The organism is Streptococcus sp. 10824 (assembly GCF_013276595.1).
Classification (GTDB): domain Bacteria; phylum Bacillota; class Bacilli; order Lactobacillales; family Streptococcaceae; genus Streptococcus; species Streptococcus pseudopneumoniae.
This window is the reverse complement of record NZ_VMLH01000021.1, coordinates 1-57,671: the sequence shown is the minus strand read 5'-3', so window position 1 is coordinate 57,671 and position 57,671 is coordinate 1. Positions and strand designations below refer to the sequence as shown.

The window sequence follows — 57,671 nt, the reverse complement described above, 5'->3', positions numbered from 1 at the left end:
CTTTGTCAAACCAGGTGCGGTTGTCATTGATGTCGGTATGAACCGCGATGAAAATGGGAAGCTCTGTGGAGATGTTGACTATGAGGCAGTTGCCCCACTTGCTAGCCACATCACACCAGTTCCTGGAGGTGTAGGCCCTATGACCATTACCATGCTAATGGAGCAAACTTATCAGGCAGCACTTCGGACATTGGACAAGGACTAGGAAAATGAAATTCGTATTTGATTTGGATGGGACGCTGTCTTTTGACTATATGACCATAGATGAAGAGATTAGGCAGGTTCTTTTAAAGGCTGAAGATTATGGACATGAGGTTGTATTTGCCTCAGCACGCTCTTATCGGGATTGTTTAGGCTTATTAGGTTCCGAGCTTAGTCAGCGCTTGGTCATAGGTTTGAATGGTGGTGTAGCCTATTATCTAGGAAAAGCTATCTATGAAATGAATCTCGATGCTAGGATTTATCAGGCTTTAGTGGATTATTGCCAGACCTATAATCTTCCTTTCTTTGTAGATGATTGCTTTGACTATAGTGGTCAGATTCTAGAGAAGATTCCATTTTTCTCCAGTGTGGATCCCCTAAAGGTAGCTCGTCATCAGAAACTCGAGGACTTAGGGACTCCGATTAAGGTAGTCGTTTATATGGGTGACCATGAGGATTTACTTGATGATCTGCTTGGTCAGTTAGAAAGACTGGAGCTAGCCCATCTGTCTTATCATACGCATGAAAAGTGTCTTTATGTCAACCCCTTGGATACTCATAAGGCGACAACTGTTGAAAAGTTATGTGGGGAGAACTTCATTGCTTTTGGAAATGACCAAAACGATATTGAACTGTTTAAAACGTCTCTCTATTCTGTCCAGATTGGAGATTTCGCTGGCCTTACTCCATATGCAGATGAAACGCTAAAGATAAAGGGAGCTCCTTCTCCGACAGTAGCAGACAAAATCTTACAAACTTTTACGGAATTTAAGGGAAAATAGTAGAAAAGGAGGTTTGCGCCTCCTTTTTGTTGTATAATAAAAGCGAGAGGAAAAAAGGATGAAAGTGATTGATAAAACCTTACTAGAAAAAGTCATTATTGAACGTTCTCGTACCAGTCATAAAGGGGACTACGGTCGTCTGCTGTTGCTTGGTGGGACTTATCCTTATGGTGGTGCCATTATCATGGCTACTTTAGCAGCTGTAAAAAGCGGTGCAGGATTGGTGACCGTTGGAACGGACAGGGAAAATATTCCAGCTCTGCACAGCCATTTACCTGAGGCTATGGCCTTTTCTCTTCAAGACCAGCAGTTGTTAAAAGAGCAATTGGAGAAGGCAGAAGTTGTCTTGCTGGGGCCTGGTTTACGAGACGATGCTTTTGGAGAAAATCTAGTCAAACAGGTCTTTACTAGCCTAAGACAGAATCAGATTTTGATTGTAGACGGAGGTGCCCTGACCATTCTTGCTAGAACAAGTTTGTCATTTCCCTCAAGCCAGCTTATCCTAACTCCTCACCAAAAAGAATGGGAAAAGCTGTCTGGTATTGCTATTGAAAAGCAAAAGGAAGATGCAACGGCTAGTGCTTTGAGTTCCTTTCCTCAAGGAACAATTTTGGTAGAGAAAGGTCCAGCTACTCGTATTTGGCAAGCTGGTCAGTCTGATTATTACCAGTTACAGGTTGGCGGTCCCTATCAGGCGACTGGGGGAATGGGAGATACGCTTGCTGGGATGATTGCAGGATTTGCAGGCCAATTCCGACAGGCCAGTCTCTACGAGCGTGTGGCGGTAGCGACCCATCTTCATTCGGCCATTGCTCAAGAGCTAGCTCAAGAATATTATGTAGTCTTGCCAACGGAGATTAGTAATTGTCTTCCTAAAGTAATGAAAATTATTTGTCAAAAAGAGAGGGTAAGCAAAGATAAACTTGTTTAAAATAGATAGATAAACCTACTTCCTTCTCTTAATTTATGATTCTTGAAATGCGCCTGCTTTAATGCTAAACTAGACGTATCAAAGATAAGGTCTTGTTTTTGGAACTGGAAAGAGATGAACAAAGCAAATACATAAAAGATAAACTCATTTTTATTCGTTTGATAAAAAGAAAATGCATATTTTCAAAGAAAGATTGATGAAAAATGTAAATTTGATCTTTTCACTTGAATAAAAAGCGGTTTCATGGTAAAATAAGAACTGAGAATGATGGAGGTAAATCGGTGGAAAATCTGAAGAAAATGGCAGGTATCAAGGCTGCTGAGTTCGTGAGCGATGGAATGGTCGTTGGACTTGGAACAGGATCGACTGCCTATTATTTTGTCGAAGAAATCGGTCGTCGTATCAAGGAAGAAGGATTGCAGATTACAGCTGTAACAACTTCTAGTGTGACTAGTAAACAGGCAGAAGGCCTTAGTATCCCACTCAAATCTATTGACCAAGTAGACTTTGTCGATGTGACGGTTGATGGCGCGGATGAAGTGGATAGTCAGTTTAACGGAATCAAAGGCGGTGGTGGTGCCCTTCTCATGGAAAAGGTGGTCGCAACACCATCAAAAGAATACATTTGGGTGGTGGATGAAAGCAAGCTGGTCGACAAACTAGGTGCTTTTAAATTGCCAGTAGAAGTGGTTCAGTATGGTGCAGAGCAGGTCTTTCGTCATTTTGAACGAGCTGGCTACAAACCAAGCTTCCGTGAAAAAGATGGCCAACGTTTTGTGACCGATATGCAGAACTTTATCATTGACCTTGACTTGGATGTCATCGAAGATCCAATTGCTCTCGGACAAGAATTGGATCATGTCGTTGGTGTCGTAGAACACGGTTTATTCAACCAAATGGTGGATAAAGTAATCGTTGCTGGACGAGATGGGGTTCAGATTTTAACCTCAAGAAAAGAAAAATAGAAGGGGGCATAAGATGTCTAAATTTAATCGTATTCATTTGGTGGTACTGGATTCTGTAGGAATCGGTGCAGCACCAGATGCTAATAACTTTGTCAATGCAGGGGTTCCAGATGGAGCTTCTGACACACTGGGACACATTTCCAAAACAGTTGGTTTGAATGTGCCAAATATGGCTAAAATCGGTCTTGGAAATATTCCTCGTGAAACTCCTCTTAAGACAGTACCGGCAGAAAGCAATCCAACTGGATATGCAACAAAATTGGAAGAAGTATCCCTTGGTAAGGACACCATGACTGGGCACTGGGAAATCATGGGACTCAACATTACGGAGCCTTTCGATACTTTCTGGAACGGATTCCCAGAAGAAATCTTGACAAAAATCGAAGAATTCTCAGGACGTAAGGTCATTCGTGAAGCTAACAAACCTTACTCAGGAACAGCCGTTATCGATGATTTTGGACCACGTCAGATGGAAACTGGAGAGTTGATTATCTATACTTCAGCTGACCCTGTTTTGCAGATTGCTGCCCACGAAGACATTATTCCTTTGGATGAATTGTACTGTATCTGTGAATACGCTCGTTCAATCACCCTTGAGCGTCCTGCCCTTCTTGGTCGCATCATTGCTCGCCCTTATGTAGGTGAACCAGGTAACTTCACTCGTACGGCAAACCGTCGTGACTTGGCTGTATCTCCATTTTCCCCAACTGTTTTGGATAAATTGAATGAGGCTGGTATCGATACTTATGCTGTGGGTAAAATCAACGATATCTTTAACGGTGCTGGTATCAACCATGACATGGGTCACAACAAGTCAAATAGTCATGGAATTGATACACTATTGAAGACTATGGGACTTGCTGAGTTTGAAAAAGGATTCTCATTCACAAACCTAGTTGACTTTGATGCCCTTTACGGCCATCGTCGTAATGCTCACGGTTACCGTGATTGTTTGCATGAGTTTGATGAACGCTTACCTGAAATTATCGCAGCTATGAGAGAGAATGACCTTCTCTTGATTACTGCGGACCATGGAAATGACCCAACGTATGCAGGGACGGATCACACTCGGGAATATATTCCATTGTTGGCCTATAGCCCTGCCTTTAAAGGAAATGGTCTCATTCCAGTAGGACATTTTGCAGATATTTCAGCGACTGTTGCCGATAACTTTGATGTGGAAACTGCTATGATTGGGGAAAGTTTCTTAGATAAATTGGTATAAGATGACGCGCTATGCTTTGCTGGTGAGAGGTATCAATGTTGGTGGTAAGAATAAGGTCGTCATGGCGGAGCTTCGTCAAGAATTGACAAACTTGGGACTGGAAAAGGTTGAGAGCTACATCAACAGTGGCAATATTTTCTTTACTTCGATAGATTCCAAAGCTCGATTGGTTAAAAAAGTTAGAGGCTTTCTTTACAGTCCATTATCCATTTATTCAGAGCTTTTCTTTGCTGAGTCAGGAAGATTATGAAGAAGAGCTGAATAATCTGCCAGATTGGTGGACCAAAGACCTAGCTCGAAAAGATGTGCTCTTCTACACGGAGAGTTTGGATGTGGATCAAGTCATCGCGACAGTTGAAAGTTTAGAGCTGAAAGATGAAGTGCTTTATTTTGGAAAACTTGGGATTTTCTGGGGAAATTTTCTGAAGAAACCTACTCTAAAACTGCCTATCACAAGGATCTGCTCAAGATGCCTTTCTATCGCCACATTACCATTCGCAATGCTAAAACTTTTGAAAAAATCGGTCAAATGCTAAAAAAATAATAAAGGAGACACACAATGACATTTTTAAACAAAATCCATGAAACAGCTGCTTTCCTGAAAGACAAGGGAATTCAAGCGCCTGAGTTCGGTCTAATCCTTGGATCAGGACTGGGAGAACTGGCAGAAGAAATCGAAAATCCAGTTGCAGTAGACTATGCTGAGATTCCAAACTGGGGCCGCTCTACAGTAGTCGGTCACGCTGGTAAATTAGTATATGGTGACCTTGCAGGTCGCAAGGTCTTGGCTCTTCAAGGTCGTTTCCATTTTTACGAAGGAAATCCTCTGGAGGTCGTGACTTTCCCAGTACGTGTCATGAAAGTTCTTGGATGTGAAGGTGTCATTGTAACCAATGCAGCTGGTGGTATTGGATATGGTCCTGGTACTTTGATGGCTATCTCAGACCATATAAACATGACGGGGCAAAATCCATTGATGGGTGAAAACTTGGATGACTTTGGTCCACGTTTCCCAGATATGTCTAAGGCCTACACTCCAGAATACCGTGCTACTGCCCATGAAGTTGCTAAAAAACTTGATATCAAGCTTGATGAAGGTGTCTATATCGGTGTTACTGGTCCAACTTATGAAACACCAGCAGAAATCCGTGCCTATAAGACACTGGGAGCAGATGCAGTTGGTATGTCTACGGTTCCTGAAGTTATCGTGGCAGCCCACTCTGGCTTGAAAGTTCTGGGAATTTCATGTATCACTAACTTTGCGGCTGGTTTCCAAGAAGAACTCAATCACGAAGAAGTTGTAGAAGTGACTGAAGGTGTCAAAGGTGATTTCAAAGGTTTGCTTAAAGCGATTCTTGCAGAATTGTAAGAAAAAAGATTTAAAAGGGGGAATACCTCTACCTTTTCATGATTGACTGGCTATTCGGAACAAAGAAGAAACATAGGTAGACTATGGGTTTCTTCCTACTCTTGTAACTGAAAGAGTCTGATAGTTAGCATTGTGAAAGACAAGAATCTAGGATGCTGGAATTAGCTTCCTAGCCAAGCAGACTAGTATGATAAGAAGAGATAAGAATGAATTTATACTCAATGAAAATCAAAGAGCAAACTAGGAAGTTAGCCGCAGGTTGCTCAAANNCAGTGACCATATCTACGGTAAGGCGACGCTGACGTGGTTTGAAGAGATTTTCGAAGAGTATTACTTTCTGAATTTCTCAGTCTTGTCCTATATAGGGGACAAGGAGATTTCGCTTGAGTCTGCTTACAAATAAACGAAAAGAAAGATAAAGAATAATGAAAATTGGTCAACGAATGATGCGCTTTGGCATAAAAAAATTAAGTATCGGAGTTGTATCTGTTGCAGTCGGCTTTGCATTTCTAGCTCCAGCTGGAATTTCAGCCAATGAACTACAGCAAGATGTAACATCTGAAGTGGCAACAAGAGTGCTAGATCCTAAGGAGGAATTGAGAGAGCCGGAAAATGCTACTCCAAAACTAGAAACTCCTCTTAGAGAGGAGTCAAGACTAGCTCCTCAAACGCTTCCGGAAGCAAGTGAAGTTCTTGAAAACAAAAGGGAAGAGTCAAAAGTAGAGATAACCGAGCCAGCTCAATACTTACCTATTCTTGCTCCTGTAGAAGAAACTAAAGAAGAAGCTGTGACAGAAAAACCAACAAATACTCGTTCTCTAACAGCAGAAGATTTGGTGAAGATTTCCAAAGGGGAATTGCATTTAGAAAATGATTTGATTGATGAATCTCTCTACGGTGAAAAAGTTCTTGATTTGGAAGGGGATGATGACCAAAATGGCATCAAAAACAAAGATGAACTTTATGTGTACAACAAAGATGGTAAGGATTATCTAGGATATAACAGTCATCCCTTGCTAGCAGACAGTGATGGGGATGGTTTGGCAGATGGGGAAGACGACAATAAGAAAGAATGGTATGTCACAGACCGTGATTCTCTTCTCTTTATGGAGTTAGCCTATCGAGACGATGATTATATTGAGAAAATTTTAGATCATAAGAATCCTTTCCCTAGTCTCTATCTTGACCGTCAAGAATACAAACTCATGCACAATGAATTGGCTCCTTTCTGGAAGATGAAAAAAGCATACCATACAGATAGTGGCTTGGATGCTTTCTTATTTGAGACTAAGAGCGACCTTCCTTATCTCAAAGATGGAACGGTGCACATGTTGGCTATTCGTGGAACAAGACGGAATGATGCGAAAGATTTAAGTGCAGATTTTGTTTTGTTAGGAGGAAATAAACCAGCGCAAGCGGATGATATCCGCAAGGTTGTTGGGGAATTAGTTAAGGATACAAGTATTACGAAATTGTATATGACAGGTCATTCTCTTGGAGGCTACCTAGCTCAGATTGCAGCGGTTGAAGCTTACCAAAAATATCCTGATTTTTATAACCATGTATTGCGAAAAGTGACGACTTTCAGTGCGCCTAAAGTGATTACTTCCAGAGCGGTTTGGAATGCTGAGAATGATTTCTGGGATGTTGGTTTGGAAAGCCGTAAATTAGCTGTTAGTGGAAAAATTAAGCATTATGTGGTTGATAATGATAATGTTGTGACTCCCTTGATTCATAACGATCGTGATATTGTTACATTTACAGGTAATTCACGCTTTAAACACCGTTCTCGTGGCTATTTTGAAAGTCGAATGAATGATATTCCTAACTTTAATATTGGTAAACGAACTACCTTGGATAAACATGGTTATCGTGATCCAAAATTGGATAAAGTGCGATTCTTTAAGAAACAGGCTCTGCCTCAATCTTCTAGTCAACCAAGCGCTGAACCAATGGAAAATATTGCCTTAGGAAAACAGGTTACTCAAAGTTCGACAGCTTTCGGAGGAGATGCTAGAGGAGCTGTGGATGGCAAAGTTGATGGTAACTATGGTCACAATTCTGTCACTCATACCAACTTCCAATCCAAGCCTTGGTGGCAAGTAGATTTGGCTAAAGAAGAAACCATTCGCCAAATCAATATTTACAACCGAACAGACACTGCTCAGGATAGATTGGCAAACTTTGATGTCATTCTTTTAGACAGTTCTGGTAAAGAAATTGAGAGAAAACGCATAACATCTCTTAAAGATGTGTCAGCACAAATTGCGATTAACCATAAAAAAGCGCGCTATGTTCGAATTGAGCTAGAAGGCTATAATGCCCTCAGTCTTGCAGAAGTCCAAGTATATCGTGCTGAGAATATCGCTTGGAAAAAACAAGCTAAGCAAAGTTCTACTGATTTTGGTGGAGATGCTAGTCGTGCCTTGGATGGCAATACCAATAGTAGTTATAGCCAGCAATCAATTACCCATACAAAATTTGAAAACCAGCCTTGGTGGGAAGTTGATTTAGGTCGTACAGAACAGGTAGGATTTGTTCGCCTTCATAACCGTGGGGATGGAGAACTTTCTAAACGTCTGTCAGACTTTGATGTGATTTTGTATGATGAAAAAGGAACAGAAGTTGCTAGACAGTATGTTTCTAAACTTGACGGAACGAGCTTGGATGTTCAATTAAATGGGAAATTGGGACGCCGTGTTCGTGTGCAACTACGTAAGAACAATCAAGCCCTCAGTCTTGCAGAAGTAGAAGTTTTCCGCTTTATCGCTACGAATGGTGAGACGGCGACACAAGTTTCTAAGCCAGTTCAACCAATCAGTCAGACTCCTGCCAAAGATAAAACATTGACAATTCAACATAGTGGAGCTTACATTGCCCGCTATTCTATCACTTGGGAAGAAGTTACAGTAGACAAAGATGGAAACCAAGTTGTTCGTAGTCGTTCTTGGGAAGGAAACGGTCGCAACCAGACTGCAGGATTTGTCCTCAACCTCCCAATCAAAGAAAATATGAGAAATCTGCGAATTAAGATTGAGAAAAAGACAGGTCTACTATGGAATAGATGGCAAACAATCTATGAAAACAGACCAATTTTAGCTCAACCCCACCGTAAAATTACCCATTGGGGGACAACATTAAATTCTAAGGTGAGTGACGATGATGTCTTGTAATCTGATGATACAATGACAGTTAGATGATTTAGTTCATAAGAGAAGTACTACCTGAGCTTGAATAGAACTCAGGTAGCTCTCTGTGAAAGAACAAAATTAAACAGAAAGGTATAGTGAGGTGTTCTAATTTGAACATGAGCGGAAAAACTTTTCTAAAAACTTAGAAAGGAAGGGGAGTTCGGGTTTGAATTGAATCCGATCTACTCTTCTCAATATTATCAAAATTAAGAAAGGAATTGAACCCATCATAAAAGCAGTGGGAAAAAGATAGTTGGTCTAGCGAGCATCGCTCACTGCGCCCCACTCCTATTTTCCCTTTGGCTTTTTAACGGGTTTGGTATCTTTCTCAATATAAAATATAAAAAAGAAAGGTAGAGCATGTGTTTTGATTTGAACACGAGCGGAAAACTTTTCTAAAAACTCAGAAGAGAAGGGGAGTTTGGGTTTGAATTGAATCCGGTCTAATCTTCTCAATATCATCAAAATTAAGAAAGAAAGGAATTGAACCCACCCTAAAAGCAGTGGGAAAAAGATAGTTGGCCTAGCGAGCATCGCTCACTGCACTCAACTCCTATTTTCCCTTTGCTTTTTGACGGGTTTGGTATCTTATATTATGTCTATCCATATTGCTGCTCAGCAGGGTGAAATTGCTGATAAAATTCTTCTTCCTGGGGATCCTCTTCGTGCTAAGTTTATTGCGGAGAATTTCCTTGAAGATGCTGTTTGTTTTAACGAAGTGCGTAACATGTTTGGTTACACTGGTACTTACAAGGGCCACCGTGTATCTGTTATGGGAACTGGGATGGGAATGCCATCTATTTCGATTTATGCGCGTGAGTTGATTGTTGACTACGGTGTGAAAAAATTGATCCGTGTGGGAACAGCAGGTTCTTTGAATGAAGATGTTCACGTCCGTGAATTGGTTTTGGCTCAGGCAGCTGCAACTAACTCAAACATCGTCCGTAATGACTGGCCACAGTATGATTTCCCACAAATCGCTAGCTTTGATTTGCTTGATAAGGCTTATCATATTGCCAAAAATCTCGGTATGACAACCCACGTTGGGAACGTTTTGTCATCTGATGTCTTTTATTCAAACTACTTTGAAAAGAACATTGAGCTTGGTAAATGGGGGGTCAAGGCTGTGGAAATGGAAGCAGCAGCTCTTTACTATCTGGCTGCTCAGCACCATGTTGATGCGCTAGCTATTATGACAATCTCTGATAGCTTGGTTAATCCAGATGAGGACACGACTGCAGAAGAACGTCAAAATACCTTCACCGATATGATGAAGGTTGGATTAGAAACCTTGATTGCTGAATAAAAGAGAACACAAAAGGAAGACTTTCTGGATGAAAATCTTCCTTTTTTAGTCATTCAGTCCATACTGTGACCTTAATGAAATGTTGCTCTACCGTCTATTTTTTAAGAGATTGCAAAAAACAATCAATCTCTGCTTGAGAATGGAGAATACGCATCTTTTCTGGGTAAGTATTGTTTAAATATTGGTATCTATCCTTAGCATTTTTTGTTCGACCATCCCAGAGAATCCAACGAATAAATTCCCAGTTGAATTGCTCGGGGCATCCCTTAGCCATGCTTTCTCTCACTTTTCCTCTGTATTTTAAATAGCGCTTAAAGGCTCTTAGCAAACAATTCCAAGCAGAGAAGTTTAAAAAGATGATCTGGTTAGCTTCCTGCATTCTTTCTTCGTAATAACACCAAGAATAATTACCATCGATGACCCAAGCTTCATGCTTGGTGAGAAAATTTTTCATCTCGGTTAACATCCAATCACGGTCACTGTCTTGCCAACCAGGTTGAAATTGGAGTGTGTCCATATGAAGTTTTGGGATGGAGTAGTAGAGAGATAACTTTTCAGCTAGCGTTGACTTACCAGCACCAGAATATCCGATAATTGCAATTTTCATTTTCTACCTTTTCCTATTTGGAGACAAAAAAAAACAGCCTCTATGGACTGTTTCTTATTTAGCAAGTTTAGCTGAAAGACGAGCTTTATCGCGGCTTGCTTTGTTTTTGTGAATCAAACCTTTAGTTTCTGCTTTATCGATAGCTGAGCTAGCAGCACGGAAAAGTTCTTCAGATGGGTTTGCTTCGAAAGCTTTGATAGCAGTACGCATAGCTGATTTTTGAGCTGAGTTCTTTTCGTTTTGTTTAACGTTCAATTCAGCGCGTTTGATAGCTGATTTAATGTTTGCCAATGTTCTTACCTCCATATTTACTAACTATACCATTATATCTGAAAACTTACGTTTTGACAAGGGAAAATTACTTTTTTAAGTAAATTTCATCGATTTCATGGTTCTTGCTTTTATGAAGAATCACTTCCGCACGATTTCTGGTTGGTTCAATATAATTTTGTAGATTTGTGAGATTGATACTGGTCCAGACCTGATGGGCAAAGGACTCCACTTCCCCAATCGGCATCTGAGTAAAACGATAATAGTAGCTATCAGGGTCGTTTTGGGCTAGGCTCAGCATTTTCAAGAAACGGTCCAGATACCAACTCTCAATATCATCCACTCCAGCATCAACATAGATGGAAAAGTCGAAGAAATCAGTGATATAGAGACGTTCGTTTTGTGGATTTTGAAAGACATTGATTCCTTCAACAATCACAAAATCAGCAGCTTTGACACTTTGCTTTTCCTCAGGTACGATGTCGTAGATTTCATGAGAATAGACAGGAATATCCACATCTTGTCCATTTTTGATGCAGTCCAAGAAGTTGAGAAGAGCTTCCATATCATAGCTTTCAGGAAATCCCTTACGATTTAAAATCCCTTGTTCAATCAAGGTCTGGTTGGGATAGAGAAAGCCGTCAGTTGTTACCAACTCAACCGTAGCATCTGTAAGTGTACGGGACAGTAGGATTTGAAGTAGGCGACTGGTTGTGGATTTTCCAACGGCAACACTCCCAGAAACCCCAATGATAAAAGGCTGGGATTTGCTTTCACGTTGAAGGAAAATCCCTTTTGAAAAGGCCAAATCATCCTTGGTACGCTTGTAAATCTGGATGAGATGGGCTAGGGGGAGATAGACATCGGTAACATCCTGCAAGCTAATCTGGTCATTAAAACTCTTGATGGATTCTAATTCCTCTTCTGTCAAAGGAGGTGTCGTCTTTCGATGTAAAGATTGCCAAGTCTGGCGACTGATTTTTTCAAAATGTAAAAATTCGTTGGTCATTTGTTTTCCCCTAGATATTTTGTCTATCATACCATAAAAAGTTAAAAAAATAAAGCGGTTTCTTGAATGTGGTAAGTCAATAGTATATAATATAAGTAGATAGAGGATGAACAATTTATTGATGAAGTAGGAGCTGCTTTCTACTGACTTATCAGCTATAAAGGGGGCTTTGGGGTTTATAACTTATAGGAGGTGTACTATGAAAATCTTGAAACGTTACCTATTGGAACTCTGTTTTATTTTAAGTTTTGCCTTACCTTTTATAAAAGGAGTCAATGCGGATAATGGTAGACGCTTTGTGGAAATCTATTACGGTTTTACTTTTTTGATGGAACATGCCATTGTAACAGCTGTCTTTATCTGTTCGCTTTTGATTGCTTTCTTCCTAAAAAAACGGTTGGCGAAATGGCTTGCTGCTGGTAGTTATTGCTTTTTAGTCCTATGGATTGCGACAGAGGGTTATTTCTTCCGCATGTCGCTAGAAGATTTGATACGACTTTGGACAAGTTTGGAAATCCTGACAAAAACGTATCAGTTGGGCTTTTATCTAAATATTTTGTTGGGAATTTTGTTGATAATTAAGTATCTGAAGGTTAAGCAATAGTAATAAAAATGCGCTTGATTATAGACAATAAATTTGTTGTTTTATCATGGCAATGATAGCTGTAGTCCTAGATGAAATACTATTTGTTTATAAAGGTTGAAAGAGATTGAAGGGGAGCTATTGTAAAGCAACTTCCTTCAATCTTTTTGTCTCATTCTGGATATGTAAACGATTTACAATTTAAGGCAAATTATGGTAAAATAGTTTCATGAGTAAAATGTATTATGCAGAAAATCCTGACGCTGCTCACGACATTCATGAGTTGAGAGTGGACTTGTTGGGAGAAAAAATGACCTTTTTGACGGATGCGGGTGTTTTTAGCAAGAAAATGGTTGACTTTGGAAGTCAACTATTGCTCAAGTGTCTTGAGGTCAACCAAGGAGAGACAGTCCTAGATGTCGGCTGTGGTTATGGTCCATTAGGTTTGTCCTTAGTCAAGGCTTACGGCGTTCAGGCGACCATGGTCGATATCAACAATCGTGCTTTGGATTTGGCACGACAAAATGCTGAACGAAATAAAGTAGAAGCGACGATTTTCCAGTCCAACATCTATGAACAAGTTAAAGGGAAATTTGACCATGTCATTTCAAATCCCCCTATCCGTGCGGGTAAGCAAGTGGTTCATGAAATCATTGAGAAAAGCAAAGATTTTTTGGAAACTAGTGGAGATTTGACAATCGTCATCCAGAAAAAACAAGGGGCTCCAAGTGCTAAGTCTAAGATGGAAGATGTGTTTGGCAATTGTGAAATCCTTAAAAAAGACAAGGGATACTATATCCTTAGAAGTGTGAAAGAATGAGAGCAGTTGATTTAATCCAAAAAAAACGAGACGGTCAAGAACTGACTTCGAGTGAAATTGAATGGCTGGTAGAAGGCTATGTGTCAGGAATTGTCCCTGATTATCAGATGTCTGCCTTTGCCATGGCTGTTTATTTCAAAGGAATGACGACACGAGAAATATCTGATTTGACCATGAGAATGGTTCATACAGGGCAAGAGTTTGATTTATCTGCTATTGATGGGGTTAAGGTTGACAAGCATTCTACGGGTGGTGTTGGTGATAAGGTGACCTTGATTTTGGCTCCTTTAGTAGCGAGTTTTGGAGTTCCAGTCGCGAAAATGAGTGGTCGTGGTCTCGGCCATACGGGTGGAACAATTGATAAATTGGAGTCCATTAAGGGCTATCAAGTAGAACGCAGTCAAGAGGATTTTATTCGTCAGGTTCAGGATATTGGTGTATCTGTCATTGGGCAATCAGACCAGCTTGTCAAAGCAGATAAGCTTCTCTACGCCCTCCGTGATGTAACCGCAACTGTCGACACGATTCCTTTGATTGCGAGTTCGGTGATGAGCAAGAAAATCGCGGCAGGGGCGGATGCTATTTTGCTAGACGTGACTGTCGGTGAGGGTGCCTTCATGAAGACGGTTGATGAGGCGCATGAATTGGCTCAAACCATGGTGGAACTTGGTAAGGCAGTTGGTCGAAAGACGGTAGCAGTGATTACGGATATGAGTCAGCCCTTGGGACGAGCGATTGGAAATCGCCTTGAAATTCTTGAAGCACTGGAGATTTTACAAGGTCAAGGTCGTCAGGATATTACCCATTTTATATGCGAATTGGCTCAAATTATGCTTGGTTTGGCAAATGTAAATAAAACAGTTGAAGAAGTTCGTCAACATCTTGAAAATGGCCAAGCGCTGGCTAAGTTTGAGGAGATGGTCCAAGCCCAAGGTGGAGATTTGGAAGATCTCTACCGTCCTGTAAATGTAGCCCATGTGGTGGAAATCCCTGCTCAGGAAACGGGTGTCATTTCAGCTCTTCCAGCTATGGAATTTGGGCTTTATGCCATGAGACTGGGAGCTGGCCGTGCAGTCAAGACTGATGATTTGGACTATGAAACAGGAATTGTTTTTGAAAAGAAAGTTGGAGATTCCGTTCAAAAGGGAGAAATTGTTGCAAAAGTATACACAAATGGAAAAATTTCTCCTCAGCTAGTTACAGATTTTCAAAAATATGTTAAAATAAATGATAGGGTGCAAAGTTTACGAGAAATTATAGAAATTATCTCATAAACCGCAGGAGAATCCGAATATGAAATTAAATAAATATATCGATCATACGCTTTTAAAACAAGATGCAACAGAAAATCAAATTGATTGTTTGTTGTCTGAGGCTAGGGAGTATGATTTTGCCAGTGTTTGCGTCAATCCGACCTGGGTTGAACATTCCAAAAAAGGGCTTGAAGGCACAGATGTCAAGGTCTGTACAGTAGTAGGTTTCCCCTTGGGAGCAACAACTTCAGCTGTGAAAGTATTTGAAACAAAAGAAGCTATCCAAAATGGCGCAGACGAGATTGATATGGTGATTAATGTCGGTGCCCTCAAATCAGGTGATCTTGACTTGGTTGAATCGGACATCCGTGCTGTTGTGGAAGCAAGTGGTGACAAGTTAGTGAAAGTCATTATTGAAGCATGTCTTCTGACAGACCCAGAAAAAGTTGTGGCTTGCCAATTGTCCCAAAAAGCGGGAGCTGACTTTGTCAAAACATCCACTGGCTTTTCAACTGGTGGTGCTACGGTAGCAGATGTTAGATTAATGCGTGAAACAGTTGGACCTGATATGGGTGTCAAGGCTGCTGGTGGAGCTCGTTCTTATGCAGATGCTCTTGCCTTTGTGGAAGCAGGGGCGACACGTATCGGAACGTCAGCTGGGGTAGCCATTTTAAAAGGAGAATTGGCAGATGGCGACTACTGAGTTGATTGAACTGGCAATTGAAACCAGCAAACATGCCTATGTCCCCTATTCTCACTTTCCTATCGGAGCAGTTTTAGTAGCCAAAGACGGAAGTGTTTACACGGGAGTGAATATCGAAAATGCTAGCTATCCTTTGACAAACTGCGGAGAGCGTACAGCGATTTTTAAAGCAGTTTCCGAAGGCCAAAGAGAGTTTTCCGAATTGATTGTCTATGGACAGACTGAAAAACCAATCTCGCCATGTGGTGCTTGTCGCCAAGTAATGGTCGAATTTTTTGAACAAGATCTAAAAGTGACCTTGGTCGCAAAAGATAAATCGACGGTCGAGATGACGGTCGGGGAATTACTTCCATACTCTTTTACAGACTTAAATTAGTCTGAGTCGCTCTCTGAGTGGCACGGTCCTTGTGGCCAATCAATCCATACTTGCAACATCGTTGCACATCTTATTTAGGAGGTTCAGTAATGAACAAGAAACAATGGCTAGGCCTTGGTCTAGTTGCAGTGGCAGCAGTTGGACTTGCTGCATGTGGTAACCGCTCTTCTCGTAAGGCAGATTCATCTTCTGATGTGAAGACAAAAGCAGCAATCGTCACTGATACTGGTGGTGTTGATGACAAATCATTCAACCAATCAGCTTGGGAAGGTTTGCAGGCTTGGGGTAAAGAACACAATCTTTCAAAAGATAACGGTTTCACTTACTTCCAATCAACAAGTGAAGCTGACTACGCTAACAACTTGCAACAAGCGGCTGGAAGTTACAACCTAATCTTCGGTGTTGGTTTTGCCCTTCACAATGCGGTTGAAGAAGCAGCTAAAGAACATTCTGACTTGAACTATGTCTTGATTGATGATGTGATTAAAGATCAAAAGAATGTTGCGAGCGTAACTTTCGCTGATAATGAGTCAGGTTACCTTGCAGGTGTAGCTGCAGCCAAAACAACTAAAACAAAACAAGTTGGTTTTGTAGGTGGACAGGAGTCAGAAGTTATCTCTCGTTTTGAAGCAGGATTCAAGGCTGGTGTTGCGTCAGTAGACCCATCTATCAAAGTACAAGTTGACTATGCTGGTTCATTTGGTGATGCCGCTAAAGGTAAAACAATTGCAGCAGCACAATACGCAGCTGGTGCAGATATTGTTTACCAAGTAGCTGGTGGTACAGGTGCAGGTGTCTTTGCAGAAGCAAAATCACTCAACGAAAGCCGTCCTGAAAATGAAAAAGTTTGGGTTATCGGTGTTGACCGTGACCAAGAAGCAGAAGGTAAATACACTTCTAAAGATGGCAAAGAATCAAACTTTGTTCTTGCATCTACTTTGAAACAAGTTGGTACAACTGTAAAAGATATTTCTAACAAGGCAGAAAAAGGTGAATTCCCTGGCGGTCAAGTGATCGTTTACTCATTGAAAGATAAAGGGGTTGATTTGGTAACAACTAACCTTTCTGAAGAAGGTAAAAAAGCCGTTGAAGATGCAAAAGCTAAAATCCTTGATGGAAGCGTAAAAGTTCCTGCAAAATAATGGATGGAAGTTATTTCTTAGGAAGCGGCCATCGGCCGCTTTTTAAGAGTTGAGACAAAGTCATTTTGTCTCAGTAAAGCTTGCTACTAGACAAACTAGCAAGTTTTATTGAAATAAAATAAGACTCTGAAAGGAAGAGCACATGGCACACGAAAATGTCATTGAGATGCGTGATATTACCAAGGTGTTTGGTGAATTTGTTGCCAACGACAAAATCAACCTGCACCTACGAAAAGGTGAAATTCATGCACTTTTAGGAGAAAATGGGGCTGGTAAGTCCACGCTCATGAACATGTTAGCAGGGCTTCTTGAACCAACTAGTGGTGAAATCGCGGTCAACGGTCAAGTTGTCAACCTCGACTCCCCATCTAAAGCAGCTAGCTTGGGAATCGGAATGGTTCACCAGCACTTTATGTTGGTAGAGGCTTTCACGGTGGCTGAAAACATTATTTTAGGGAGTGAATTGACTAAAAATGGTGTGCTAGATATCGCTGGAGCTAGCAAAGAAATCAAGGCTCTTTCTGAACGTTATGGCTTAGCTGTGGACCCTTCTGCCAAGGTGGCAGACATCTCAGTTGGAGCCCAACAACGTGTAGAAATTTTAAAAACCCTTTATCGGGGAGCTGATATTCTTATTTTTGACGAACCAACGGCTGTTTTGACTCCATCAGAAATTGAGGAGTTGATGGCTATTATGAAAAATCTTGTCAAAGAAGGAAAATCAATTATCTTGATTACTCACAAGTTGGACGAGATTCGCGCAGTTTCTGACCGCGTTACGGTTATCCGTCGTGGGAAATCAATTGAAACCGTCAAAATTGCAGGGGCTACCAATGCTGATTTGGCAGAAATGATGGTAGGGCGTTCTGTTTCCTTTAAAACAGAGAAACAAGCATCTCAACCAAAAGAAGTGGTCTTGTCAATCAAAGATTTGGTGGTCAATGAAAACCGTGGTGTTCCAGCTGTGAAAAATCTGTCCTTGGATGTTCGAGCGGGAGAGATTGTTGGGATTGCGGGGATTGATGGAAATGGTCAGTCTGAACTGATTCAAGCCATTACAGGTCTTCGCAAGGTTGAATCTGGAAGCATTGAGCTAAAAGGAGATTCAATTGTAGGATTGCACCCACGACAAATTACAGAACTAAGTGTTGGGCACGTTCCAGAAGACCGCCACCGTGATGGCTTGATTTTGGAAATGATGATTTCTGAAAATATTGCCCTTCAAACCTACTATAAAGAACCACATAGTAAAAATGGAATTTTGAACTATTCAAATATTACTTCTTATGCTAAAAAGCTAATGGAAGAGTTTGATGTTCGTGCTGCCAGCGAAATTGTGCCTGCAGCTGCACTCTCGGGAGGAAATCAACAAAAAGCAATTATTGCTCGTGAAATTGATCGAGATCCTGATCTCCTTATCGTCAGCCAGCCAACTCGTGGGTTGGATGTCGGTGCCATTGAATATATCCACAAGCGCTTGATTGAAGAGCGTGATAATGGTAAGGCTGTTTTAGTTGTCAGCTTTGAATTGGATGAGATTTTAAACGTCTCAGACCGTATTGCCGTTATACACGATGGTAAGATTCAAGGTATTGTATCACCAGAAACAACCAATAAACAAGAACTTGGTGTCTTGATGGCTGGTGGAAACTTGGGAAAGGAGAAGAGTGATGTCTAAAAAATTACAACAAATTTCGGTTCCCTTGATTTCTGTCTTCCTAGGAATTTTACTTGGAGCCATTGTCATGTGGATCTTCGGTTATGATGCTATTTGGGGCTACGAAGAATTGTTCTATACAGCCTTTGGTAGCTTACGTGGGATTGGTGAAATCTTCCGTGCTATGGGGCCTTTGGTCTTGATTGGTCTTGGCTTTGCTGTTGCCAGTCGTGCAGGTTTCTTTAACGTAGGGCTTCCTGGTCAGGCTTTGGCTGGTTGGATTCTCAGTGGTTGGTTTGCCTTGTCGCATCCAGATATGCCCCGTCCCTTGATGATTCTAGCAACTATCGTGATTGCCTTGATTGCTGGTGGAATTGTCGGCGCGATTCCAGGTATTCTGAGAGCCTATCTGGGGACGTCAGAGGTTATCGTAACCATTATGATGAACTACATTGTCTTGTATGTAGGAAATGCCTTTATCCATGCTTTCCCTAAAGACTTCATGCAAAGTACAGATTCGACCATTCGTGTTGGGGCTAATGCAACCTATCAGACCCCTTGGTTGGCTGAGTTGACTGGTAACTCACGGATGAATATTGGTATTTTCTTTGCCATTATTGCTGTTGCAGTTATTTGGTTCATGCTCAAGAAAACGACTCTTGGTTTTGAAATCCGTGCGGTTGGTCTTAATCCACATGCTTCAGAATATGCTGGTATTTCTGCAAAAAGAACGATTATCCTCTCAATGATTATCTCAGGTGCCTTGGCTGGTCTTGGTGGAGCTGTTGAAGGTCTGGGAACCTTCCAGAACGTCTATGTTCAAGGGGCGTCTTTAGCTGTTGGATTTAACGGGATGGCAGTTAGTCTGCTTGCGGCCAACTCACCAATTGGTATTCTCTTTGCAGCCTTCCTGTTTGGTGTTCTCCAAGTTGGAGCCCCAGGTATGAATGCGGCGCAGGTACCGTCTGAGCTTGTTAGCATTGTAACAGCGTCTATTATCTTCTTTGTCAGTGTTCATTACCTTATCGAACGCTTTGTCAAACCGAAAAAACAAGTTAAAGGAGGTAAGTAAAGATGTCTATTACAACCTTGCTCACCCTCTTGGTGTCTTCTATGCTGATTTACTCAGCACCCCTCATCTTTACAAGTATCGGTGGTGTTTTCTCTGAACGTGGTGGTGTGGTAAACGTCGGCCTTGAAGGAATTATGGTTATGGGTGCCTTTTCTGGAGTTGTCTTTAACCTTGAATTTGCAGAACAATTTGGAGCAGCAACTCCATGGTTATCTTTGTTAGTTGCAGGATTGGTAGGGGGAATCTTTTCTATCATCCACGCAGCAGCGACGGTTCATTTCCGTGCAGACCATGTTGTCAGCGGTACGGTTTTGAACTTGATGGCGCCTGCCTTGGCTGTTTTCTTAGTGAAAGTTCTTTATAACAAAGGACAAACCGACAATCTAAGTCAGACTTTTGGGCGCTTTGATTTCCCAGTCTTGGCGAATATCCCAGTTATCGGAGATATCTTCTTCAAGTCAACTAGTCTACTTGGTTATCTGGCGATTGCCTTCTCATTCCTTGCTTGGTTTATCCTCTTCAAGACTCGATTTGGTCTTCGTCTCCGCTCTGTCGGTGAACATCCTCAAGCAGCAGATACCTTGGGAATCAATGTCTATAAAATGAGATATTTAGGGGTTATTATTTCAGGTTTCCTAGGTGGAATTGGTGGAGCGATTTATGCTCAATCAATCTCAGTTAACTTCTCAGTGACAACTATTGTTGGACCTGGATTTATCGCCCTTGCTGCGATGATCTTTGGAAAATGGAATCCAATCGGAGCTATGCTATCTAGTCTCTTCTTTGGACTTTCACAAAGTTTGGCTGTTATCGGTTCTCAATTGCCATTCCTACAAGGAGTGCCAGCGGTTTACCTTCAAATCGCACCTTATGTTTTGACAATTCTTGTCTTGGCAGCTTTCTTTGGAAAAGCAGTTGCACCAAAAGCAGATGGTATCAACTATATCAAATCAAAATAAGCATACAAAAAAACGTCAGTTCTGTTTAAACTGGCGTTTTATTTTTTAGGATTTTGATGGGTTAGGTTTAATCCCCAAGGGACCAAATTTTCAGTTTTATTTTTGATACGAGCGATATTGTCCTTATGTCGAATGATAATCAAACTAGCAAGAGCTAGGATAATAGCGATGAAGAGAGGGTCATAGTTATTCAGGATAAAACCAAAAAGTGGAAAGAGTAGAACTCCGATGACAGCTGCGATAGATGCTGTGACACTAGACAGTGAAATCATGCTACCAAGATAGAGGGTTCCAAAGAAAACAACTGCAAGGTAGAGACAGAAGACAGGCGCAAATCCGAAAATCACTCCAGCACTGGTTGCGACAGCCTTGCCTCCCTTAAATCCTGCAAAGATAGGGAAGGTATGGCCAATAACAGCCAAAAGTCCAAAGATGAGAGGAGAAACGCCTTGCAGATAAAACATAATCGGAAGCAGTGTTGCTAGGGTTCCTTTGAAAAAGTCAATCACAAAGGTTGCCATTCCCGCTTTCTTTCCTAAAATTCGGAAGGTATTGGTCGTTCCAGTGTTACCAGAACCATGCTCGCGCAGATTGATTTGAAAGAATACTTGTCCAATCCAGAGACCAGACGGAATCGAACCCAGCAGATAGGCTAGGATTAATAAAACTATTGTAATCATACTCCTATTATATCATGAAATGAAGAAGAAAGGCAGAGAATCTCTTCTGAAATTGTTACATCGGAGAAAGAAAAATTTTGCAAAATCCTTGGAAAACCTGTAGAATAGTAAAGATGAACGAATAGGAGGTTCCTTGTGTCAAAAAAGGAAATCAATATTAACAATTATAATGATGATGCCATTCAGGTGCTAGAAGGGTTGGATGCGGTCCGTAAACGTCCAGGTATGTACATTGGGTCGACCGATGGCGCTGGTCTCCATCACCTAGTCTGGGAAATCGTTGATAATGCAGTCGATGAGGCCTTGTCTGGATTTGGTGATCGTATTGATGTGACCATCAATAAGGACGGGAGTTTGACTGTGCAAGACCATGGACGTGGGATGCCGACAGGTATGCACGCTATGGGAATTCCAACTGTTGAGGTTATCTTTACCATTCTTCACGCCGGAGGGAAATTCGGTCAAGGAGGCTACAAAACATCTGGTGGTCTCCACGGGGTTGGTTCTTCCGTTGTAAATGCTCTATCTAGTTGGCTGGAGGTAGAAATCACTCGTGACGGTGCAGTCTACAAGCAACGTTTTGAAAATGGGGGAAAACCTGTCACAACCTTGAAGAAAATCGGTACAGCTCCCAAGTCTAAAACAGGTACCAAGGTTACGTTTATGCCTGACGCGACGATCTTCTCTACGACAGATTTCAAGTACAATACCATTTCAGAGCGCCTTAATGAGTCAGCCTTTCTCTTGAAAAATGTGACCTTGTCTTTGACAGATAAGCGAACAGATGAAGCAATCGAATTCCATTATGAGAATGGGGTACAAGACTTTGTTTCTTATCTCAACGAAGACAAGGAGACCTTAACGCCAGTTCTTTACTTTGAAGGGGAAGATAATGGTTTCCAAGTGGAAGTGGCCCTCCAGTACAATGACGGATTTTCAGATAACATTCTATCCTTTGTCAATAACGTTCGTACCAAGGACGGCGGAACGCATGAGACAGGATTCAAGTCTGCCATTACCAAGGTCATGAATGACTATGCGCGTAAGACAGGTCTTCTCAAGGAAAAAGATAAAAACCTTGAAGGGTCAGACTATCGTGAGGGACTAGCGGCCGTTCTTTCTATCTTGGTTCCAGAAGAACACCTCCAGTTTGAAGGACAGACCAAGGACAAATTAGGCAGTCCACTAGCTCGTCCCGTTGTGGATGGAATTGTGGCGGATAAGTTGACCTTTTTCCTTATGGAAAATGGTGAATTGGCTTCTAACCTCATCCGTAAGGCTATCAAGGCGCGTGATGCTCGCGAAGCGGCCCGTAAGGCACGTGATGAGAGCCGAAATGGTAAGAAAAATAAAAAAGACAAGGGCTTGCTGTCTGGAAAATTGACCCCAGCCCAGTCTAAGAATCCAGCTAAGAATGAACTCTATCTAGTCGAGGGGGATTCTGCCGGAGGTTCTGCCAAACAAGGCCGTGACCGCAAGTTCCAGGCTATTCTACCTCTTCGTGGTAAGGTTATCAATACAGCCAAGGCCAAGATGGCGGATATCCTCAAAAATGAAGAAATCAATACCATGATTTATACCATCGGTGCAGGTGTTGGAGCAGATTTCTCTATTGAAGATGCCAACTATGACAAGATCATTATCATGACCGATGCGGATACCGACGGTGCCCATATCCAGACCTTGCTCTTGACATTTTTCTATCGTTACATGCGTCCCCTAGTTGAGGCAGGACACGTTTATATCGCCCTTCCGCCTCTTTACAAGATGTCCAAAGGCAAAGGCAAGAAAGAAGAAGTAGCCTACGCATGGACAGACGGAGAACTAGAAGAACTCCGCAAACAGTTCGGTAAAGGTGCTACCCTCCAACGCTACAAAGGTCTTGGTGAGATGAATGCAGACCAACTCTGGGAAACAACCATGAACCCAGAAACTCGTACCCTCATCCGTGTCACCATCGAAGACCTAGCCCGCGCCGAACGTCGCGTCAATGTTCTCATGGGAGACAAGGTCGAACCACGCCGTAAGTGGATTGAGGACAATGTCAAGTTTACGCTGGAAGAAGCGACAGTGTTTTAATGAAAGAAAATAATATGTTAGTAAACTGGAAATTAGAGTCGGATGTGAATGACTATGTGAAAAAGCAGTTTGAAAATCTTGGTTTGAAAAAATTGCAGGATTATAATGAAGAATCTGCTATGAGTGCTTATCTCAAAGAGGCGCTTAAGGGAGCGGCTAAGACGCAAACTAAGACTAATTTTGGAAAACCAGATTTTCATATTGAAAAATACAAACAAGTTCCTATCTTGATTGAAAACAAACTCAAATTATCTAAGCTAGTTGCTCAAACAAAGGACGGTATTAAGTTTGATGATAAATCAATTAGTGATTTTGCGGTGAATGGGGTTTTGCATTATGCGAGGGCAGTTATTGATAGTGGTAAATATCATGAAGCCGTCGCAGTTGGTGTTGCAGGTGATAACGAAGAAAATGTGACTATCAAAGTTTATTATGTCTTTGGTTCTGCTCCTAATGCCTATAAAGAGCTATCAAAGGTAACGACTTTTGATTTTTTGGAAAATGAGTCCACCTTTGAGATATTCTACAAAGATGCTGTTTTGAGCGAAGAAGAAAAACACCAAATTCTGATTGATAGTCAAGCGACCTTGCAAGGCTATGCTAAAAAGCTCAATAAATTGATGCACAACCATAATATCACAGCTCCTCAACGGGTGCTTTATGTGTCTGGTATGCTATTATCTATGCAGGATATCGTAGATTGTAAGGGCAAAAAGGTTGATGAGGGCTTAATACCTGACGATTTAAAAGGTGTGCAGTCTGAAACCAAGCGTGATGGTAAGAAAGTTGTTGATCAAATCAAGGCTTTCCTAGATGAACGTGAAATCAATGAAGATAAGAAAACTCTCATGTTGGCTTCTTTTGGAGAAATTTCCAAAGATAGCCAGCGTGACGAGTTGATTACCAATGACAAAGAAGTAGCACAACTTCTCCCTCAAAAGGAAAATTCTGTTACCAAGCAAATCTTCACTTTTATCTATGAGAATATTTTCAAGTCCATTGATGGTTTGGGTGGACATATCGATATTATGGGGAGATGTACTCCGAATTTCTAAAGTATGCTTTGGGAGATGGAAAAGAAATTGGTATTGTTCTGACCCCTCCTTATGTTACCAAAATGATGGCGCAAATTCTGGGGATAACAAGTGAGAGCAAGGTTATGGATTTGGCGACTGGTTCAGCTGGTTTCCTCATTTCAGCGATGGAGTTGATGATAGATCATGCAAATATCAGTTTTGGGAAGGGGACTTCTCGAGCCAACGAGGAGATTGCGAAGCTCAAGAAAGATAACCTGCTAGGAATAGAACTTAATGCAGAGATGTATACCTTAGCGACAACCAATATGATTCTTCGTGGAGATGGATCTAGTCGAATTGAAAAAGGTTCTGCATTCAATCGTCCTGAGAGTCTGTTTACGGATTTTAAAGCTAATCGTGTCTTGCTGAATCCCCCTTTCTCTTATGAAGAAAATGGTCTTCCTTTTATAGCCTATGGTTTGGATAAGATGGAGCGTGGTGGCCTAGGTGCCATTATCATTCAAGATAGTGCTGGTTCTGGTAAGGCAACAAAGACAGCTAAAGCTATTTTGAAAAAGCATACCCTACTTGCTTCTATCAAAATGCCTGTTGACCTTTTTGTTCCCATGGCAGGAGTCCAGACTTCTATCTACATTTTTAAGGCTCATGAGGCACACGATTACGACCAGACGGTTAAATTTATTGACTTTAGAAATGACGGTTTTAAACGTGCTAAGCGAGGTATTTCAGAGGTTGATAATCCTATCCAGCGTTACCAAGATGTGATTAAAATTTATAAGGCTGGAAAGAGAGCGGAAGTGAGTAAAGAACTTTGGGATTTAGATGCTATCTTTATTGAGGACTTTATCACTGACAAGGGTAATGATTGGAATTTCGAACAGCACCAGATCATTGATACAAAACCAACCTTGGATGATTTTAAAAAGACTGTTACTGACTACTTAGCTTGGGAAGTGGAACAACTCCTGAAAAACAAGGGGGAAGATAGCTCAAAAAAAGCCTAAGCCCTCGCCTTCAAAAATTGGAAGAGGAATTTGAAGCAAGTGGGGGCGAGTGGAGAGAGTATCGGATAGGAGATTTATTTGGTAATATTGTTCAGGGTTCCCGTCTAACGAAAGCAGATCAGATAGATGGCCTTTTACCATTTGTGATGGCAGGAGTGACTAATACGGGTGTCGTTAGACATATTGGGAATAAGATGACTATTTTTCCAAAAAATTCTCTGACTATTGATATTTTTGGAAATGTTTTTTATCGAAATTATGAATTTAGCGCATCAGATGATGTGGGTGTCTACTGGAATGACGAAGAGTATAGTGAACACTCCATGTTATTTTTAGCATCTTCAATTCAAAAATCTTTAGTTGGTAAATTTGATTTTGGAAATAAGCTACGCTCTTCTAAATCTCATGACCTCCTAGTTAAACTTCCAACTCTCAATAACAAATTAGCATTTTCATACATGGAAAGCTACATCAAAGCGCTCGAGTCTGAACGCATCGAGACGCTCGAGTCTTATCTAACTGTAACAAATCTTAGGGATTATCATCTTACAAAAAATGATGAAAAAGTACTTGACAAGTTTGCAAAACTTTCCGATACTAAGAGTAGAGTAGAGGAGTCGGAGGTATTCCAACTTTCTCAGGTCTTTAACTTATCCAGTAGTAAAAAGAAATTCAATGCAAATATGATTGAGTTTGGAGGAAAGTTTCCTTATGTAGCTCGTGGAGATAGTAACAATGGGATTCGAGGTTATATTACAGAGAGTGAAGAATTTCTCAATCCTGCCAACACAATTAGTTTTGGTCAAGATACGGCAACGATGTTTTATCAAAAAGAACCCTATTTCACAGGAGATAAAATTAAGGTATTGCGCACTAAAGAAGTAGAATTGGATAGGTATAAAGCTCTTTATTTAATTACTTCATTAAGAAAGAGTTTCTCTACATTTAGTTGGGGAAGTAGCTCTTTTAATGAAAAAGTATTAAAAGAGACAGATGTTAAGCTTCCTATCAAAAATAATCAAATCGACTATACATTTATGTCTGACTTTGTTCGAGCAGTGGAGAAATTAGTTATCAAGGATTTAGTCATCTGGGCTGACAAAAAAATTGCTGCGACTAAGGAAGTAGTAGCAAGATAGTTCAGTATATCTGTCCTTTTTAGGGAGTAGCTGTCCTAATTTTTAGGCAGTTTTTCCCTAAAAAGGACAAGTTGAGTTTTGATAATAGCTATTTATTTACACCTTACAAAAAGTTTACATTGAAAAAAGTAAGAAGGAGGATCCAGTAAATGGAGAATAAGAAACCTAAAGGAGCTGCAAAGATTAGATTGTTCAAAATAAGTCATGCAGAGTATGGGAAAGTACTTGATGTGTTGGATGCGAAAACATCTATTTTGGATGTAAGAAATATGATTTGTAATAGAGAGCCTGATTATGAGTATTTTATTCCAAAAGTGATATTTTCATTGGACAAAGAGGCTAAGGAAAATGGTTTCTATTTTAGCGGACTCAACGGAGATTTTGCTTACTTACCAAGGGTTACTACAGACATTGTAGAGTTTAAGTTGCCAGATGAACTGAAAGAACATATTGCTAAAGGGCACCCTGTTTTCTATACAAAATGGCGTTAATAAGGGGAAGATATGGTATTGGAAAATAAACTAGGCATTACAAACTCAGCCCAGCTGGCAGATGCAGAAGAAAAACTGACAAAAAAACAAGCCGCCCTGCTTTTTCAGACAGGAGACTTGTTCAAGATGGAAGTTGGGACATTTGCAGGGCTGTCAGCTATTCACCACTATCTTTTTTCAGGTATCTATGATTTCGCTGGAAAAATCCGTGATGTCAATATTGCAAAGGATAACTTTCAATTTGCCCCCCGTATTTTTTTAGAGCAATCCTTGCAGTATATTGACAAACTTCCTCATGATAATTTTGATCAAGTAGTTGATAAGTATGCGGATATGAATATTGCCCATCCTTTCCGTGAGGGGAATGGACGCGCAATGCGGATTTGGCTAGATTGTATGCTTCGTCAGAAACTGGGCAAAGTGGTAGACTGGAATGCTATAGATAAGGATGAATACCTGAATGCCATGAAGCGTAGTGCAGTATCGACTGGAGAACTCAAGTATTTGCTCCTCAATAACTTGACGGATGACCTTACTCAGACCAGTTTCTTTAAGAGAGTAGATGCTTCATACTACTACGAAGGATACAGTCTTTACAAGACAGGGGAATTATAGTATAAAAACTATCCAGTAAGAAGAATCAGACGCTTGGTAACCTATAAAATGAGAAGGTGCTGACATGAGAATTGAAACAGAAATGCTAGATCTGATTTTACAAACTGCCAAAACTTTACAAGTTAAAGCTATCGCCATGTCTGGTTCACGGACAAACCAAAAGGTTCAAACAGATGAATTTCAAGACTATGACGTGGTCTATATCGTGGATGATTTAGATAATCTGACGAGTGACCTTTCTTGGCTAGATCAGTTTGGCAAACGCCTGATTGAACAGCATGTCCAGCTTGACCATCGTCGTCTCTACCTCATGCTCTTTGAAGATGGCAATCGTATCGATTTGACTCTTTGTCCTAAAGAACACATTCAAGAATGGGTGGACAGTGAAGCAGGATTCACTGTTTTAGAAGATAAGAAGGGCTTGTTTGAGTCCTATTCTCCCAGTCCAAAGCGTTTCTGGATACATCCAGCTACTGAGACAGATTTTAAAAATTCCTGTAATGAATTTTGGTGGGTGTCGGCCTACGTGGTCAAAGGAATCTGTCGCAAACAAGTCATCTACGCGGCCGACCATCTCTACGGTATTTGTCAGCAAGAATTGCTCAATCTTTTAGCTTGGCAAGTGGCAGCAGATAAGGGAACAGTAGACGTCGGCAAGAACTATAAATATCTCTTTAACTATTTACCTGCTGAGAAAGAGAAGAAGTTCTTAAATTTACTTGATTTCTCCAGTTTAGACAAAATCACTCAGTCTTTGTTTACTACGATGCAACTTTTCCACAAAGAAGCTCAATTCCTTGCTCAAAAAATAGGCTTTGACTACGATAAAGAAGTAGCTGAGAAGATGATTGAGTATGCTGAGGAAAGAAGATGCTTAAATGTAGTAGATTAGAATTCCATTGATAAGGATAAAGCCATTTAGTAACATTTCGGAGGATTATAATGTTTTTAGATTTAGGAATTACTTCATATTTGTTTGGTAAAATAGCGGATTTTTCTTGGGATCAATTTTATGATTCATTAGGTTTGCAAGAGAAGGCTGATAAAAAGAGTTTAAAAAAACTTATCGAAGATTATCGAGATTATATGATAGACCGTCATAAAGATAATCCGTATTTTGAAGAGGTTTTAAGATTTTGGGAGACAAATCATATTGTTGAAGAAATTTTGATGATTGAATATCACTTGAAAAGCACGTTTGCTACTTATGATGATTTTAAAAACGCTTTGGAGGATCAGTATCCTCAGGCTTTCAATAAAAGTTTTTCAATTAGTTTGATGGATGAGCTAGATAAAAAATTTATTGACTTAGTTAGAAAAATGTCTCAGTTTTCTCAGTCAGATATTGCTGTTATAGCAAATGTTATTAAAGAATCGAATTCTGAAATAGTATCCTCAATAGAGGAACTCTTAAAACAATTGCAAGAATTTGGTTTTAAAAATAATATTAAACATGATACTCAACTAGCATATATTCAAAAATCGAAAATAGACAATTTGGTAATTACTCCCCCTGTGATTTCTAAAATGACCATTACTTCAAGAAATGACTATAAATATAATTATTATTTGTTTCAGTCTTTTGAATTTGAAGGTGATTTTGGAGATAATCCAACAGTCTATTTGATTTATTCAGAGGATGATAATAAGATTGAGTTAAATACTTTTAGTCATGGTTTGCAACCTGATAATTTACGAGTTCTAAAATTTAAATCGACAGAAATTGAAGGTAAGAAATATAAATATAATATTTCTAAAGAGTATTGTTATTATTCCAATCAAGGAAATGAATATGATATTAGACCATTCATTGTTGTTGTGCTCGGTGAAGAGGTTATGGGCTTTGCTACCTTAACAATAATTAATAAGTCATTTAAAAAAGGTCAAAGTTTCACTTTACCGTTCACTGGGCATAAAGCATTCATTCCAGCAGCAAGAAAACTTATTTGGCCAAATAAAAAGGATTTATTAAAAAAACTTCATGAACAACAGACTGGTAGAGTTTTCTATTTAGACAATTCTGTTGTAGATGAAGTAATTAAAATTAAAAAGTATTTTTTGGATTCGTTAAAAGAAGAAGTTAAGGATGCATTAAAACAAGAATATGAATAATCTATTTTTTATTATCCAAACACGTCTATTTCTGTGAGATCATTCTTTTCAACTTGCATGTAAAAACTGAACACGGACTAAACGGTGTGTAAAAAAGATAAATCGTTTTTTAGTTATAACCTAGTCCACTTATATAAAATTTGAAAGGAGTTGAACACGCCCTAAATAATGCGTGAAAAAGATAAATTCTCTGGTGAGCTTGCTTACTTCAAGAATCTTCTATTTTCACTTGATATTTTACGGGCTCTGTATCCTATATGAGTAACATTCAAAATATGTCCCTGGAGGACATCATGGGAGAGCGCTTTGGTCGCTACTCCAAGTACATTATTCAAGACCGGGCTTTGCCAGATATTCGTGATGGGTTGAAGCCAGTTCAGCGCCGTATTCTTTATTCTATGAATAAGGATAGCAATACTTTTGACAAGAGCTACCGTAAGTCGGCCAAGTCAGTCGGGAACATCATGGGGAATTTCCACCCACACGGTGACAGTTCTATCTATGATGCCATGGTTCGTATGTCACAGGACTGGAAAAATCGTGAGATTCTAGTTGAAATGCATGGTAATAACGGTTCTATGGACGGAGATCCGCCTGCGGCGATGCGTTATACTGAGGCGCGTTTGTCTGAGGTTGCAGGCTATCTTCTTCAGGATATCGATAAAAAGACCGTTCCTTTTGCTTGGAACTTTGACGATACCGAGAAAGAACCAACTGTCCTGCCAGCTGCCTTTCCAAACCTCTTGGTAAATGGATCTACTGGTATTTCAGCTGGTTATGCCACAGACATTCCTCCCCATAATTTGGCTGAGGTTATTGATGCGGCGGTTTACATGATTGATCATCCAACTGCCAAGGTGGACAAACTCATGGAATTCTTGCCTGGACCAGACTTCCCGACTGGAGGGATTATCCAGGGTCGTGATGAAATCAAGAAGGCCTATGAAACTGGGAAAGGGCGCGTGGTTGTTCGTTCCAAGACTGAGATTGAAAAGCTAAAAGGTGGTAAGGAACAAATCGTTATCACTGAGATTCCTTATGAAATCAACAAGGCCAATCTGGTCAAGAAAATCGATGATGTTCGTGTCAATAATAAGGTGGCTGGGATTGCTGAGGTTCGTGATGAGTCTGACCGTGACGGTCTTCGTATCGCGATTGAGCTCAAAAAAGACGCCAATACGGAGCTTGTTCTCAATTATTTTTTTAAGTACACTGACCTACAAATCAACTACAACTTCAACATGGTGGCGATTGATAATTTTACACCTCGTCAGGTTGGGATTGTTCCAATCCTGTCTAGCTACATCGCCCACCGTCGTGAAGTGATTTTGGCGCGTTCCCGCTTTGACAAGGAAAAGGCTGAGAAACGTCTCCATATCGTCGAAGGTTTGATTCGCGTGATTTCGATTTTGGATGAAGTCATTGCCCTTATCCGTGCTTCTGAGAATAAGGCTGACGCCAAGGAAAACCTCAAAATCAGCTATGATTTTACAGAAGAACAGGCTGAGGCTATCGTAACCTTGCAACTGTACCGTTTGACCAATACCGATGTGGTTGTCTTACAGGAAGAAGAAGCAGAACTTCGTGAAAAGATTGCCATGCTTGCGGCGATTATCGGGGATGAACGGACCATGTACAATCTCATGAAGAAAGAGCTTCGTGAGGTTAAGAAGAAATTTGCGACTCCGCGTTTGAGTAGCTTAGAAGACACTGCGAAAGTAATCGAGATTGATACAGCTAGTCTGATCGCCGAGGAAGATACCTACGTCAGCGTAACCAAGGCAGGTTACATCAAGCGTACCAGCCCGCGTTCCTTTGCGGCTTCAACGCTAGAGGAAATTGGCAAACGTGATGACGATCGTTTGATTTTTGTTCAATCTGCCAAGACAACCCAGCATCTCTTGATGTTCACGACTCTTGGAAATGTCATCTACAGACCAATCCATGAATTAGCAGATATTCGCTGGAAGGACATCGGAGAGCATTTGAGCCAAACTATTACCAATTTTGAAACGAATGAAGAAATCCTTTATGTTGAAGTTGTGGATCAGTTTGATGATGCGACAACTTATTTTGCAGCTACTCGTCTTGGTCAAATCAAACGGGTAGAACGAAAAGAATTCACTCCATGGCGGACCTATAAAACTAAGTCTGTCAAGTATGCTAAGCTCAAAGACGAGACAGACCAGATTGTAGCAGTGGCTCCAATTAAATTGGATGATGTTCTCTTGATTAGCCAAAACGGTTATGCCCTTCGTTTCAATATTGAAGAGGTTCCGGTTGTCGGTGCCAAGGCTGCAGGGGTCAAGGCTATGAACTTGAAAGAAGATGATGTTCTCCAGTCTGCCTTTATTTGCAATACCTCATCCTTCTACCTCTTGACCCAACGTGGAAGTTTGAAACGTGTTTCTATTGACGAAATTCCGGCAACCAGCCGTGCCAAACGAGGACTACAAGTCTTGCGTGAGTTGAAAAACAAACCGCACCGTGTCTTCTTGGCTGGTGCAGTTGCAGAACAAGGCTTCGTTGGTGACCTCTTCAGTACAGAAGTGGACGGGAACGATCAAATTCTGCTTGTCCAATCCAATAAAGGAACAATCTATGAAAGTCGATTGCAAGACTTGAACTTGTCAGAACGCACTAGCAATGGAAGCTTCATTTCTGACACGATTTCAGATGAAGAAGTTTTTGACGCTTATCTTAAAGAAGTATTTACTGAAGTTAAATAAGTGAAATGAAGAATCAGTTCTAAGAGCTGGTTCTTTTTATTGAAGAAATTTTCTGAAAATTACAAAATATACTTGCTATTTTAGAAAAATAGTGTAGAATATAAGAAATAGGTTTTTAGAATAAGGAGTGGAATATGACAGTAACGATTGATTGGGAAAACCTTGGTTTCTCCTATATGAAATTACCTTATCGCTATATTGCTCATTTTAAAAATGGACAATGGAATCAAGGAGAACTTACAGAAGATGCAACCTTGCATATTTCAGAGTCTTCTCCAAGTCTTCACTATGGTCAACAAGCCTTTGAAGGTTTGAAAGCTTATCGTACTAAGGATGGCAGTGTTCAACTGTTCCGTCCTGATGAAAATGCCAAACGCCTGCAACGGACATGTGACCGTCTCTTGATGCCACAAGTTCCGACAGAAATGTTTGTAGAAGCTTGTAAAGCAGTTGTCCGTGCCAATGAAGAATACGTACCACCATACGGAACAGGTGGAACCCTCTATCTTCGCCCTCTTTTGATTGGTGTCGGAGATATTATCGGGGTAAAACCAGCAGAGGAGTATATTTTTACTATCTTTGCTATGCCAGTTGGAAATTACTTTAAGGGTGGTTTGGTCCCAACCAACTTCTTGATTCAGGATGAATATGACCGTGCTGCTCCAAATGGTACAGGTGCGGCTAAGGTTGGTGGAAACTATGCTGCCAGTCTCTTGCCAGGGAAATTGGCCAAGTCACGTCATTTCTCAGATGTTATCTACCTAGATCCATCAACACATACAAAGATTGAAGAAGTCGGATCAGCTAACTTCTTTGGAATTACAGCTGATAATGAATTTGTAACACCATTGAGTCCATCTATCTTGCCATCTATTACCAAGTATTCTTTGCTTTATTTGGCAGAACACCGCTTGGGTTTAACTCCTATTGAGGGTGATGTTCCAATTGATAACCTTGACCGTTTTGTAGAGGCAGGTGCCTGTGGTACAGCAGCGGTTATTTCTCCAATTGGAGGCATTCAACACGGTAATGATTTCCATGTATTCTATAGCGAAACAGAAGTAGGTCCTGTGACTCGTAAACTCTATGATGAATTGACAGGTATTCAGTTTGGTGATATTCCAGCGCCAGAAGGTTGGATTGTAAAAGTAGATTAAAAATATATTAAAGGAGATTTTTATGAAATCGAAAAAGTGGATTTTAACAACAGGACTTATCCTAAGCACAACATCTTTTAGCAGCCTGTGGAAAAGCTGATAAAGAAGCAGATGCTCCGACAACATTTTCTTATGTCTATGCAGTGGATCCAGCATCCTTGGACTACAGCATAGCAACGCGTACATCCACAACAGATATTATCGGAAATGTCGTTGATGGTTTGATGGAAAATGATAAATATGGTAATGTTATTCCTTCTTTGGCTGAGGATTGGTCTGTCTCAAAAGATGGATTGACTTATACCTATAAACTTCGTAAAGGAGTGAAATGGTACACATCAGAAGGCGAAGAATACGCAGAAGTAACAGCCCATGACTTTGTGACAGGACTAAAACACGTTGCTGATGGTAAGTCAGACGGTGTCTCTCTCATCCAAAATTCAATCAAAGGCTTGGACGCCTATATGACTGGTGAAACCAATGATTTCTCTGCAGTTGGTGTTAAAGCTTTGGATGACTACACAGTTGAGTATACATTGAATGCGCCAGAAAGTTTCTGGAATTCAAAAGTTACAACAGCGACGATGTTGCCTGTAAATGAAGAGTTTTTAAAGGCATCTGGAAAGAATTACGGAGAGGTTAGCCCAGCAGGGATTCTCTACAATGGACCTTATTTCTTAAAAACATTGACTTCTAAATCGTTGATTGAATATGAAAAAAATCCAAATTACTGGGATAAAGAAAATGTTAAAATTGAGAAGATTAAATTGACCTACTACGATGGTTCAGATCAGGAGTCTTTGATCCGTAGCTTCTCCTCTGGTGCTTATACGACAGCCCGTCTCTTCCCAAGCAGCTCAAACTTTGCTTCGACTTTGAAAGAATACGGAGATAAAATCACTTATAGCCCACAGGACTCAAGTAGTTATTACTTTACTTTTAACGTAAATCGTCAGTCATACAATAAAACTGCGAAAACAAGCGAAGAGCAAAAGACTTCTACAAAAGAAGCTATGCTTAATAAGGACTTCCGTCAGGCTATCAACTTTGCCTTCAACCGTCATTCGTATGCTGCCCAGCTAAACGGTGAAGATGGTGCGGACAAGATTATTCGTAACAGCCTCGTTCCTGACAACTTTGTACAAGCAGGGGGTAAGAACTTTGGTCAAATCGCTCAAGCAGAGTTGGTGAACTACGGTGACCAATGGAAAGGTGTTGAGCTAGTTGACGGTAAGGACTCTATTTACAACCCTGACAAGGCTAAAGCTACGTTCGAAAAAGCTAAGAAAGACTTGGAATCTAAAGGGGTCACTTTCCCAATTCACTTGGATGTCCCAGTTGAACAAACAGATACCATCGCCGTTCAACAAAGCAACTCTTTCAAACAGTCAATCGAATCAACTCTTGGTGCTGAAAATGTTGTTATCGACGTTCTTCAAATGACAGATAATGAAAAGGAAACAATCACTTCACAAGCGCGTGTTCCTTCTCAAAAAGACTATGATTTGAACAGTACAGGATGGGCTCCAAGCTATCAAGATCCAGCGTCTTACTTGAATATTATGGATCCAAAATCTGGTTCTGCCATGAAACACCTTGGTATTACGAAAGGAAAAGATAAGGATGTTGTCGCTAAACTTGGTTTGGATCAATATAAGAAATTGTTAGAAGATGCTGTTTCTGAGACCACTGACTTAGAGCAGAGATATGAAAAATATGCCAAAGCTCAAGCTTGGTTGACAGATAGTTCATTATTGATGCCAACAGCCTCATCTGGTGGTTCTCCAGTTGTAAGTAACGTAGTACCATTCTCAAAACCATACTCACAAGTTGGTATTAAGGGGGATCCATATATCTTTAAAGGAATGAGATTGCAAAAAGATATTGTCACAACAAAAGAATATGACGAAGCTCTTAAAAAATGGCAAAAAGAAAAATTGGAATCCAATAGTAAATACCAAAAAGAACTAGAAAAGCATATTAAATAAGGAATGGTATTGCTCTTGATAGAATTTTAAAAATACTGTCATTTTGGATATAAAGGAGTTTGATATGGAGTGGATTAAGCTAATAGGAATAGCAATCATTGTTGTGGGTTTTATTTTAAAGTTTGATACAATTGCAACAGTAGTCTTAGCTGGTTTGGTTACAGCTTTAGTTTCAGGTGTTTCTCTCGTTGAATTTTTGGAGATTTTGGGAAAAGAATTTAGCAATCAGCGAGTGCTCACGATTTTTATGGTTACCTTGCCTCTTGTGGGGTTGTCAGAAACCTTTGGACTCAAGCAACGATCAATTGATTTGATTCGAAAGATTAAAGGTCTGACAGTTGGAAACTTCTATACAGTTTATTTCTTTATTCGAGAGTTAGCTGGTTTCTTTTCAATTCGTCTAGGAGGACACCCTCAGTTTGTCAGACCTTTGGTTCAACCTATGGGAGAAGCAGCAGCAGAGTCTCAATTAGGTAGAAAGTTAACAGAGGTTGAAGATGAGACAATAAAAGCGCGTGCAGCTGCGAATGAAAATTTTGGAAATTTCTTTGCTCAAAATACGTTTGTAGGTGCTGGGGGAGTCCTCTTGATAGGGGGAACATTAGATCAGTTAGGCTATGAAAGCAATTATGCAGGGATTGCTTCTGCATCTATTATTGTTGCTGTTATAACACTTATTGTAGTGGGGATTTACAATTATTTATTTGATAAAAAATTGACATCAGAAAAGACTAGGGGAGGAGAACAAAAATGACAGAGTTGGCAAAGCAACTATTAGAGTTGACCTATATTGTGATTGGTTGTCAATTTCTCCATACAGCCTATTGTAGTTATAAAGATAAAACAAACCCAGTCCGATTTGGAACATCTGCATTTTGGACTCTATTGGCTATTACGTTTATAGGTGGTTCCTATATGCCAAATATGAGTATTGGTATTATTGTAATCCTATTATCGCTGTTAACATTGTTTAAGCAAGTCCGTATCGGAACCTTGCCATCCTTAGATGAAATGAAAGCCAATATTGAATCTAACAGATTGAAAAATAAAATTTTTATTCCAGTTATGCTGATGGCAATACTTGCGTTGGTCTTAGCGCAAATGATTCCAGAATTTAGCAAGATTTCGATTAGCCTTGCCGCCTTGTTTGCTACAATTTCTGTTCTTGTGATTACCAATAGTCACCCTAAGAGTCTGTTATCAGAAAATAATCGAATGACTCAGCAAGTTTCAACAAGTGGGATTGTTCCTCAATTATTAGGGGCTTTGGGGGCTATTTTTACTGTAGCAGGTGTTGGAGTTCCCTTTGTATTTGCTCTAGGAGCTAATCCAATTGTGGCTGGTGCTCTTGCCATGACAGCAGGTTATTGTGGGACCTTATTGACCCCAATGGCTGCTAATTTTAACGCTCTACCAGCAGCATTGATGGATATGAAAGATCAGAATGGCGTTATAAAGGCTCAAGCAGGTGTTGCTCTAGTAATGATTGTTATTCACATATTCTTAATGTACTTTCTCGCATTTTAGTAAAGGAAAATAAAATGAAAATATTGGTTACAGGTTTTAATCCTTTTGGAGGTGAAAAGATTAATCCAGCTTTGGAGGCTGTAAAATTATTACCATCTGAGATTAATGGGGCCGAAGTTCGCTGGGTAGAAATTCCAACGGTTTTTTATAAGTCGTCAGAAGTTTTAGAGGCAGAAATATTACGATATCAACCAGATGCTGTACTTTGTATTGGACAAGCAGGCGGCAGGACCGGCTTAACACCTGAACGAGTGGCTATTAATCAAGATGATGCTCGCATACCTGATAACGAAGGCAATCAACCAATTGATACACCGATTCGTATTGATGGAGCATCGGCCTATTTTAGTAGTTTACCTATCAAAGCGATGGTACAAGCTATTAAAAAACAGGGACTTCCAGCAGTTGTGTCCAATAGTGCAGGAACCTTTGTTTGCAATCATTTGATGTACCAAGCTCTTTATTTAGTGGATAAAAAATTCCCTAATATGAGAGCAGGTTTCATGCATATTCCATATATGATGGAACAAGTAGTAAATAAGCCGAATACTGCAGGAATGAGTCTATGCGATATTGTAAGAGGCATAGAGGTAGCTATTGAAGCTATTGTAGACTACAAAGATAAGGATTTGCAGTTAGTAGGTGGTGAGATTCACTGATAACCTAAAAAGGATAGTCAATTATGCTTGTTTACTAACTATTAGCTATGCTAAATCGATTGAGGTTGTTTACATAAAACTCTATATCAGACAAGCCTGATATAGAGTTTTTTCTTGCTAGTTTTAGGATTTTCTTGTACAATAGAAAAAGTGAAGAGAGGTATGAAATGAGTAAGAAAGATAAAAAAATCGAAATTCAAGTAGCAGATGCCAAAGTTAATGTAGGAAAAGACAGTTTTGAAGGCTATACCTTGATCATTGGTAAAAAAGTTATCGGAGAAATTGCCGAATTAGAGGGACAATTTGCCATCATAAAGAATGGGAATGTCGATAGTTTTTATAAAAAATTGGAAAAAGCTGTGGAAATTTTGATTGAAAATTATAATTTAGCAAAATAAGTCTTGTTTTTTTGAAATTTTCATGATATAATAGTCCATGTTGATTGTAGGAGAGATAGCGAAGAGGCTAAACGCGGCGGACTGTAAATCCGCTCCTTCGGGTTCGGGGGTTCGAATCCCTCTCTCTCCATTTCATCAATGGGGTATAGCCAAGCGGTAAGGCAAGGGACTTTGACTCCCTCATGCGTTGGTTCGAATCCAGCTACCCCAGTTCTTAGGTAATAATCAAGATAAAAAGCAAAATATCTTAGGGTATTTTATTTTTATAATTGAAAGACGTGAACGATATGAACATGTCCTTGCGAGTGCTTAGGAAAAAAATTATAAGTATGTCAAGTTTAAGAAAAAACTTGATTGTTGGAGGATTTTTTAGATGAACGAATTTGAAGATTTGCTAAATAGCGTTAGCCAAGTTGAGACTGGTGATGTTGTTAGTGCTGAAGTATTGACAGTTGATGCGACTCAAGCTAACGTTGCAATCTCTGGAACTGGTGTTGAAGGTGTCTTGACTCTTCGCGAATTGACAAACGATCGCGATGCAGATATCAATGACTTTGTTAAAGTAGGAGAAGTATTGGATGTTCTTGTACTTCGTCAAGTAGTTGGTAAAGATACTGATACAGTTACATACCTTGTATCTAAAAAACGCCTTGAAGCTCGCAAAGCATGGGACAAACTTGTTGGTCGCGAAGAAGAAGTTGTTACTGTTAAAGGAACTCGTGCCGTTAAAGGTGGACTTTCAGTAGAATTTGAAGGTGTTCGTGGATTTATCCCAGCTTCAATGTTGGATACTCGTTTCGTACGTAACACTGAGCGTTTTGTAGGTCAAGAATTTGACGCTAAAATCAAAGAAGTTGATGCTAAAATCAAAGAAGTTGATGCTAAAGAAAACCGCTTCATCCTTTCACGTCGTGAAGTTGTTGAAGCAGCTACAGCAGCAGCTCGCGCTGAAGTATTTGGTAAATTTGCTGTTGGTGATGTTGTAACTGGTAAAGTTGCTCGTATCACAAGTTTCGGTGCTTTCATCGACCTTGGTGGTGTTGACGGATTGGTTCACTTGACTGAATTGTCACATGAACGTAACGTTTCACCAAAATCAGTTGTAACTGTTGGTGAAGAAATTGAAGTGAAAATCCTTGATCTTAACGAAGAAGAAGGACGTGTATCACTTTCACTTAAAGCAACAGTACCAGGACCATGGGATGGTGTTGAGCAAAAATTGGCTAAAGGTGATGTAGTAGAAGGAACAGTTAAACGTTTGACTGACTTCGGTGCATTTGTTGAAGTATTGCCAGGTATCGATGGACTTGTTCACGTATCACAAATTTCACACAAACGTATTGAAAATCCAAAAGAAGCTCTTAAAGTTGGTCAAGAAGTTCAAGTTAAAGTTCTTGAAGTTAACGCAGATGCAGAGCGTGTATCACTTTCTATTAAAGCTCTTGAAGAACGTCCAGCTCAAGAAGAAGGACAAAAAGAAGAAAAACGTGCTGCTCGTCCACGTCGTCCAAGACGTCAAGAGAAGCGTGATTTCGAACTTCCAGAAACACAAACAGGATTTTCAATGGCTGATTTGTTTGGTGATATCGAACTTTAATCAAATTGAAAATTCACAAAATCCTTTGTTTACTAAACAAGGGATTTTTTCTTTTGTCTCTGCTCCTTTTTTGATATAATAGTTCTATGTTAAAATCAGAAAAACAATCACGTTATCAAATGTTAAATGAAGAATTGTCCTTCCTATTGGAAGGCGAAACCAATGTTTTGGCTAATCTTTCCAACGCCAGTGCTCTCATAAAATCACGTTTTCCTAATACCGTATTTGCAGGCTTTTATCTGTTCGATGGAAAGGAATTGGTTTTAGGTCCCTTCCAAGGAGGTGTTTCCTGCATCCGTATTGCACTAGGTAAGGGTGTTTGTGGTGAGGCAGCTCACTTTCAGGAAACAGTCCTGGTTGGTGATGTAAGGACCTATCCCAACTATATTTCTTGTGATAGTCTAGCTAAAAGTGAAATTGTGGTGCCGATGATGAAGAATGGCCAACTACTTGGAGTTCTGGATCTGGATTCTTCAGAGATTGAGGATTACGATGCAATGGATCGAGATTATTTGGAACAATTTGTCGCTATTTTGCTTGAAAAGACAGCATGGGACTTTACAATGTTTGGGGAAAAATCTTAATGTATCAAGCACTTTATCGAAAATATAGAAGTCAAAACTTCTCCCAGTTGGTTGGTCAAGAAGTTGTGGCTAAGACTCTTAAACAAGCAGTAGAACAAGAGAAAATAAGTCATGCCTATCTTTTTTCTGGTCCACGTGGAACGGGAAAAACCAGTGTAGCTAAGATTTTTGCCAAAGCTATGAACTGTCCCAATCAAGTGGGTGGTGAACCTTGTAATAACTGCTATATTTGTCAGGCAGTGACGGACGGTAGTTTAGAAGATGTCATTGAAATGGATGCAGCCTCTAATAATGGGGTGGATGAAATTCGCGAAATTCGTGATAAATCTACCTATGCGCCTAGCCTTGCTCGTTATAAGGTTTACATCATAGATGAGGTTCACATGCTGTCTACAGGGGCTTTTAATGCCCTTCTAAAGACGTTGGAAGAGCCAACACAGAATGTGGTCTTTATTTTGGCTACTACTGAATTGCACAAGATTCCTGCGACTATTCTATCCCGTGTCCAACGTTTTGAATTTAAATCGATTAAAACACAGGATATTAAGGAACATATCCGCTATATCTTAGAAAAAGAAAATATCAGTTCTGAGCCAGAGGCTGTGGAAATCATTGCCAGACGGGCTGAAGGTGGAATGCGAGACGCCTTGTCTATTTTGGATCAAGCCCTGAGTTTGACACAGGGAAATGAGCTGACGACTGCCATCTCTGAAGAAATTACTGGCACTATTAGCCTATCAGCCTTAGATGATTATGTGGCTGCCTTGTCCCAGCAGGATGTTCCCAAAGCATTAGCTTGCTTAAATCTTCTCTTTGACAATGGTAAGAGCATGACTCGTTTTGTGACCGATCTTTTGCACTATTTAAGAGACTTGTTAATTGTTCAAACAGGGGGAGAAAATACTCATCATAGTCCAGTCTTTGTAGAAAATTTGGCACTTCCTCAAGAAAATCTGTTTGAAATGATTCGCTTAGCGACAGTGAGTTTAGCAGATATTAAGTCTAGTTTGCAGCCCAAGATTTATGCTGAAATGATGACCATCCGTTTGGCGGAAATCAAGCCCGAACCAGCTCTTTCTGGTGCAGTTGAAAGTGAAATTTCTGCACTGAGACAGGAAATTGCACGTCTCAAACAAGAGCTTTCTAATGTAGGTGCGGTTCCTAAACAAGTTGCACCGGCTCCTAGTCGACCAGCTACGGGCAAAACAGTCTATCGTGTTGATCGCAATAAAGTGCAATCTATCTTACAAGAGGCTGTCGAAAATCCTGATTTGGCACGTCAAAACCTGATTCGTTTGCAGAATGCCTGGGGAGAGGTAATTGAAAGTCTAGGAGGCCCTGATAAGGCTTTGCTAGTTGGTTCTCAACCGGTTGCGGCCAATGAACACCATGCTATTCTTGCTTTTGAGTCTAACTTCAATGCTGGTCAAACCATGAAACGAGATAATCTTAACACCATGTTTGGTAACATCCTCAGTCAGGCAGCAGGTTTTTCACCTGAGATTTTAGCCATTTCCATGGAGGAATGGAAAGAAGTTCGCGCAGCCTTTTCAGCTAAAGCCAAATCTTCTCAAACTGAAAAAGAAGCAGAAGAAAGTCTGATTCCAGAAGGATTTGAATTTTTGGCTGATAAAGTGAAGGTAGAGGAAGACTAAAGAAAGATTTCATGATACAATAAGTTTATGAATAGACAACAATTTATTATAATCGCGCTGTTTACAGCTGCTGAGACCTATTTTTTCAATGAAGCTTGGATGACTGGTCGCTATATTATGGCAGCCTTTTGGGCAATTTTACTCTTCAGAAATTTCCGAGTCAGTTATGTGATGGGCAAAATCGTTGATGTCATCGATCAGCATTTTAATAGGAAAGACTAGCCCTCAGCTTCCAGACAAAATCAAAGCCTTTTAGGCTTTTTTTTGTTATACTATAAAAGTATATTTATAGACCTTTTATACTCTTCGAAAATCTCTTCAAACCACGTCAGCTTTATCTGCAACCTCAAAGCGGTGCTTTGAGCAACCTGCGGCTAGCCTCCTAGTTTGCTCTTTGATTTTCATTGAGTATTACCGTACTTTCTAGGGAAATCAAGTATGTTTCTAGTAAGTACTGTAAAGGCCTTGAAAAAGAAAGGAACTATCATGTCAGTATTAGAAATCAAAGATCTTCACGTTGAGATTGAAGGAAAAGAAATTTTAAAAGGGGTGAACCTGACCCTGAAAACAGGAGAAATTGCCGCTATCATGGGACCAAATGGTACAGGTAAATCGACTCTTTCTGCCGCTATCATGGGAAATCCAAACTATGAAGTAACTAAAGGTGAAGTTTTGTTTGATGGCGTAAACATCCTTGAGTTGGAAGTGGATGAGCGTGCGCGTATGGGACTTTTCCTTGCTATGCAATACCCATCAGAAATTCCTGGTATTACTAACGCTGAGTTTCTTCGTGCCGCTATGAATGCTGGTAAAGAAGATGATGAGAAGATTTCAGTTCGTGAGTTTATTACTAAGCTAGATGAAAAAATGGAATTGCTCAACATGAAAGAAGAAATGGCAGAGCGTTACCTCAACGAAGGTTTCTCTGGTGGTGAGAAAAAACGTAATGAAATTCTTCAACTCTTGATGTTGGAACCAACTTTTGCTCTTTTGGATGAGATTGACTCAGGTCTTGATATTGATGCCCTTAAAGTTGTTTCTAAAGGTGTGAATGCTATGCGTGGTGAAGGCTTTGGTGCTATGATCATCACTCACTACCAACGTCTTTTGAACTACATCACACCTGATGTGGTACACGTGATGATGGAAGGGCGTGTTGTCCTTTCAGGTGGTCCAGAATTGGCTGCACGTTTGGAACGTGAAGGATACGCAAAACTAGCTGAAGAACTTGGCTACGACTACAAGGAAGAATTGTAATTCCCTCGTATCTTTTAGGAGAAGTAAATGACTAAAGAAAATATTAAACTTTTTTCAGAAATGCACGCTGAACCAAGCTGGTTGGCTGACCTCCGTCAAAAAGCTTTTGATAAGATTGAGAGTTTAGAATTACCAGTTATTGAGCGTGTCAAATTCCACCGTTGGAATCTGGGGGATGGGACGATTACAGAAAGCGAGCCATCAGCAAATGTTCCAGATTTCACTGCACTAGATAACCACTTGAAGTTGGTGCAAGTAGGAACGCAAACTGTTTTTGAGCAAATTCCAGTTGAGTTGGCTGAACAGGGTATCATCTTTACAGACTTCCACTCAGCTTTAGAAGAAATTCCAGAGCTTGTTGAGGAATTCTTCATGTCATCTGTCAAGTATGACGATGATAAGTTGGCAGCCTACCATACAGCTTATTTCAATAGTGGTGCTGTTCTCTATATTCCTGATAACGTGGAAATTGCTGAACCAATCGAAGGGATTTTCTATCAAGACAGCGATAGCGATGTGCCGTTTAACAAGCATATTATGATTATCGCTGGTAAAAATTCTAAGATTAGTTATCTGGAGCGTTTAGAGTCACGCGGTGAAGGAAGTGCCAAAGCAACTGCTAATATCACAGTAGAAGTAATTGCACGTTCTGGTGCTCAAGTCAAGTTTGCGGCTATCGACCGTCTAGGTGAAAACGTTACTGCCTATATTAGCCGTCGTGGTAAATTAGGCAACGATGCAAGTATTGACTGGGCAATCGGTGTCATGAACGAAGGAAACGTCGTTGCTGACTTTGATAGTGACTTGCTTGGTAACGGTAGCCATGCTGACCTGAAAGTTGTAGCTCTTTCAAGTGGCCGTCAGGTGCAAGGAATTGACACTCGCGTAACAAACTATGGCTGCAACTCAATCGGAAATATCCTCCAACATGGGGTTATCCTTGAAAAAGCAACTTTGACTTTCAATGGTATCGGCCACATCATTAAGGGTGCTAAGGGAGCAGATGCCCAACAAGAGAGCCGTGTGCTCATGCTTTCAGACCAAGCGCGTTCAGATGCCAATCCAATTCTTTTGATTGATGAAAATGACGTAACTGCAGGACACGCAGCCTCTATTGGTCAGGTAGATCCAGAAGACATGTACTACCTCATGAGCCGAGGCTTGGACAAGGCAACTGCAGAGCGTTTGGTTGTTCGTGGTTTCCTTGGATCTGTTATCGTTGAGATTCCAGTTAAGGAAGTTCGTGATGAAATGATTGCAACTATCGAAGAAAAATTGTCAAAACGCTAAGGGGAAGCCTATGTTAGATGTGGAAGCGATTCGCAAGGATTTTCCAATTTTAGACCAGATTGTTAATGATGAACCTCTGGTCTATCTGGACAATGCTGCGACGACACAAAAACCACTAGCAGTTCTGGAAACAATCAACCGCTACTATGAGCAGGACAATGCCAATGTTCATCGCGGTGTTCATACTTTGGCAGAACGGGCGACAGCTTCTTATGAGGCGGCTCGTGAAACTATTGCTAAGTTTATCAATGCAGGCTCTACAAAGGAAGTTCTCTTTACCAGAGGAACGACAACCAGTCTTAATTGGGTAGCGCGTTATGCTGAGGAAGTCTTGACTGAGGGAGACCAGGTCTTGATTTCCGTCATGGAACACCATTCCAATATCATTCCATGGCAGGAAGCCTGCCGTAAGACTGGGGCAGAGCTTGTCTATGTCTATCTTAAGGACGGTGCCTTGGATATGGAGGATTTGCGAGTTAAATTGACTGATAAGGTTAAGTTTGTCTCCCTTGCTCATGCTTCAAATGTTCTTGGTGTCGTCAATCCAATTAAGGAAATTACTCAAATGGCCCACCAAGTTGGTGCCATCATGGTGGTGGATGGTGCTCAATCTACGCCTCATATGCAGATCGATGTCCAGGACTTGGATGTGGACTTCTTTGCCTTTTCAGGTCACAAGATGGCTGGTCCGACTGGTATCGGTGTTCTGTACGGAAAAGAGAAGTATTTAGAACAAATGTCACCCCTTGAATTTGGCGGCGAGATGATTGATTTTGTCTACGAGCAATCTGCTAGTTGGAAGGAATTACCTTGGAAATTCGAGGCTGGAACGCCAAATATGGCAGGAGCCATTGGACTTGCAGCAGCAGTGGATTACCTAGAAAACATTGGTATGGATGAGATTGAAGCTCATGAACAGGAATTGATTGCATACGTCTATCCAAAACTGCAGGCGATTGAAGGACTGACCATTTATGGTTCACAGGACTTGGCTCAACGTTCGGGTGTTATTGCCTTTAACCTAGGTGATCTCCATCCGCACGACCTAGCGACTGCTTTGGATTATGAGGGAGTAGCCGTTCGTGCGGGCCATCATTGTGCGCAACCCTTGCTTCAGTATTTAGAAGTCCCAGCAACAGCTCGTGCAAGTTTTTATATCTACAATACCAAGGCAGATTGCGACAAGCTAGTCGATGCCTTACAAAAGACAAAGGAGTTTTTCAATGGCACTTTCTAAACTAGATAGCCTCTATATGGCAGTGGTAGCGGATCATTCGAAAAATCCACATCACCAAGGGAAGTTAGAAGACGTTGAACAAATCAGTCTCAACAATCCGACCTGTGGGGATGTTATCAACCTCTCTGTCAAGTTTGACTCAGAGGACTGTTTGGAAGATATTGCTTTTCTAAACTCAGGTTGTACCATCTCAACTGCCTCTGCTAGTATGATGACAGATGCCGTTTTAGGAAAAACCAAACAAGAAATTTTAGAACTTGCGACTATTTTTTCTGAAATGGTTCAAGGGCAAAAAGATGAACGCCAAGACCAACTAGGCGATGCAGCTTTCTTGTCAGGTGTTGCCAAATTCCCGCAACGAATTAAGTGTGCAACCCTAGCTTGGAATGCCCTTAAGAAAACAATTGAAAATCAAGAAAACAAATAAGACAAGTTTCTTTTGTCTTATGAATCAGTAGAAATGAAGAATGAAAGAAAGGATATTATGGCTGAAGAAAGAGTAGAACCAAAACCAATTGATCTTGGTGAATATAAATTTGGTTTCCATGATGATGTAGAGCCTGTCCTATCGACAGGAAAAGGATTGAATGAGGATGTCATTCGTGAACTATCAGCTGCCAAGGGAGAACCTGAGTGGATGTTAGAATTCCGTTTGAAGTCTTATGAAACCTTCAAAAAAATGCCCATGCAAACTTGGGGAGCAGACTTATCAGAGATTGATTTTGATGACTTAATCTACTACCAAAAACCATCTGATAAACCAGCTCGTTCCTGGGATGAGGTTCCTGAAAAAATTAAAGAAACCTTTGAACGTATTGGGATTCCAGAAGCTGAACGTGCTTATCTTGCTGGAGCTTCTGCCCAGTATGAGTCCGAAGTAGTTTACCATAACATGAAGGAAGAATTTGAGAAGTTAGGTATTATCTTTACAGATACGGATTCTGCTCTCAAGGAATACCCAGATTTGTTTAAACAATACTTTGCTAAGTTGGTACCACCAACAGATAATAAGTTGGCTGCCCTCAATTCGGCAGTATGGTCAGGTGGAACCTTTATCTATGTACCAAAAGGGGTCAAAGTGGATATTCCACTTCAAACTTACTTCCGTATCAACAACGAAAATACAGGTCAGTTTGAACGTACCTTGATTATCGTTGATGAGGGAGCAAGTGTCCACTACGTTGAAGGGTGTACAGCGCCAACATATTCAAGTAACAGCTTGCATGCTGCCATTGTAGAAATCTTTTCCTTAAAAGGAGCTTATATGCGTTATACAACCATTCAAAACTGGTCTGACAACGTCTATAACTTGGTAACGAAACGTGCCAGAGCCTTGAAAGATGCGACTGTTGAGTGGATTGATGGAAACTTGGGTGCCAAAACAACCATGAAATACCCATCTGTTTGCCTAGATGGAGAAGGGGCGCGTGGTACTATGCTTTCTATTGCCTTTGCTAATGCAGGACAACACCAGGACACTGGTGCCAAGATGATTCACAATGCTCCACATACTAGTTCGTCTATCGTGTCTAAATCCATCGCTAAAGGCGGAGGAAAGGTTGACTACCGTGGTCAAGTAACCTTTAACAAGAACTCTAAGAAATCTGTTTCTCACATTGAATGTGATACCATTATCATGGATGACTTGTCGGCATCAGATACTATTCCATTTAATGAAATCCACAACTCGCAAGTTGCTTTGGAACACGAAGCTAAGGTTTCTAAGATTTCAGAAGAACAATTGTATTACCTCATGAGTCGTGGATTGTCAGAATCAGAAGCGACAGAAATGATTGTTATGGGATTTGTGGAGCCCTTCACAAAAGAGCTTCCAATGGAGTATGCTGTTGAGCTGAACCGCTTGATTAGCTATGAGATGGAAGGGTCAGTTGGGTAAAATTTGATTTTAGATATACTCAAAATCAAGGACTTTGATACTATTCGAAAATCAAAGTGTAAACCACGTCAGCTTTATCTACAACCTCAAAGCGGTGCTTTGAGCAACCTACGGCTAGCTTCCTAGTTTACTCTTTGATTTTCATTGAGCATTAGATCTACTCAAAATCAAGAACTTTGAAGATGAATTTGTAATAAAAAAAATCGCGGTTTAAATCGCGATTTTTTTATAATTTCTCGTTAACAAAGCGGACAAACTGATTCCACCAAACTTTTAAGAAGAAGGCTTTTTCAATTTTCTTGTCTGCAACCATTTCGAAACTAGGGCGCTCTGTGGTGATGTAACCTTGACCGATCAAGTCCTTGTCTTCGTAAGTTAAATGGCCAACCACTGTTCCAGCTTCAAGTGGTGCTGGGATTGCTTTGGAATCAGGTGTGAATTGAACAGATTGGGAAGATTGATTCCCAACACGTTCAATTAGATAGATATCCTCTGGGGCCACTGCAGTGACCGTATCTTCTTTTCCATCTTGTACAGGGGTTTTGCTATCTTGATAGGCATCGCCTTGCTGAACGATTTTGCGAAGTGTAAATGTTGAAGAAATATAATCCATTAGTGAAGATGTAGCTGTAAACCGAGCGTAAGGATTATTGTCTTGATGGTCTGCATTTAAAACAACTGTGATGACTCTCATGCCTTTTTCGACAGTAGTACCAACAAAAGACTCTCCAGCCTTATCTGTTGTTCCTGTTTTCAGTCCATCAAAACCACCACGGTAAGCAGGCATACCTTCTAACATGTAGTTGGTTGAAGTGATTGTTATCCCATCAAAAGTAGAAGAAGGTTTTTTGGTGATTTCCAAAACTTGTGGGTATTTTTTGATGAGGTTGCGGGCAACGATAGCGACATCATAAGCACTGAGCTTGTTTTCATCATCTTTTTTTGAGCCCGGGTAAATATTATCTCCTAGAGTCTCGTTGTTCAGACCAGTTGTATTGACAACAGTGGCATCTTTGATTCCCCATTCCAAGAGTTTTGCTCGCATCATATCAACGAAGTTTTTTTCAGAGCCAGCAATTTTCTCAGCTAGGGCAATAGCGGCGCTGTTGGCACTAGATACCAGAGTTGCTTCAAGCAACTCTTCGACAGTATAATTACGGGCCTCCATAGGAACATTACTGGCTTCAGAATTTGTCGTCAATTGATAAGGATAATCAGAAATATCTACTGGGGTGGATAGTGTGATACTTCCATTTTCCAGAGCTTCATAGACTAGATAAACAGTAATCAATTTTGTTATGGAAGCAATTTCGACAGGTTGCGTTGCATCCTTCTCATAGAGAATTTTACCAGTATTTGCCTCAACAGCAATGGCATGTTTTGCAGCAATATTAAAATCTTGAGCAGCAACAGTAGAAGCACCTCCTAAAAGGGAGACAGTTAATAAAGTTAAAAATATTTTTTTCATAGTAGTCTTATTCTATCATAAAGAAAAAAAATATTCTTGCTTTAATAATTCATCCGTTAAGCTTTTTGAAAATATGGTAAAATAGAGTGAGGGAGGTAACTCATGTTTCGTAGAAATAAATTATTTTTTTGGACCACAGAAATTTTACTCTTAACAATCATCTTTTACCTATGGAGACAGATGGGGTCTTTGATTAACCCTTTTGTTAGCGTGCTTAATACAATTATGATTCCATTTTTATTAGGGGGCTTTCTTTATTATTTGACAAACCCTATTGTTACTTTCTTAAATAAAGTCTGTAAACTCAATCGTTTGCTTGGTATTTTAATTACCTTGTGTGCTTTGGTCTGGGGAATGGTCATAGGTGTTGTCTATCTCTTACCTATTTTGATTAATCAGTTATCTAGTTTGATTATATCTAGTCAAACTATTTATAGTCGAGTACAAGACTTAATCATAGACTTATCTAATTATCCTGCGCTCCAGAATTTGGATGTAGAAGCTACAATTCAGCAGTTAAACTTATCCTATGTTGATATTCTTCAAAATATCCTAAATAGCGTATCAAATAGTGTGGGGAGCGTCTTGTCAGCTCTTATCAGTACTGTTTTGATTTTGATTATGACTCCGGTTTTTTTGGTTTATTTCTTATTAGATGGACATAAATTCTTGCCCATGCTTGAAAGAACGATTCTAAAGAGGGATCGCTTGCATATTGCAGGCTTATTAAAGAATTTAAATGCGACGATTGCTCGCTATATTAGTGGAGTTTCGATTGACGCAATCATTATAGGTTGTTTGGCTTATATTGGCTATAGTATTATTGGTTTAAAATATGCTTTAGTTTTTGCTATTTTTTCTGGTGTAGCCAATTTAATTCCTTATGTGGGCCCAAGTATTGGTTTGATTCCTATGATTATTGCAAATATATTCACTGATCCCCATAGAATGCTGATTGCAGTGATTTATATGCTTGTTGTTCAGCAGGTAGATGGTAATATCTTATATCCTCGAATCGTAGGAAGTGTTATGAAGGTTCATCCAATCACGATTTTGGTTTTACTTTTGTTATCAAGCAATATCTATGGTGTAGTTGGAATGATTGTCGCAGTGCCAACCTATTCTATCTTGAAAGAAATTTCTAAGTTCTTATCCCGTTTGTATGAAAATCATAAAATAATGAAGAACGAGAAAGAGAATTAGCTAAGTAAAAGTCAGGAGATCCCTGATTTTTCTTTACTGGAAGTGGCCTTTAGATTAGAAGATTGAAAATAAGTTAAAGTCCTAAACTAATTTTCACAGCTAAAAATAGTAGAAGTTAATCTGATAAAAATCGAAAAAACCAGTGGAATTCCGTGTCAGGATAAGTTCCACTGGTTTTCATAGTCTATTAAAGTTTGAATGGAACCTATTTATTTTAGTTTAATAAGTGAAAATTATTCCGAATAATATAAGGATTTATTTTATAGTTTTTAAACTCAAATGAATTGAAACAAAGAGAGTAGGAAAATTCTCATCTGAAAGTATTTTAGAATAATTTTCTTAGTGAATTTCTTCAAAACAGATAGCTTTATCTTAGGTATGTGTTAATTGGATTTCGTAAACTCTATTCACAATCGTAAAGTTATGCACTGAGAAAGTTGTAGTTAGTTTCCCAGTTTGCTAAATTTCTAGAATAGTATCTTTTTTAGGTATGTGATTTCCTTTTTGCATTTTTGTGTTAGATAAGGTATAATAGTTTTATTGTCTTTTGGGGTCGTTACGGATTCGACAGGCATTATGAGGCATATTTTGCGACTCGTGTGGCGACGTAAACGCTCAGTTAAATATAACTGCAAAAAATAACACTTCTTACGCTCTAGCTGCCTAAAAACCAGCAGGCGTGACCCGATTTGGATTGCTCGTGTTCAATGACAGGTCTTATTATTAGCGAGATACGATCAAGTCTTGTCTAGCGGCTTGATAAGAGATTGATAGACTCGCAGTTTCTAGGCTTGAGTTATGTGTCGAGGGACTGTTAAAATAATACATAACCTATGGTTGTAGACAAATATGTTGGCAGGTGTTTGGACGTGGGTTCGACTCCCACCGGCTCCATTATTTCTTTGCATTCTTTTGCGTTCCTTGGTAAAACGTTGTTAAATCAACGTTTTTTATTTTTGTCTTTGGTATTCCTTGGTATTCTTTTGCGAAAAAAGGAGTCACAAACAGAGCCTAAAACAGACCCTATTTTTAAAAAAGGGATACAAAAAAGGATACAACATTTGTTGCATCCTAGAAATAATTTTTCTTTTCTACGGAAGACATGGGATTCGAACCCACGCACGCTGTTACACGCCTACCGCGTTTCCAACACGGCCTCTTAAGCCTCTTGAGTAATCTTCCAATACTTACTCAAATAGTCTACCATAAAGATACTTATCTTGCAATAAAAATTCTAGAAATAAGAAAAAATGATAGAATTTGAAAGAAAATGATAAAAAATGCTTGACTTTGAAATAAAGTATGATAGAATGAATAGTGTAAACGATAACAGGAGGTGATTCGGTGTTAAAAACAGAACGTAAACAACTGATTTTAGAGGAGTTAAATCAACATCATGTAGTTTCTCTAGAAAAATTAGTTAGTTTGCTAGAGACCTCAGAATCAACGGTTCGAAGAGACTTGGATGAGTTGGAAGCAGAAAACAAGCTTCGTCGTGTGCATGGTGGAGCAGAATTACCCCACTCCTTGCAGGAAGAAGAAACCATTCAAGAAAAATCTGTCAAAAACCTTCAAGAGAAGAAGTTACTTGCTCAGAAGGCAGCTTCTCTCATCAAGGAACAAGATGTCATCTTTATCGATGCTGGAACAACGACAGCCTTTTTGATTCATGAATTGGTTAATAAAAATGTCACAGTCGTGACTAATTCGATTCACCATGCCGCTCAGTTGGTTGAAAAGCAGATTCCAACTGTCATGGTTGGAGGAAGTGTCAAGATGGCAACAGATGCTAGCATCGGGGGTGTTGCTCTTAACCAGATTAACCAATTGCACTTTGACCGTGCCTTTATCGGGATGAATGGTGTGGACGATGGTTATTATACGACTCCTGATATGGAAGAGGGAGCTGTGAAACGTGCTATTTTGGAGAATGCCAAACAGACCTATGTCTTGGTGGATTCGTCTAAAATTGGACAAACTTGCTTTGCCAAGGTAGCACCAATCAAACGAGCTATTGTTATCACAAGTCAAGGGCATGAGCTCTTGCAGGCTATTAAGGAGAAAACGGAGGTAATAGAAGTATGATTTATACAGTCACACTCAATCCATCCATTGATTATATCGTGCGTTTGGACCAAGTCCAAGTCGGTAGTGTCAATCGTATGGACAGTGATGATAAGTTTGCTGGTGGGAAAGGAATCAATGTCAGTCGTGTCTTGAAACGCTTGGATATATCAAATACAGCGACGGGATTTATTGGTGGCTTTACTGGTAAATTTATCACAGATACTTTGGCTGATGAAGCAATCGAGACACGTTTTGTCCAAGTAGCAGAAGATACTCGTATCAATGTTAAAATCAAAGCAGACCAAGAAACAGAAATCAACGGAACGGGTCCAAATGTTGAACCGGCTCAGCTAGAAGAATTGAAAGCTTTTTTGTCTAGTTTGACTTCAGAAGACACGGTTGTATTTGCGGGTTCAAGTGCTAAAAATCTGGGCAATGTCATTTACAAGGATTTGATTGCCTTGACGCGTCAGACGGGTGCGCAAGTGGTTTGTGACTTTGAAGGACAGACCTTGATTGATAGTTTGGACCACCAGCCACTTTTGGTCAAACCAAACAATCATGAACTTGGAGCTATCTTTGGGGTTAAACTTGACAGTTTGGACCAAATTGAGAAATATGCTCGAGAGTTACTGGCTAAGGGTGCTCAAAATGTTATTATCTCTATGGCTGGTGACGGTGCCCTTCTTGTCACATCTGAGGGAGCTTACTTTGCTAAACCAATCAAGGGAACAGTCAAAAATTCAGTCGGAGCTGGTGATTCTATGGTTGCCGGATTCACAGGTGAATTTGTCAAATCAAAAGACGCAGTAGAAGCCTTCAAATGGGGAGTGGCTTGCGGAACGGCAACCACCTTCTCAGATGATTTGGCAACGGCGGAATTTATTAAAGAAACATATGAAAAAGTTGAGGTAGAAAAACGATGAAAATTCAAGACCTATTGAGAAAAGATGTCATGTTGCTGGATTTGCAGGCAACTGAAAAAACAGCTGTCATCGACGAGATGATTAAAAATTTGACAGAGCACGGTTATGTAACAGATTTTGAAACTTTTAAAGAAGGCATTTTGGCGCGTGAAGCTTTGACTTCTACAGGTTTGGGTGACGGAATCGCAATGCCTCACAGCAAAAATGCTGCTGTCAAAGAAGCGACAGTTCTCTTTGCCAAGTCAAACAAGGGTGTTGACTACGAGAGCTTGGATGGACAATCAACTGACCTCTTCTTCATGATTGCAGCTCCAGAAGGTGCCAATGACACCCATTTGGCAGCATTGGCAGAATTGTCTCAATACTTGATGAAAGACGGATTTGCTGACAAACTTCGTCAAGTAACGTCAGCTGACCAAGTCATTGAACTTTTTGACAAAGCTTCCGAAAAAACTGAAGAGCCTGTTCAAGCACCTGCCAATAACTCTGGAGACTTTATCGTAGCTGTTACAGCTTGTACGACAGGTATTGCCCACACTTACATGGCCCAAGAAGCCCTACAAAAAGTTGCTGCTGAAATGGGTGTTGGAATTAAGGTCGAAACCAACGGTGCTAGCGGTGTTGGTAACCAACTAACTGCGGAAGACATTCGTAAGGCTAAAGCTGTTATCATCGCAGCAGACAAGGCAGTTGAAATGGATCGATTTGATGGAAAACCATTGATCAATCGTCCAGTTGCTGACGGTATCCGTAAGACAGAAGAATTGATCAACTTGGCTCTTTCAGGAGATGCTGAAGTCTACCGTGCCGCTAATGGTGCAAAAGCTGCAACAGCCTCTAACGAAAAACAAAGCCTTGGTGGTGCCTTCTACAAACACTTGATGAGTGGTGTCTCTCAAATGTTACCATTCGTTATCGGTGGTGGTATCATGATTGCCCTTGCCTTCTTGATTGATGGTGCTTTGGGTGTGCCAAATGAAAACCTTGGAAATCTTGGTTCTTATCATGAGCTAGCTTCTATGTTCATGAAAATCGGTGGTGCAGCCTTTGGTTTGATGCTTCCAGTTTTTGCAGGTTATGTTGCCTACTCTATCGCTGAAAAACCAGGTTTGGTAGCAGGTTTCGTGGCTGGTGCTATTGCCAAAGAAGGTTTTGCCTTTGGTAAAATCCCTTATGCAGCAGGTGGTGAAGCAACTTCAACTCTTGCAGGTGTCTCATCTGGTTTCCTAGGTGCCCTTGTTGGTGGATTTATCGCAGGTGCTTTGGTTCTTGCTATCAAGAAATATGTCAAAGTTCCTCGTTCACTTGAAGGTGCTAAATCAATTCTTCTTTTGCCACTTCTTGGAACAATCTTGACTGGATTTGTCATGCTAGCTGTGAATATCCCAATGGCAGCAATCAATACTGCTATGAATGACTTCCTAGGCGGTCTTGGAGGAGGTTCAGCTGTCCTTCTTGGTATCGTCCTTGGTGGAATGATGGCTGTTGACATGGGGGGACCAGTCAACAAAGCGGCTTATGTCTTTGGGACAGGTACGCTTGCAGCAACTGTTTCTTCAGGTGGTTCTGTAGCCATGGCAGCAGTTATGGCTGGAGGAATGGTTCCGCCACTTGCCATCTTTGTCGCAACTCTTCTCTTTAAAGACAAATTTACTAAGGAAGAACGCAACTCTGGTTTGACAAACATCATCATGGGCTTGTCATTTATCACTGAGGGAGCGATTCCATTTGGTGCAGCTGACCCAGCTCGTGCGATTCCAAGCTTCATCCTTGGTTCAGCAGTAGCAGGTGGACTCGTTGGTCTTACTGGTATCAAACTCATGGCGCCACACGGAGGAATCTTCGTTATCGCCCTTACTTCAAATGCCCTCCTTTACCTCGTTTCTGTCTTGGTAGGGGCAATCGTAAGTGGTGTGGTTTATGGTTACCTACGCAAACCCCAAGCATAAAAAATAGATATAAAATGAAAAGATTGGACCGTTTGGTGCAGTCTTTTTCTCTTTCCGAAATGCCTGTGAAATATGGTATAATAGAAGAATGGCAAACAAGAATACAAGTACAACAAGACGGAGACCGTCTAAAGCAGAACTCGAGAGAAAAGAAGCGATCCAACGAATGTTGATTTCGTTGGGAATCGCGATTTTATTGATTTTCGCAGCCTTCAAATTAGGGGCTGCAGGTATAACCCTTTACAATTTAATTCGCTTGCTGGTGGGTAGCCTAGCTTATCTAGCAATATTTGGCCTCTTGTTCTATCTCTTCTTTTTCAAGTGGATACGAAAACAGGAAGGACTCTTATCTGGCTTTTTCATCATATTTGCAGGCTTGCTCCTGATTTTTGAGGCCTACTTGGTTTGGAAATATGGTTTGGATAAGTCCGTTCTAAAGGGAACCATGGCTCAGGTTGTGACGGATTTGACTAGTTTTCGAACGACTAGTTTTGCTGGTGGGGGCTTGATTGGTGTCGCTCTTTATATGCCAATCGCCTTTCTCTTTTCAAATATCGGCACTTACTTTATTGGTTCTATCTTGATTTTAGTGGGTTCTCTCCTAGTCAGCCCTTGGTCTGTTTACGATATTGCTGAATTTTTCAGTAGAGGCTTTGCTAAATGGTGGGAAGGGCACGAGCGTCGAAAAGAGGAACGCTTTGTCAAACAAGAAGAAAAAGCTCGCCAAAAGGCTGAGGAAGAGGCTAGATTAGAACAAGAAGAAGCTGAAAAAGCCTTACTCGATTTGCCTCCTATTGATATGGAAACGGGTGAAATTCTGACAGAAGATGTTGTGCTTGACGTTCCTCCTGTTCCAGAAGAAGAGTGGGTGGAACCAGAAATCATCCTGCCTCAAGCTGAACTTGAATTCCCTGAACAGGAAGATGGCTCTGACGATGAAGATGTTCAGGTCGATTTTTCAGCCAAGGAAGCCCTCGAATACAAACTTCCAAGCTTACAACTCTTTGCCCCAGATAAACCCAAAGACCAGTCTAAAGAGAAGAAAATCGTTCGGGAAAATATCAAAATTCTAGAAGAAACCTTTGCTAGCTTTGGTATTAAGGTAACAGTTGAACGGGCCGAAATTGGACCATCGGTGACTAAATATGAAGTTAAGCCAGCAGTGGGTGTACGGGTCAACCGCATTTCCAATCTAGCAGATGACCTCGCTCTAGCCTTGGCTGCTAAGGATGTCCGAATCGAAGCACCTATCCCGGGGAAATCCTTAGTTGGAATCGAAGTACCCAACTCTGAGATTGCGACTGTATCCTTCCGCGAACTATGGGAACAATCTCAAACGAAAGCAGAAAATCTCTTGGAAATTCCTCTAGGAAAGGCGGTTAATGGCACCGCAAGAGCTTTTGACCTTTCCAAAATGCCCCACTTGCTCGTCGCAGGTTCAACAGGTTCAGGGAAGTCAGTAGCTGTTAATGGCATCATTGCTAGCATTCTGATGAAAGCAAGACCCGACCAGGTCAAGTTTATGATGGTGGATCCCAAGATGGTTGAGTTGTCTGTTTACAATGACATTCCTCACCTCTTGATTCCAGTTGTGACCAATCCACGCAAGGCCAGCAAGGCCCTGCAAAAGGTTGTGGATGAGATGGAAAATCGTTATGAACTCTTTGCCAAGGTGGGAGTTCGTAACATTGCAGGCTTTAATGCCAAGGTAGAAGAGTTTAATGCTCAGTCTGAGTACAAGCAGATTCCACTACCACTTATTGTTGTGATTGTGGATGAGTTGGCTGACCTTATGATGGTAGCAAGCAAGGAAGTGGAAGATGCTATTATCCGTCTTGGACAGAAGGCGCGGGCTGCAGGTATCCACATGATTCTTGCAACCCAGCGTCCATCCGTTGATGTCATCTCTGGTCTGATCAAGGCTAATGTCCCATCTCGTGTAGCATTTGCGGTTTCATCAGGAACAGACTCCCGTACGATTTTGGATGAAAATGGAGCAGAAAAACTTCTTGGTCGAGGAGACATGCTCTTTAAACCGATTGATGAAAATCATCCAGTTCGTCTCCAAGGCTCCTTTATCTCGGATGACGATGTTGAGCGCATTGTGAACTTCATCAAGGCTCAGGCAGATGCGGACTACGATGATAGTTTTGAACCAGGTGAGGTTTCTGAAAACGACGGTGAATTTTCAGATGGTGAATCTGGTGGTGACCCGCTCTTTGAAGAAGCCAAGGCTTTGGTAATCGAAACTCAGAAAGCCAGTGCATCTATGATTCAGCGTCGTTTGTCAGTTGGATTTAACCGTGCGACCCGTCTCATGGAAGAGCTTGAGATGGCAGGTGTCATCGGTCCAGCTGAAGGTACCAAGCCAAGAAAAGTATTGCAGCAATAAAAAATAGCTTCTTTCCAAGGTTGGAAGGAGCTATTTTACTGGCTATTGATTACTTTTATACTCTTCGAAAATCTCTTCAAACCACGTCAGCTTTGCCTTGCCGTATATATGTG

General features: G+C 40.5%; 48 protein-coding genes, 3 tRNA genes, 1 other RNA gene and 3 pseudogenes (1 of these 55 running past the window's edge). 49 read left to right on the top strand and 6 right to left on the bottom strand.

Translation table 11 applies throughout. The features are described 5' to 3' along the window. The 9 genes and pseudogenes from HT701_RS02410 to deoD all read left to right on the top strand — a co-directional run. Positions 1–205: the 3' end of a bifunctional methylenetetrahydrofolate dehydrogenase/methenyltetrahydrofolate cyclohydrolase gene (locus HT701_RS02410; protein WP_050261469.1), read on the top strand. Its footprint begins 653 nt before the window's first position; 205 of the gene's 858 nt are visible here — the last part of the coding sequence; its start codon lies beyond the left edge, outside the window; its stop codon occupies positions 203–205. A gap of 4 nt (positions 206–209) precedes the next feature. Then, positions 210–983, top strand: coding sequence for an HAD hydrolase family protein (locus HT701_RS02405; RefSeq protein WP_050261468.1), 774 nt, complete (start codon positions 210–212; stop codon positions 981–983). 58 nt (positions 984–1,041) lie between these two features. Further along, positions 1,042–1,914 carry an NAD(P)H-hydrate dehydratase gene (locus HT701_RS02400; protein ID WP_138705523.1) on the top strand — a complete coding sequence of 291 codons (873 nt, stop codon included), beginning with the start codon at positions 1,042–1,044 and terminating at the stop codon, positions 1,912–1,914. 281 nt (positions 1,915–2,195) lie between these two features. Next, a complete protein-coding gene (gene rpiA / locus HT701_RS02395; protein WP_138705524.1) occupies positions 2,196–2,879 on the top strand; it encodes a ribose-5-phosphate isomerase RpiA in 684 nt (227 codons plus the stop codon). Positions 2,880–2,892: 13 nt separating this feature from the next. Continuing rightward, on the top strand, positions 2,893–4,104 hold the full coding sequence (locus HT701_RS02390; RefSeq protein WP_138705525.1) for a phosphopentomutase: 1,212 nt from the start codon (positions 2,893–2,895) through the stop codon (positions 4,102–4,104). Position 4,105: 1 nt separating this feature from the next. Beyond that, positions 4,106–4,667: pseudogene (locus HT701_RS02385) on the top strand (DUF1697 domain-containing protein). Further along, the gene (locus HT701_RS02380; RefSeq protein WP_050207878.1) at positions 4,664–5,473 is read left to right on the top strand and encodes a purine-nucleoside phosphorylase; all 810 of its coding nucleotides are present in this window, start codon (positions 4,664–4,666) and stop codon (positions 5,471–5,473) included. Before HT701_RS02385 ends, HT701_RS02380 begins: the two are co-directional and overlap by 4 nt. 425 nt (positions 5,474–5,898) lie before the next feature. After that, positions 5,899–8,646, top strand: a complete 2,748-nt coding sequence (locus tag HT701_RS11730; protein ID WP_172931184.1) for a thiol-activated cytolysin C-terminal domain-containing protein — start codon at positions 5,899–5,901, stop codon at positions 8,644–8,646. A 613-nt stretch (positions 8,647–9,259) separates the two neighbouring features. Then, positions 9,260–9,970 (top strand): purine-nucleoside phosphorylase, encoded by a 711-nt coding sequence (deoD, locus tag HT701_RS02370; RefSeq protein ID WP_031243322.1) that lies wholly within the window; start codon positions 9,260–9,262, stop codon positions 9,968–9,970. A 94-nt stretch (positions 9,971–10,064) separates the two neighbouring features. Here deoD and HT701_RS02365 read toward each other — a convergent pair whose 3' ends face one another. The 3 genes from HT701_RS02365 to coaA all read right to left on the bottom strand — a co-directional run bounded on the left by HT701_RS02365 (position 10,065) and on the right by coaA (position 11,856). Next, complete coding sequence (locus HT701_RS02365; RefSeq protein WP_000684199.1) at positions 10,065–10,577, bottom strand: DNA topology modulation protein; 513 nt, start codon at positions 10,575–10,577, stop codon at positions 10,065–10,067. A 54-nt stretch (positions 10,578–10,631) separates the two neighbouring features. Beyond that, a complete protein-coding gene (gene rpsT, locus HT701_RS02360) occupies positions 10,632–10,868 on the bottom strand; it encodes a 30S ribosomal protein S20 (RefSeq protein WP_001274000.1) in 237 nt (78 codons plus the stop codon). Between the two features lie 67 nt (positions 10,869–10,935). Further along, complete coding sequence (gene coaA, locus HT701_RS02355) at positions 10,936–11,856, bottom strand: type I pantothenate kinase (protein ID WP_120007871.1); 921 nt, start codon at positions 11,854–11,856, stop codon at positions 10,936–10,938. 199 nt (positions 11,857–12,055) lie between these two features. Here coaA and HT701_RS02350 point away from each other — a divergent pair, with 199 nt between their 5' ends. The 9 genes from HT701_RS02350 (at position 12,056) to HT701_RS02310 (ending at position 20,421) form a co-directional block, all read left to right on the top strand. After that, the gene (locus HT701_RS02350; protein WP_172931183.1) at positions 12,056–12,460 is read left to right on the top strand and encodes a hypothetical protein; all 405 of its coding nucleotides are present in this window, start codon (positions 12,056–12,058) and stop codon (positions 12,458–12,460) included. Between the two features lie 208 nt (positions 12,461–12,668). Next, positions 12,669–13,259 carry a class I SAM-dependent methyltransferase gene (locus HT701_RS02345; RefSeq protein WP_345889970.1) on the top strand — a complete coding sequence of 197 codons (591 nt, stop codon included), beginning with the start codon at positions 12,669–12,671 and terminating at the stop codon, positions 13,257–13,259. Next, positions 13,256–14,533, top strand: coding sequence for a pyrimidine-nucleoside phosphorylase (locus tag HT701_RS02340; RefSeq protein ID WP_172931182.1), 1,278 nt, complete (start codon positions 13,256–13,258; stop codon positions 14,531–14,533). Before HT701_RS02345 ends, HT701_RS02340 begins: the two co-directional genes overlap by 4 nt. Positions 14,534–14,552: 19 nt before the next feature. Next, positions 14,553–15,215: a deoxyribose-phosphate aldolase gene (gene deoC / locus HT701_RS02335; RefSeq protein WP_172931181.1), complete on the top strand. Its 663-nt coding sequence runs from the start codon at positions 14,553–14,555 to the stop codon at positions 15,213–15,215. Further along, complete coding sequence (locus HT701_RS02330) at positions 15,202–15,591, top strand: cytidine deaminase (RefSeq protein ID WP_000246089.1); 390 nt, start codon at positions 15,202–15,204, stop codon at positions 15,589–15,591. Before deoC ends, HT701_RS02330 begins: the two co-directional genes overlap by 14 nt. 89 nt (positions 15,592–15,680) lie before the next feature. Next, positions 15,681–16,733, top strand: a complete 1,053-nt coding sequence (locus HT701_RS02325; protein WP_001036122.1) for a BMP family protein — start codon at positions 15,681–15,683, stop codon at positions 16,731–16,733. Between the two features lie 142 nt (positions 16,734–16,875). Further along, a complete protein-coding gene (locus tag HT701_RS02320; protein ID WP_172931180.1) occupies positions 16,876–18,411 on the top strand; it encodes an ABC transporter ATP-binding protein in 1,536 nt (511 codons plus the stop codon). Next, complete coding sequence (locus HT701_RS02315) at positions 18,404–19,462, top strand: ABC transporter permease (protein WP_023942990.1); 1,059 nt, start codon at positions 18,404–18,406, stop codon at positions 19,460–19,462. Before HT701_RS02320 ends, HT701_RS02315 begins: the two co-directional genes overlap by 8 nt. A gap of 2 nt (positions 19,463–19,464) precedes the next feature. Next, positions 19,465–20,421 carry an ABC transporter permease gene (locus HT701_RS02310; protein WP_023940960.1) on the top strand — a complete coding sequence of 319 codons (957 nt, stop codon included), beginning with the start codon at positions 19,465–19,467 and terminating at the stop codon, positions 20,419–20,421. Positions 20,422–20,459: 38 nt separating this feature from the next. Here HT701_RS02310 and plsY read toward each other — a convergent pair whose 3' ends face one another. Then, positions 20,460–21,101, bottom strand: coding sequence for a glycerol-3-phosphate 1-O-acyltransferase PlsY (gene plsY / locus HT701_RS02305; RefSeq protein WP_119919812.1), 642 nt, complete (start codon positions 21,099–21,101; stop codon positions 20,460–20,462). Positions 21,102–21,236: 135 nt separating this feature from the next. Between plsY and parE the strand changes: the two genes are divergently transcribed. From parE to sufB, 25 genes and pseudogenes are all read left to right on the top strand, one after another. Then, positions 21,237–23,180, top strand: coding sequence for a DNA topoisomerase IV subunit B (gene parE / locus HT701_RS02300; protein WP_119919813.1), 1,944 nt, complete (start codon positions 21,237–21,239; stop codon positions 23,178–23,180). Positions 23,181–23,194: 14 nt separating this feature from the next. Further along, positions 23,195–25,221, top strand: a pseudogene (locus HT701_RS11725) (N-6 DNA methylase). A gap of 17 nt (positions 25,222–25,238) precedes the next feature. Further along, positions 25,239–26,360: a restriction endonuclease subunit S gene (locus HT701_RS11360; protein ID WP_119919814.1), complete on the top strand. Its 1,122-nt coding sequence runs from the start codon at positions 25,239–25,241 to the stop codon at positions 26,358–26,360. Between the two features lie 149 nt (positions 26,361–26,509). Further along, positions 26,510–26,851 (top strand): hypothetical protein, encoded by a 342-nt coding sequence (locus tag HT701_RS02285; protein WP_000428283.1) that lies wholly within the window; start codon positions 26,510–26,512, stop codon positions 26,849–26,851. Between the two features lie 12 nt (positions 26,852–26,863). Next, positions 26,864–27,466 (top strand): Fic family protein, encoded by a 603-nt coding sequence (locus HT701_RS02280; RefSeq protein WP_050261457.1) that lies wholly within the window; start codon positions 26,864–26,866, stop codon positions 27,464–27,466. A gap of 64 nt (positions 27,467–27,530) precedes the next feature. Next, positions 27,531–28,358: an aminoglycoside 6-adenylyltransferase gene (locus tag HT701_RS02275; protein WP_119919815.1), complete on the top strand. Its 828-nt coding sequence runs from the start codon at positions 27,531–27,533 to the stop codon at positions 28,356–28,358. A gap of 50 nt (positions 28,359–28,408) precedes the next feature. Next, positions 28,409–29,578, top strand: coding sequence for a hypothetical protein (locus tag HT701_RS02270; protein ID WP_023936678.1), 1,170 nt, complete (start codon positions 28,409–28,411; stop codon positions 29,576–29,578). A 257-nt stretch (positions 29,579–29,835) separates the two neighbouring features. After that, the gene (gene parC / locus HT701_RS02265) at positions 29,836–32,307 is read left to right on the top strand and encodes a DNA topoisomerase IV subunit A (RefSeq protein WP_138705528.1); all 2,472 of its coding nucleotides are present in this window, start codon (positions 29,836–29,838) and stop codon (positions 32,305–32,307) included. 134 nt (positions 32,308–32,441) lie between these two features. After that, complete coding sequence (locus tag HT701_RS02260) at positions 32,442–33,464, top strand: branched-chain amino acid aminotransferase (RefSeq protein WP_023936685.1); 1,023 nt, start codon at positions 32,442–32,444, stop codon at positions 33,462–33,464. Positions 33,465–33,486: 22 nt separating this feature from the next. Continuing rightward, positions 33,487–35,452 (top strand): annotated as a pseudogene (locus HT701_RS02255) (peptide ABC transporter substrate-binding protein). Positions 35,453–35,516: 64 nt separating this feature from the next. Next, positions 35,517–36,206 carry a DUF969 domain-containing protein gene (locus HT701_RS02250; RefSeq protein ID WP_000454773.1) on the top strand — a complete coding sequence of 230 codons (690 nt, stop codon included), beginning with the start codon at positions 35,517–35,519 and terminating at the stop codon, positions 36,204–36,206. Further along, complete coding sequence (locus HT701_RS02245) at positions 36,203–36,979, top strand: DUF979 family protein (RefSeq protein WP_172931179.1); 777 nt, start codon at positions 36,203–36,205, stop codon at positions 36,977–36,979. The genes HT701_RS02250 and HT701_RS02245 overlap by 4 nt, the downstream gene beginning before the upstream one ends. Before the next feature lie 14 nt (positions 36,980–36,993). After that, complete coding sequence (gene pcp / locus HT701_RS02240) at positions 36,994–37,638, top strand: pyroglutamyl-peptidase I (RefSeq protein ID WP_050261452.1); 645 nt, start codon at positions 36,994–36,996, stop codon at positions 37,636–37,638. A gap of 167 nt (positions 37,639–37,805) precedes the next feature. Then, a complete protein-coding gene (locus HT701_RS02235) occupies positions 37,806–38,036 on the top strand; it encodes a DUF2969 domain-containing protein (protein WP_000037111.1) in 231 nt (76 codons plus the stop codon). A gap of 49 nt (positions 38,037–38,085) precedes the next feature. Next, a tRNA-Tyr gene (locus HT701_RS02230) sits at positions 38,086–38,166 on the top strand. Between the two features lie 9 nt (positions 38,167–38,175). Further along, a tRNA-Gln gene (locus HT701_RS02225) sits at positions 38,176–38,247 on the top strand. A gap of 162 nt (positions 38,248–38,409) precedes the next feature. Then, on the top strand, positions 38,410–39,633 hold the full coding sequence (rpsA, locus tag HT701_RS02220) for a 30S ribosomal protein S1 (RefSeq protein WP_172931178.1): 1,224 nt from the start codon (positions 38,410–38,412) through the stop codon (positions 39,631–39,633). 86 nt (positions 39,634–39,719) lie between these two features. Then, the gene (locus HT701_RS02215; protein ID WP_023940982.1) at positions 39,720–40,217 is read left to right on the top strand and encodes a GAF domain-containing protein; all 498 of its coding nucleotides are present in this window, start codon (positions 39,720–39,722) and stop codon (positions 40,215–40,217) included. Then, positions 40,217–41,872, top strand: a complete 1,656-nt coding sequence (gene dnaX / locus HT701_RS02210; RefSeq protein WP_100104062.1) for a DNA polymerase III subunit gamma/tau — start codon at positions 40,217–40,219, stop codon at positions 41,870–41,872. The genes HT701_RS02215 and dnaX overlap by 1 nt, the downstream gene beginning before the upstream one ends. Before the next feature lie 27 nt (positions 41,873–41,899). After that, the gene (locus tag HT701_RS02205) at positions 41,900–42,094 is read left to right on the top strand and encodes a DUF3272 domain-containing protein (RefSeq protein ID WP_119943155.1); all 195 of its coding nucleotides are present in this window, start codon (positions 41,900–41,902) and stop codon (positions 42,092–42,094) included. 264 nt (positions 42,095–42,358) lie between these two features. Continuing rightward, positions 42,359–43,129 carry a Fe-S cluster assembly ATPase SufC gene (gene sufC / locus HT701_RS02200; RefSeq protein ID WP_000114489.1) on the top strand — a complete coding sequence of 257 codons (771 nt, stop codon included), beginning with the start codon at positions 42,359–42,361 and terminating at the stop codon, positions 43,127–43,129. Positions 43,130–43,156: 27 nt separating this feature from the next. Beyond that, entirely contained in the window at positions 43,157–44,419 is a 1,263-nt protein-coding gene (gene sufD / locus HT701_RS02195) for a Fe-S cluster assembly protein SufD (protein ID WP_050219083.1), read from the top strand. Between the two features lie 10 nt (positions 44,420–44,429). Further along, the gene (locus HT701_RS02190; protein ID WP_119919820.1) at positions 44,430–45,656 is read left to right on the top strand and encodes a cysteine desulfurase; all 1,227 of its coding nucleotides are present in this window, start codon (positions 44,430–44,432) and stop codon (positions 45,654–45,656) included. Further along, positions 45,643–46,083, top strand: a complete 441-nt coding sequence (sufU, locus tag HT701_RS02185) for a Fe-S cluster assembly sulfur transfer protein SufU (protein WP_119948105.1) — start codon at positions 45,643–45,645, stop codon at positions 46,081–46,083. The genes HT701_RS02190 and sufU overlap by 14 nt, the downstream gene beginning before the upstream one ends. Before the next feature lie 57 nt (positions 46,084–46,140). Next, a complete protein-coding gene (sufB, locus tag HT701_RS02180; RefSeq protein ID WP_119943161.1) occupies positions 46,141–47,553 on the top strand; it encodes a Fe-S cluster assembly protein SufB in 1,413 nt (470 codons plus the stop codon). Between the two features lie 226 nt (positions 47,554–47,779). On the opposite strand, the gene pbp3 is transcribed toward sufB, so the two are convergent. Then, a complete protein-coding gene (gene pbp3, locus HT701_RS02175) occupies positions 47,780–49,021 on the bottom strand; it encodes a D-alanyl-D-alanine carboxypeptidase PBP3 (RefSeq protein WP_172931177.1) in 1,242 nt (413 codons plus the stop codon). 102 nt (positions 49,022–49,123) lie between these two features. Between pbp3 and cozE the strand changes: the two genes are divergently transcribed. Then, a complete protein-coding gene (gene cozE, locus HT701_RS02170) occupies positions 49,124–50,224 on the top strand; it encodes a cell elongation protein CozE (RefSeq protein ID WP_172931176.1) in 1,101 nt (366 codons plus the stop codon). A gap of 549 nt (positions 50,225–50,773) precedes the next feature. Further along, positions 50,774–51,121, top strand: a transfer-messenger RNA (tmRNA) gene (ssrA, locus tag HT701_RS02165). A gap of 197 nt (positions 51,122–51,318) precedes the next feature. Here ssrA and HT701_RS02160 read toward each other — a convergent pair. Further along, positions 51,319–51,406, bottom strand: a tRNA-Ser gene (locus tag HT701_RS02160). A 162-nt stretch (positions 51,407–51,568) separates the two neighbouring features. Here HT701_RS02160 and HT701_RS02155 point away from each other — a divergent pair. From HT701_RS02155 to HT701_RS02140, 4 genes are all read left to right on the top strand, one after another. Next, on the top strand, positions 51,569–52,309 hold the full coding sequence (locus HT701_RS02155) for a DeoR family transcriptional regulator (RefSeq protein ID WP_172931175.1): 741 nt from the start codon (positions 51,569–51,571) through the stop codon (positions 52,307–52,309). After that, a complete protein-coding gene (gene pfkB / locus HT701_RS02150; protein ID WP_172931174.1) occupies positions 52,306–53,217 on the top strand; it encodes a 1-phosphofructokinase in 912 nt (303 codons plus the stop codon). Before HT701_RS02155 ends, pfkB begins: the two co-directional genes overlap by 4 nt. Further along, on the top strand, positions 53,214–55,166 hold the full coding sequence (locus tag HT701_RS02145; protein ID WP_172931173.1) for a fructose-specific PTS transporter subunit EIIC: 1,953 nt from the start codon (positions 53,214–53,216) through the stop codon (positions 55,164–55,166). The genes pfkB and HT701_RS02145 overlap by 4 nt, the downstream gene beginning before the upstream one ends. 88 nt (positions 55,167–55,254) lie before the next feature. After that, on the top strand, positions 55,255–57,558 hold the full coding sequence (locus tag HT701_RS02140; protein ID WP_119919826.1) for a DNA translocase FtsK: 2,304 nt from the start codon (positions 55,255–55,257) through the stop codon (positions 57,556–57,558). Positions 57,559–57,671 lie beyond the last annotated feature (113 nt).

Excerpts from the sequence above, each read along its gene's own strand:
- HT701_RS02405 (WP_050261468.1), top strand. The coding sequence starts at position 210 with ATGAAATTCGTATTTGATTTGGATGGGACGCTGTCTTTTGACTATATG.
- HT701_RS02400 (WP_138705523.1), top strand. The coding sequence starts at position 1,042 with ATGAAAGTGATTGATAAAACCTTACTAGAAAAAGTCATTATTGAACGT.
- HT701_RS02390 (WP_138705525.1), top strand. The coding sequence starts at position 2,893 with ATGTCTAAATTTAATCGTATTCATTTGGTGGTACTGGATTCTGTAGGA.
- HT701_RS02380 (WP_050207878.1), top strand. The coding sequence starts at position 4,664 with ATGACATTTTTAAACAAAATCCATGAAACAGCTGCTTTCCTGAAAGAC.
- HT701_RS11730 (WP_172931184.1), top strand. The coding sequence starts at position 5,899 with ATGAAAATTGGTCAACGAATGATGCGCTTTGGCATAAAAAAATTAAGT.
- deoD (WP_031243322.1), top strand. The coding sequence starts at position 9,260 with ATGTCTATCCATATTGCTGCTCAGCAGGGTGAAATTGCTGATAAAATT.
- HT701_RS02365 (WP_000684199.1), bottom strand. The coding sequence starts at position 10,577 with ATGAAAATTGCAATTATCGGATATTCTGGTGCTGGTAAGTCAACGCTA.
- coaA (WP_120007871.1), bottom strand. The coding sequence starts at position 11,856 with ATGACCAACGAATTTTTACATTTTGAAAAAATCAGTCGCCAGACTTGG.
- HT701_RS02350 (WP_172931183.1), top strand. The coding sequence starts at position 12,056 with ATGAAAATCTTGAAACGTTACCTATTGGAACTCTGTTTTATTTTAAGT.
- HT701_RS02345 (WP_345889970.1), top strand. The coding sequence starts at position 12,669 with ATGAGTAAAATGTATTATGCAGAAAATCCTGACGCTGCTCACGACATT.
- HT701_RS02340 (WP_172931182.1), top strand. The coding sequence starts at position 13,256 with ATGAGAGCAGTTGATTTAATCCAAAAAAAACGAGACGGTCAAGAACTG.
- deoC (WP_172931181.1), top strand. The coding sequence starts at position 14,553 with ATGAAATTAAATAAATATATCGATCATACGCTTTTAAAACAAGATGCA.
- HT701_RS02330 (WP_000246089.1), top strand. The coding sequence starts at position 15,202 with ATGGCGACTACTGAGTTGATTGAACTGGCAATTGAAACCAGCAAACAT.
- HT701_RS02325 (WP_001036122.1), top strand. The coding sequence starts at position 15,681 with ATGAACAAGAAACAATGGCTAGGCCTTGGTCTAGTTGCAGTGGCAGCA.
- HT701_RS02320 (WP_172931180.1), top strand. The coding sequence starts at position 16,876 with ATGGCACACGAAAATGTCATTGAGATGCGTGATATTACCAAGGTGTTT.
- HT701_RS02315 (WP_023942990.1), top strand. The coding sequence starts at position 18,404 with ATGTCTAAAAAATTACAACAAATTTCGGTTCCCTTGATTTCTGTCTTC.
- HT701_RS02310 (WP_023940960.1), top strand. The coding sequence starts at position 19,465 with ATGTCTATTACAACCTTGCTCACCCTCTTGGTGTCTTCTATGCTGATT.
- plsY (WP_119919812.1), bottom strand. The coding sequence starts at position 21,101 with ATGATTACAATAGTTTTATTAATCCTAGCCTATCTGCTGGGTTCGATT.
- HT701_RS02285 (WP_000428283.1), top strand. The coding sequence starts at position 26,510 with ATGGAGAATAAGAAACCTAAAGGAGCTGCAAAGATTAGATTGTTCAAA.
- HT701_RS02280 (WP_050261457.1), top strand. The coding sequence starts at position 26,864 with ATGGTATTGGAAAATAAACTAGGCATTACAAACTCAGCCCAGCTGGCA.
- HT701_RS02275 (WP_119919815.1), top strand. The coding sequence starts at position 27,531 with ATGAGAATTGAAACAGAAATGCTAGATCTGATTTTACAAACTGCCAAA.
- HT701_RS02270 (WP_023936678.1), top strand. The coding sequence starts at position 28,409 with ATGTTTTTAGATTTAGGAATTACTTCATATTTGTTTGGTAAAATAGCG.
- parC (WP_138705528.1), top strand. The coding sequence starts at position 29,836 with ATGAGTAACATTCAAAATATGTCCCTGGAGGACATCATGGGAGAGCGC.
- HT701_RS02260 (WP_023936685.1), top strand. The coding sequence starts at position 32,442 with ATGACAGTAACGATTGATTGGGAAAACCTTGGTTTCTCCTATATGAAA.
- HT701_RS02250 (WP_000454773.1), top strand. The coding sequence starts at position 35,517 with ATGGAGTGGATTAAGCTAATAGGAATAGCAATCATTGTTGTGGGTTTT.
- HT701_RS02245 (WP_172931179.1), top strand. The coding sequence starts at position 36,203 with ATGACAGAGTTGGCAAAGCAACTATTAGAGTTGACCTATATTGTGATT.
- pcp (WP_050261452.1), top strand. The coding sequence starts at position 36,994 with ATGAAAATATTGGTTACAGGTTTTAATCCTTTTGGAGGTGAAAAGATT.
- HT701_RS02235 (WP_000037111.1), top strand. The coding sequence starts at position 37,806 with ATGAGTAAGAAAGATAAAAAAATCGAAATTCAAGTAGCAGATGCCAAA.
- rpsA (WP_172931178.1), top strand. The coding sequence starts at position 38,410 with ATGAACGAATTTGAAGATTTGCTAAATAGCGTTAGCCAAGTTGAGACT.
- HT701_RS02215 (WP_023940982.1), top strand. The coding sequence starts at position 39,720 with ATGTTAAAATCAGAAAAACAATCACGTTATCAAATGTTAAATGAAGAA.
- dnaX (WP_100104062.1), top strand. The coding sequence starts at position 40,217 with ATGTATCAAGCACTTTATCGAAAATATAGAAGTCAAAACTTCTCCCAG.
- HT701_RS02205 (WP_119943155.1), top strand. The coding sequence starts at position 41,900 with ATGAATAGACAACAATTTATTATAATCGCGCTGTTTACAGCTGCTGAG.
- sufC (WP_000114489.1), top strand. The coding sequence starts at position 42,359 with ATGTCAGTATTAGAAATCAAAGATCTTCACGTTGAGATTGAAGGAAAA.
- sufD (WP_050219083.1), top strand. The coding sequence starts at position 43,157 with ATGACTAAAGAAAATATTAAACTTTTTTCAGAAATGCACGCTGAACCA.
- HT701_RS02190 (WP_119919820.1), top strand. The coding sequence starts at position 44,430 with ATGTTAGATGTGGAAGCGATTCGCAAGGATTTTCCAATTTTAGACCAG.
- sufU (WP_119948105.1), top strand. The coding sequence starts at position 45,643 with ATGGCACTTTCTAAACTAGATAGCCTCTATATGGCAGTGGTAGCGGAT.
- sufB (WP_119943161.1), top strand. The coding sequence starts at position 46,141 with ATGGCTGAAGAAAGAGTAGAACCAAAACCAATTGATCTTGGTGAATAT.
- pbp3 (WP_172931177.1), bottom strand. The coding sequence starts at position 49,021 with ATGAAAAAAATATTTTTAACTTTATTAACTGTCTCCCTTTTAGGAGGT.
- cozE (WP_172931176.1), top strand. The coding sequence starts at position 49,124 with ATGTTTCGTAGAAATAAATTATTTTTTTGGACCACAGAAATTTTACTC.
- pfkB (WP_172931174.1), top strand. The coding sequence starts at position 52,306 with ATGATTTATACAGTCACACTCAATCCATCCATTGATTATATCGTGCGT.
- HT701_RS02145 (WP_172931173.1), top strand. The coding sequence starts at position 53,214 with ATGAAAATTCAAGACCTATTGAGAAAAGATGTCATGTTGCTGGATTTG.
- HT701_RS02140 (WP_119919826.1), top strand. The coding sequence starts at position 55,255 with ATGGCAAACAAGAATACAAGTACAACAAGACGGAGACCGTCTAAAGCA.